This is a genomic window from Chryseobacterium limigenitum, from assembly GCF_900114875.1.
GTDB classification, from domain to species: domain Bacteria; phylum Bacteroidota; class Bacteroidia; order Flavobacteriales; family Weeksellaceae; genus Chryseobacterium; species Chryseobacterium limigenitum.
The window spans coordinates 1-57,671 of the sequence record NZ_FPKW01000020.1; the positions used below are offsets into that span (position 1 = coordinate 1).

The following is a 57,671-nucleotide window of genomic DNA, read 5'->3' on the forward strand; positions in this document are numbered from 1 at the left end:
AACCACAAACAATTTGCTTATAATAATGCTTAAACGTTTTGTGAGCGCCCAAATGAAAGCCAATCATAATGGTAATGATTTCAGAATCCGACATTACCGATTTTCTGTTTCTTCTCTTTTTGTGATCTCCGAGTGTTTGAAGTTTCATTTGCTTGATTTGGGAGTCAAATTCTTTACAAAAATCGTCAACTTGTACAAAAATATTTGTAATTTGGTCTTTCAAAATCATAAGCAATAGTTCGTTTAAATATTTGAATGTCAGAAACTTAAATATACGAATTATTGCTTTTTATTGCAAATTTTTATTCTGTTTCTTATCCCGAGCTCAGGTTATTTAAATTTCTCGACAAAGGAAGTGCGCGATAAATTCCTCTTTTAATATTGATTCCCAGACTGTGGACGTTGATGTTTTCTGTAATATTCAGGGCAGATTTTTTATCAACATTAATATCAGAATGGAAAGAAGTGATCCGTTCAATTCCGTCTTTATTAATACTTAGACTATCTTCTTCCTGCGAAAAAGCCAGCGTAAAAGTCAGTAAATAAAAAAGTACTAAAAACCTTTTCATTCTTTAAAACTTTACGGTTGGAACTTCTCTTTCTGCTGCATTTTCCAATTCGAAGAACGGAGATTTCTGAAATTTATACATATTTGCAATAATATTACTAGGAAAAGTTTCTACCAATGTGTTATTATCACGAACGGTTCCATTATAATATCTTCTGGATTTTTCGATATCGTTTTCTATGGAAGTCAGTTCAGATTGTAATTGTTGGAAATTCGTATTTGCTTTCAAATCAGGATATTGTTCTGCTACAGCGAATAAATTCATCATTGCCTGATTCAGATTTTTCTCTGCGGCTTCTTTTGATTCAACAGAATTGGCACCTACAGCCTGAGCTCTTGCTCTCGTCACGCTGTCCAATGTTTCACGTTCGTGGGTAGCATACCCTTTTACCGTTTCCACAAGATTCGGGATAAGGTCGTGACGTTTTTTAAGCATCACGTCAATACTGCTCCAGGCTTCCTGAACCAGATTTTTCAGTTTTACAAGACGGTTGTAAATGGAAACTCCATACAGAAGAAATAGTACAACTAAAACTATTACAATAATTAGAGTGATCATAGATTTTGATTTTAATTTAGCTTAAAAATACCTTTTTTTTAATTATGATTTAAAATAAAAAAAGTGCTCAGTAAACTGAACACTTTCGTAATTAAAACTATATGAACCTCCCCTAAAAATACTTTCTGCAGAGATATTCTACAGTTGTATTTAAAAGTTTATTTTTATTCAGAAAGAATTCCAGTTCCTGATACTCTTCTGAAGTTACATTAATATATAATTGTACAGAACCAAAACTACGTCCGTTTACGTACTCCACATTAGCTGATAACACCTTGTGATAAATTCCGAACTGATTATAAATGGTATTCATCAAATGTTCGAATTTCATTTTCCCATTCAATTCTATTTCCAGTATCAATTCTTTTTTAGCCAGGCTAATTCTGTTGTGTAAAACCTGCACAGTTGGATTGGGTGTAATCATAACTAACTTTTTTTTGGGGTTAGACTTTTGTTGATTTAATTCATCTCATTTGTTTTAAATCTTTGACAAAAATATAAAAAAATATTAGTCCACCAAATTAGTAGACTAATATTTTTGAATTTATTTCGCTTTTTCCAACTTTTACCTGAAAACATTTCGAACTTTCACATAAAAAAACGGACTAAAGCCCGTTCCTATTGATATACTACTATAAATATCTAATTATTTAAGAAGACATTTATTTTCAAACTAATTCCTAATTCCTAATTCCTAATTCCTAATTATTTTAATTCTTTCCAATTTATCTGACGCGGCCAATCCGTTTGGATTGCAACCTAATTCACCTTCCGGAACTTTAAGATTTTTCTTTTGATAAAATTGCTCCCAAAATTCGTTCGTTTTACCTGTTTTAGGATCAATGAAAGTCATAGGTTCCAATTTGAAAATATGATCTTTTCTGAAAGCCCTTTCAATAAAATCTGAGCAGTAATAAGAGTTTTCATCCAAAATATAATTGAAATTGTAAGGCTTCCCCAACATCGTATTTCCTTTTTCAATTGCAGAGGGAATCGTGTTTTGATATTGAGGCTTTAATCGATATACAATCACTGTTTGCCCGTCATTTGCCTGATCCTTAAGAAAGTCTTTTAAATTCTGTTTTTGAGAACCACCTTTCGGAGCAGCATGGAGAACAAAAAACTGATTTCCATCTTTTTCTAAAATTCCGATATGATCGAAGGAAGCATTTTTTTGTTTTTGCGTGACGTTATTAATAGCTCCAGAAAGTCCGGTCGGTTTTGCGGTAACAAAAAGTAAATCACCGTTCTTTAACCCTGAAACTTGTGAGTTTCTACAATTTAAAATTAAGTTTAAAAGAAAAACAGCAGCAAGTATTTTTAGTAAAAATTTATTTTTTAAAATTTGATTCATAGGTATTAATCCAGTCTTGTACAGTCATTTTTTTGCTCATCTCAGCTAATAATTCCAATGGGACATCATCCATTTTTTTGAAACGGATGCATGACTTTCCCATATCGAGCTTCCTCTTAGAATATTTTGGAAATTCGGCTACAAACCAATCCAGCAGTTCAGGTTTAGCATACATTCCCATATGGTAAAACGCGATGAAATTCTTTTGAGAAGCCAGTCCTATAAACGGAAGCGGTGAGCCCGGCGTACAATGATACCCTGCAGGATAAGTTTCCAGAGGAACATTCCAGCCAATCATTCCATAGCTTACTCCTTTCTGGAAACCTTCGGGTAAATTATCGGTTACTGTATCAAATATTTTTTTGAATATCTCCTGTCTTTCCTCAGGAATTTTAGAAATATAATCTTCTACAGAATCTGCTTTAATTTGCATTTTAATTCGGTTTTAACAATTTTCAAAATAACAAAATTTATATGAACCTTGTCTTACAATTTTAATTAAATAAAAAAAAAGACAGCCATATATCCAATATAGCTGCCTTCCCTGTTTATTTAAGTCTAAAATTTTATTGCTTAATAACTTTCGTGATTGATTTAGAACCGTCTCTGAAAGTAATTGATAGTAAATACAAGCCTGAATTCAGTGTACTTAAATTAAGCTCTTTTCCAGGATTATCGATAAGTTTTACAATTCTTCCGGAAACATCATTAACTGTTACAGACTTCACATCTTTCATATCAGAAATATACACTACATCTCTGAACGGGTTTGGATATACAGAAAGTGTTTTTTTGGCTGCAACCTCAGAAGTTCCCAATGTATTAGCTTCCCAACTGATGTCATCCCAATAATAAGATTTTCCATCGTTAGGACTCTTTATGGCTAATCTTGCATTAGCAGGAACCGAAGACGGAACCACCACCGTATATTCTGAATTAGCAGCCGTATAAGCAGTGTTCAAAATCGGTAAAGCCTGAAGCAATACAAAACTATTGGCATCCGCTGTATTGGTAACATATCCTACATTAAGCAAAGCTCCTGCGGTAGTTGTAACTCTTGCTTTAAATCTCAGCTTATGAGTTCCCGAATTAATATTACTAAATACAGGAAGAACAACCGTTGTAGGTGTAGAAGTACTGCCGGTATACTGGTAAACGTTTCTTGTACCAGAAGCAGGTGTAGTGGTTGTAAGTGTCTGGCTACCGGTCCCCGCTAATCTTATCCAGCAATCAGGTACAACATTACCTGTTCCGTAAGAATCAAAATTTTCAGAAAGCACAGTCATTGCCCCACATAATGTCTTGAAAGTAACCGGATAAGACCATACACTTGCATCTGATGAACTACAAACCGAACGTACCCAAATATAATAAGTTGTATTCGGAGTAAGATTAGAAATATTTATTGTAGTAAGAGTCGTAGTTCCTGAAGCTGGCGTTGTAGCTGTAGGCGGAGTATTGGTTGTAGAAATAAAATACTCATATCCATTTGCCGGAGCCGGAGAAGGCGCCGTCCATGTTACATCAGCGGATAATGTAGTCATATTAGAAGCAACAACTGCAGTTGGTGTGAGACAAGAAGGTATTGCTTCCCAATATACATCATCCCAATAGTAAGATTTACCGTCATTTTTATTCATGATAGCCAATCTTGCATTCGCTGGTACAGAAGAAGGTACTATTACTTTATACTCCGCATTTGGATCTGTATATACAATATTAGATATCGTTAATGTTTGAATAGACGTGAAAGTTGCTGAATTCGTAGCATCAGTAACATATCCAACATCTAAAGTTCCCGGTGAAGCGCTTACTCTAGCTTTAAGTCTCAACCAATGCGTACCTGCATTAATATTGCTAAACTGAGGCAACACAACATATGTAGAATTTTGTGCAGCTGTACTGTACTGATAAATATTTCTTGTTCCTGAAGCCGGAGAAGTAGACGTAATTGTTTGAGATCCCGTAGTATTAATAATTCTTGCCCAACAGTCCGGAACAATATTTCCTGTACCATAAGAATCAAAGTTCTCAGACATCGAAGTCATAGGACCGCACAATGTCTTGAAAGTTCCGGAAAACGACCATACACTTTGACCTGTTGAATTATTACATTTTGTTCTTACCCAATAATAATAAACTGTATTTGCAGACAAGCTTCCTATCGTTGTACTTGTCCCCGGAATATTAGTAAGAGTCGGAGTTGTACCACTTGTTGGAGCTGTATTTGAAGTACTGTAATAAATTTCATAGCCCGAAGCTTGCGTAGTAGCAGGAACCGCCCATGAAACCTGAGCTGAATTTGCTGTTAAAGTTCCCACAGGCTGTAAAGCAGGCGCCGAGCAATCTGAGAAAGCTTCAGCAGAGAATGCAAACACATTCGTATATCCCTGAGCTGTAGAAGTTTTAGTTACCGTTACACTTTGTATTGGTTTTGTTTGATTAACTGCATCTATTGCTAATGCATTCTGATATAATCTTGGGTTTGTTGAGTTAGCTTCTAAAACGTCTGTGTTTCTGTTAATTCTTCCAATCCCCTGAATGGCAAAATTTGTACCCCCGTACCAGTCAGATACACTTACATTGGTAAAAGTTTGCGTGGAATTATCTGTAAAAGTAACCACAACGTTCGCTGTAGATGCCCCACTTCCACTTGTTGAAAGCATATACAAAGTAACCGCTGCTTTTGGCGCAGAAAACACTAAAGTTCCGGTATCATTCGTATTTGCAAGTTTTAAAGAATTGTTGCCACTCAAATCTCCCAGTTTATAACTCAGTCCCGGAGTACCTGCAACCACAGAATTGATCATCCCGTCTGAAGGTATACCGTACGTAAGAGGACTACTGGAAGACGTAAGCAGAAAATCTTTCGCTACAAAAGCAAAAGAAACCCCGTCAACATCTGTAGTGGTAGAAATAGTAGAAGAGCCGACTCCATTAGCAATTACATCAGCATTATAGCCGGATTGCACAGGCATCGTTTGAAAATTTTGCGCTATCACAGAGGATGCCGACAAAAGAGCAATAGTATTTAAAGCTCCAAAAAATAGTTTTATTTTCATATTACTTAAAATTATCGTCGTAAATTTAATAAAAAAACAATACAAAACGCATATTAACATATTTATTTCAAACAAATAACACTAAATAACATATTAAATTCATTATAGCATAATTTTTTAAAATAAATAATTAAAACTAAAAACTTAATTAAAATAAACATTCCATTAAAATACAAACAAAACTTTATCGATTTAAAAACTCAAATCACAAGCGTTTATTCATTATTTTATTATTGAAGAATTAAATGTTATTTTTGTCATACAAATTTTTGAACAATGCCGAATATTTCAAACAGAGCACAACACATGCCGCCATCACCAGTAAGAAAACTGGTTCCTTTTGCCCTTAAAGCAAAACAGAAAGGAGTAAAAGTATATCACCTTAATATCGGACAGCCTGATATTGAAACTCCGGAAACGGCTTTAAATGCTTTAAAAAACATTGATCTAAAAGTATTAGAATACGCACTTTCTGAAGGAAATATAGAATACAGAAAAGCACTTACAGAATATTATCATTCATTAGATTTCACAGATCTTACACCTGATAACTTCATTGTAACCAACGGAGGTTCTGAAGCTTTAAACTTCGCGATTTCAACGTTATGTGACGACGGTGATGAAGTAATCATTCCAGAACCATATTACGCTAACTATAACGGATTTACAAGTACTTTCAATGTAAATGTAGTGGCTGTACCTTCAACTATTGAAACAGGATTCGCACTTCCTCCGATTGAAGAATTTGAGAAGAAAATCACAGAAAAAACAAGAGCGATCGTTATCTGTAATCCGGGAAATCCTACAGGTTACCTTTATACCCGTGAAGAACTTCAAAAATTAGCAGAAATTGCTTTAAAATATGATATCGTTGTAATCTCAGACGAGGTTTACAGAGAATATGTGTATGACGGAAAACAACAGATTTCAATGCTTGCATTCCCGGAATTAAGCGAAAACTGCATCATTATAGATTCTGAATCTAAGCGTTACTCTATGTGCGGCGTAAGAATCGGATGTCTGCTTACGCGTTCTAAAAAAATTCATGATGCAGCAATGCTTTTTGCTCAGGCAAGATTGAGCCCGGTTTTATTGGGACAAATTGCCGCAACAGCAGCCCACCAGAATGACGGAGCCTACATCAGAGCGGTAAGAGAAGAATACACTCACAGAAGAAACGTTTTGGTTGATCAGCTAAATGCTATTCCCGGAGTGATCTGTCCGAAACCAAAAGGTGCATTCTACTGTGTTGCCGAGCTTCCTGTAGACGATACAGAAAAATTTGCTCAATGGTTGCTAGAGAAATATTCTCTTAATAACGAAACGATCATGGTTGCACCAGCCGGAGGATTTTACAGCAATCCGGAATTAGGTAAAAAACAAGTAAGAATTGCATACGTTTTAAAAGAGCAGGACTTGATAAGAAGTGCCGAAATTTTAAAAGATGCTCTTGAAAAATATAAATTAGAGTTCCACCTTTAATATTTAATAAAGATGTCAGCAATAAAGATCAATACTTTGAAGATGTTATTTTCAACATTTTTATTGCTGATATTTTTTTCTTGTCAGAAAGAAACCCAACCAAAAGCTGATAACAACAGGAATGAGATCACATTCATTGGTTTTTCAACAGTTGGCGGAAAACTTGGAAGTTATAAGATTATTAAACTAACAAAAGATTCCATCAATCTGACGCAGGGAGCTACTTCTTCACAAATCCATAAAAAATGGAATTCTGCCATTGACCCGCAAACCTGGAAAAAATTAACCTCATCTATCGATATAAAAACGCTGGACAAGATCAAAAGTTCAGAAAGTTTACAGGCTCAGGACGGAATGGATGAAACTTTTCAGATCAAGACATCAAAAAGTTCTCATGTATTTGTCAATTCCTATAATGACACGATTCATTATTATCAGCTTCAAAAATTCAAAGATCAATTAGAAAAAATTCTTCCCAAAGAATACAAATAACGCCATGCACGAAAATTTTTCTCTAAAACCTTACAATACTTTCGGTGTAGAAGCCAAAGCAAAATATTTTGTTGAAGTACATTCAATTGAAGAATTAAAAGATGCTTTAAAGTTCTCAAACGCTAACACTCTCTCCCTCCTTTTTCTTGGAGGTGGAAGTAATATTTTGTTTACAAAATATTTTGATGGATTAGCTATAAAACTTAGTTTAAAAGGAATTTCGGAAAAAAATTTAAACGATAATGAAGTTTTAGTTACTGCAAAAGCTGGAGAAAACTGGCATGAATTTGTCCTCTTTTGTTTAAATAAAAACCTTGGCGGACTTGAAAATTTATCTTTAATTCCGGGAAATGTAGGAACTTCACCAATGCAGAATATCGGAGCATACGGAACTGAGATCAAAGATATTTTTGTAGACTGTAAAGTTTTGAATCTGGAAACCTTAGAAGTAGAAACTTTTGACATTGAAAAATGCAGATTCGGTTACAGAGATTCTATTTTCAAGCAGGAAGGAAAAGGGAAATATGTGATCTTGGAAGTTTCATTTAGATTAACAAAAGAGAATCACGCTATCAAAACAGAGTATGGCGCAATAAAATCTGAACTGGAAAATTTAGGTATTGAAAATCCAACAATTCAGGATGTTTCCAAAGCGGTAATCAATATCAGACAAAGCAAATTACCCGATCCAAAAGTTACAGGAAATGCAGGAAGTTTCTTTAAAAACCCGACCGTTCCTTTAGCTCAATTTGAAGAGTTGAAGCAAAAATTTGAGAACATTCAAGGCTATCCAAACGGAGAATTTGTAAAAGTTCCCGCCGGTTGGCTCATTGAACAATCCGGTTGGAAAGGAAAACAAATCGGAAACGTTGCTTCTCATCAATTACAGTCTTTGGTGATTATTAATGCTACAGGAAATGCCACAGGTCAAGAAATTTTTGATTTTTCAACCGAAATTATTAATTCTGTAAAAGAAAAATTTGGTATAGAACTAGAGAGAGAGGTGAATATTATATAACTTTATCCTAAGATTTTATAAAAAACATTCAGATTGATATTCTGACAATAGCTGTAGATTCAGACCCGGAAGGCATTGTGAATTTTTATAACAGCAGAATAGATCAAATTGATTCAAGCCTGAGAAAAAAAATAGCCGGATATTTTGTATCCGATGACCGATCCGCTATTAAAACCTTTACACTTAACAAAAGAAGAAACCAAGGCTCTTGTTTCTTTCCTTCAGAGCCTTTCCCAAACAAGATATAAGATGAGAAGACCGGAATTTCCTGTGGAATAAGAAATATTTTAGCTATTTTAGCTAAAAATTCGATAAAAAACACACATGAAAATAGCGATTCTCGGAGCCGGAAATATGGGCTTGTCATTTTCAAAATCTTTCTTGAAATATGAATTGATCAAGCCTGAAAGCTTGCATCTTATCACAAGAAATGAGTCCAAATTATCAAAAATATCAGAAGAATTCCCACGTTCTATCATTTCTATTTTTGATGATGTAGAACAATTGGATGCAGATTTAATCATCATTGCCGTAAAACCTCAGGATTTTCAAAATGTTGCTGAAAATTTCAGATTTAAACTAAAAGAAAATCAGATGGTTTTATCGATCATGGCAGGAATTAAGATCGAAAAAATCCAGAAATTATTAAATCATCCTCTTGTTGTAAGAGCAATGCCAAACTCTCCTACCCTTCTCGGGATGGGGATTACAGGCTATACTTCTGCAGCAGGAATTTCTTTCAGTCAGTTAATTAATATTGAAAGATTATTGAATTCTACAGGAAGATCGGTTTATCTGGAAAACGAAGATCTATTAGACGGCGTAACCGCACTTTCGGGAAGCGGGCCAGCCTATTTCTACTACATTGTAGACGCTATGATAAAAGCCGGAATGGAAATGGGAATTGACGAGAATTTATCAAAACTCTTCGTAAAACAAACCATGTTGGGAGCTTATCATTTAATTAATAATTCCGATAAAAATTTGGAAGAATTGATAAAAGATGTCGCTTCCAAAGGCGGAACAACAGAAGCCGCTTTAAAAACTTTTGAAGAAAATAACTTCAAAGAAATCCTGAAAAACGGAATTTTAAATGCTGAAAAAAGAGCAAAGGAATTGAATGGATAGAATTTAAATCATTAAGTCTTTTAAGTCGTTAAGCTTTTCAGATAAATACTAAAATATTTTTCAACATCCTATCTGTCATCCGGAGAAATCTAAACATAGCTTACAAAAATTATTCTGTGAATTACTGTGTTTAGACTCCTCCGGAATGAAAAACTTTATGGATAATAGTAATGTTTTATTTTAATGGTTCAAAAAAATATCACTTTCTAACCATCGGAATCTGCAAATTCGTCGGGCGGTTTTCTTCGGTATCAAAACCTCTTCCGTCGACGTTTCTTGCACCCCAAAACATCATATCTTTATAAAGGTAAATCAGATCATATTCTTTGAAGATATCTCCTTCTTTTAATCCAAAAGGAATAAACTTTTTCTTGGAAATATTCTGAGATTTCCCAACTTCCCATTGATCAAAACCATCTTTTGCAAGATTATTCAGAACATCGGCAAAATTTTGGATCAATGGCGTAACTTCATAACTCTCGTTGGCTGTAAAGTCTACTTTTTGTGCGCCTTCTGCAACGGGATGATCGCCCTGCCACTCCATTTCTCCTTTTATCAATATTTTAACCAAAGGGATTTTACCGTAAGCATCAGCATAATTAATAATTTCCAGTTGAAATTTATCTTCCGGCAAAAAACTGAATTCTCTTGTTAAATAAAACGGTTTTAAACTTCCGTCTTCATTTTTAAACGAACTTGGACGAACTTCAACCGCGATACTTTTCCAAGCGCCAAGTGCTTCCTTTTTGATCTCTTCTACGAAAAATCCTTTCTTATCCATCTTAAATTGTTTTTAACAAATGTAACGAATACTGAAAAAGAATTACACCCAACGACTGAATTTATTTTCTAAAAATCCGCAAATCAGAAAGCCTAAATAAACCCCGAAAGTATTGAGAATAACATCATCTATTTCGCAAATTCCCATTCTCGTAAAATACTGAAGAGCTTCTACGATAACGATTGCAGACATAAAAGAGAAGAGAAGGTTTTTAAGATTTTTAAGCTCAGGAAAGATCCAGCCCAGAAAACCAAACGGAATAAACATCACCACATTTCCCAAAACAATTCTAATAATATCTTCCCACCGAATGGTTCCTTCAATAAATTCTATCGTTGATAAAATAGGTTTTATCCTCACAACATTCTCATCATACTGAAACCTCCCCATTCCTAAAAACATGAGATACAGCAAAAACAAGGTGTACGGAACAATAATAATTTTGTAAATTTTCTTTAACATCAATTGCAAATTTATTCATTTCAAAAACATTAAATTTGTATGTTAAATAAAATTAATGAAATACGTTCTACTTACGCTCATTTCGGCGATGCTGTTGTCTATATCCTGGCCAACTTACGGAATTCCGTTCTTTATATTTTTTGCCCTTGTTCCGCTTTTGATGATGGAACATGGCGTTTCAAAATTTTCTAAATTCAATAGAAAAAGCTGGGTGGTTTTCGGACTTTCCTATCTGTGTTTTGTGATCTGGAATATCGTCACCACAGGCTGGCTGTACGGTTCTAAAAACCCTGACGGAAGCCATTCTATGATGGCGGTTGTATTTCCGGTGTTGGTTAATTCACTTTTATATTCTTTGGTTTTTCAATGTTATCACTGGTATAAAAATGCGCAGGGAACCTATTGGGGACTTGCTTTTTTTGTCGCGATCTGGATGAGTTTTGAAAAGCTTCATTTGAACTGGGAATTTACCTGGCCTTGGTTAAATCTTGGAAATGTATTTTCCGAATATCCGAAATTCGTTCAATGGTATGACACGTTGGGGGCAACGGGCGGAAGTTTCTGGATCCTGGTGATTAATGTTCTTATATTTTACACCTTAAGAATTTGGGAAGCCGGACGAAAAAGAAAGAGTTTAATTATAAATACTGCTATTGTAGCTGTTTTAATTGTTGTCCCAATGATTATTTCATTGGCGAAATATAATAATTTTAATGAAAAACCGATCGGACAGGTAAATGTTTTGATGCTTCAGCCCGATCTTGATCCTTATGGAGAAAAATATTCAACCGATAGTTTAACGATAGAAAATGATCTTTTAAGCCTTGCAGAAAGAAATTCAAAAGGAAAAATTGATTATTATATCGCTCCGGAAACGGCACTTCCAGGGAGAGGTTCCATTTCTGAGACTGCTTTTGAGAAGAGTTTACTTTTAAATAATGTTAAAGATTTCCTTGTAAAACATCCGGGTTCGGTTTTCTCAACAGGAATTTCTTCACATCGTTTTTATACGAAAAAAGATAAGTTACCAAAAGAAGCTTATCAGCTTAATCCTTCACTTTGGGTTGAAAGTTATAATTCTGCAGTTCAAATCGTTCCAAACCAAAAAGTAGAAGTTTATCACAAAGGAAAATTGGTTCCCGGTGTTGAAATTTTCCCTTATATGAGTATTTTAAAACCGCTTTTAGGTGATGCCATGCTTAATTTGGGTGGAACTGTTGCTTCATTGGGAACAGATAAAGAGAGAGTTGCATTTTCGAATCCTTTTAACAAGGGAAAAATTGCTCCAATCATCTGTTATGAAAGCATTTATGGTGAATTTGTAACCGATTATGTAAAAAAAGGAGCCAATTTCTTCGCCATAATGACCAATGACTCTTGGTGGGGCGTTTCAGAAGGACACAAACAGCTTTTATCATATGCAAAATTAAGAGCGATCGAGACAAGAAGAGAAATTGCCCGTGCTGCTAATAGTGGGATTTCGGCTCACATTAACGCAAAAGGAGAAATTGTAGAAGATACTTTTTATGGCGATAAAACGACTTTGTTTGCTAAAATTAATCTTTATGATACGCAGACTTTTTACACAAGGAGCGGCGATTTGCTGACGAGATTTTCATTTTTTGCGTTGGGATTCTTGTTGTTTTATTTCTTGATTAAAAGAGTTCAGAATAAAATGAAAAAAGCGTAATTTTTTTCCACGGATTTCACAGATTTACACAAATGTTTGTGGCTATTTGTGGAAAAATATTTGTGAAAATTTGTGTTTAAAATAATTTGAACAATTAAAAATAAAATGGCGGCTCAGAAAATATCTGGGTCGCCATTTAAAATAAAAGTAGAGAAAAGAAAAGCCAGCTGGACGTCTGGCTTTTCTCATTGATTAAGGAAAAATTCAATTATTTAATAATGAGTTTTTTGGTGATTTCTTGTTGTTTTATTTTTAATTTAATCATATAAACTCCTTTTGGAAAATGAGAAACGTTGATCGATTGATCGCTGCTCAACGTAACATTCAGTTTTCTGCCATCTATTGAATACATTTCAACATCAGAAACTTGTTCTCCTTTGATGAATACCCTTTCTGTCGCAGGATTCGGATAAATGGAGAATTGTTTGTCTACGCTGATATTCTGAGTTCCTAATGTATTTTCTGTAGAAGCATCGGAATATACTTTTGAAGCATCAATCGATCTTACACTCCAATATACGTTCTGAATGGAAGGATCAAGATCCAAGAACCAAGATGGTGTTGTTACGACATATTTGGCAAGATTATGAGCTCCGGGAGTAGTTCCGACTTTGATTTCATAGCGTAATGCATTCACCGGCGTTTTATCATCGGAAGCGCCGTTCCAAGAGAAATTAAATCTGTTTCCGTTTTTTGTAAGATTCAGGTTTGTAGGAGGCGCGGGTTTTACATTGGTTTCGGACGAAACGTTTTTGAAGATTTTGGTTAATGAAGGCATTCCCGGATCTGCCCAATCAAATCCGGACAATAAAACATCGAGGTGATGATCATCATTATAGTCAAGTAGATGCACAAAACCCGGACCTCCTAAGTTGTACAAACCTGTAGTTGTATTTTCTGTAAAATTTTGATTGCTTGGATTATAAGTGAAAACTTTCACCATAGCATCATTATTTTCATCATTTCCTGATACAATGAAGTCGTAGTAACCGTCATTATTTAAGTCACCGACACTTAATGATGAATCTGAAATTTCCGGAGTATTTATTTGTTGAATATTTAAATGTCCCGCCCCATCATTCATTAAAACAGCGAGGTATCCTTTATATTCTTGATCCTGCGCAGAAACCACAACATCCTGAAAACCATCAGCATTGAAATCGGCAAATTCCAGTTTTCCACTTGCTAATGGAGGAAGAGTTTGGGTAAGCGCCAAAGTTCCTGCAATATTTAAATACACCTTAAACATAGCATCACTATTGCTGTCGTAGCCCAATATTACGAGATCAATAAGATGATCATTATTTAGATCAACCATTTTAAAACTACTGTTTTGACTACCTTCCATCCATCCTGAAAATACCTGAAAACTGCTTCCTGTATTTTGATAATAATCTAATTTATTAACAAACCCAATTCCATCAATATACTGAGTTCCATTCAATGCGTAGTCCTGTAAACCGTCATGATTAAAATCAAAAACTTCCATCGAACCATAGATTTTACCTGGCAGATCAGCTTCTTTCACAAACCCTGAACCTGTATTTCTGAATCTGTAATGTTTATAATTTACAATATCCATATAACTCAGCCCTGTAGAAATAATATCTGCCAGACCATCATTATTATAATCAATGAATTTTATATCTCCTAAATGCGTTGCATCTGCGCCAAGATCAGCATAAGGAATGAATGTTGTTCCGTTGTTTTTATATATTCCGTTAAAAGTGGTATCTACATTTCCGTCACCATCAGAATCTATTGCTCCGTTTACGACAATATCGTGCAATTCGTCATTATCAATATCTCCTATATCGCTTGCAGGATAGTAGTAATTACTCATACTGGTCTGAACTTCAGTAAAGGTTTGCGCCATCATTGCTAATGGAAGCAGGGATAATAAAATAGAAATCTTCTTCATATTATTTTTATTTAGATTAATTAAAAACAAAGATATAAGATTAATTTATCGCTCCTTAATAAAGTTAATATGAATTTTATCAGGCTCAATGCCCATGGTAGCTGAAGATTATTCTTATGTTGAAATTCAATAGTATGAACCAATCAGTTATTTGTAAATATTTTATAAAAGATTTGCCTATCTAAAAAATTCTTCGTTATTTTGCAACCTCAAATATTATACAAATAAGAACATCGAGATATGTCAAGAATTTGCCAAATAACAGGAAAGCGTGCAATGGTTGGTAACAACGTTTCTCACGCTAATAACAAAACGAAGCGTCGTTTTGAAATTAACTTATTAGAGAAGAAATTTTACCTTCCGGAGCAAGATAAGCACGTAACACTGAAAGTATCAGCTCATGGATTGAGAGTGATTAACAAGATTGGAATCGAAGAGGCTATCGAAAGAGGCACTAGAAACGGATTGATTAAAAAGAACTAAATCATGGCAAAAAAAGGAAACAGAGTTCAAGTAATTCTTGAATGTACAGAGCACAAAGAAAGTGGTATGCCAGGAATGTCTAGATACATTTCTACAAAAAATAAAAAGAACACTACAGAGAGATTGGAATTGAAAAAATACAATCCTGTTCTTAAGAGATCTACCCTTCACAAAGAAATCAAGTAATTTATAAATATAATTTACCATGGCAAAGAAAGTAGTAGCAACCCTACAAAGCGGACAGTCTAAGAAAATGACTAAAGTTGTGAAAATGGTGAAGTCTTCTAAATCAGGAGCTTACGTTTTCGAAGAAAAAGTAATGAATGCAGACGAAGTTGACGGTTATTTGAAAAAATAATCTACACTTTATTTACAATATAAAAAACTACTCATTTTTTGGGTAGTTTTTTTGTTATCTTTGTGATAAAGAGAGATAATACAACATCTTACTTATACAATCAAAATTCTAATATGAGTTGGTTTAAAAATATTTTCAAAAAAGAAGAGAAAGAAACATTAGACAAAGGATTGGAAAAATCCAGTCAGGGATTTTTCGAAAAAATAACAAAAGCCGTAGTCGGTAAAAGTACAGTAGATGATGAAGTTCTGGATGATCTGGAAGAAATACTTATTGCATCAGACGTAGGCGCATCCACTACCATCAAGATTATAGAAAGAATTGAAGAGCGTGTTGCCAGAGATAAATATGTAAATGTAAGTGAGCTTGATAATATTCTTCGTGAAGAAATTTCAGGATTATTGCTTGAAAATCCTCACGCAGGAACAGGAAATATTGATGCTTCAAAAAAACCTTATGTAATAATGGTTGTAGGCGTGAACGGTGTAGGAAAAACAACTACGATCGGAAAATTGGCACATCAATTTAAATCAGAAGGTAAAAAAGTTGTTTTAGGAGCTGCAGACACGTTTAGAGCTGCCGCTGTTGATCAATTAACGATTTGGAGTGAAAGAGTTGGCGTTCCAATTGTGAAGCAGGAAATGGGATCTGATCCGGCTTCTGTTGCCTTTGATACGGTGCAAAGTGCCCAAGCTCAGGGAGCGGACGTTGTTATCATTGATACGGCAGGAAGACTTCATAATAAAATCAACTTAATGAACGAGCTTTCAAAAATCAAAAGAGTAATGCAGAAGGTTATTCCTGATGCTCCTCATGAGATCCTGTTGGTTCTTGACGGTTCTACCGGACAAAACGCATTCGAACAGGCTAAGCAGTTTACAGCCGCTACTGAAGTGAATGCTTTGGCAGTTACAAAACTAGACGGTACAGCTAAAGGAGGTGTTGTGATCGGGATTTCTGATCAGTTTCAGATTCCGGTAAAATATATTGGCGTTGGAGAGAAGATGCAAGATTTGCAATTGTTTAATGGTACAGAATTTGTAGATTCTTTTTTCAAGAAAAGATGATTTTTATCATAAAATTCTTTAATTTAGTAAATCACATTCATATTAACAATTAAAAAATTTTAAAACTATGGGAATTTTAACTTGGATCATTTTTGGTCTTATCGCAGGGGCAATTGCAAAACTAATTATGCCCGGAACTCAAGGAGGAGGTTGGCTAATGACCATCATCTTAGGAATTGTTGGAGCTTTCGTAGGAGGATTTATAGGTAGCTTTTTAGGATGGGGAACTACAAACAGTTTCGATTTCAGAAGTATGCTATTGGCTGTAGGAGGAGCGTTAATCGTTCTTTGGGTCTACGGAATGGCTACGAAGAAAAGCTAGTTATAGATAAAAAAATAAAACAAAGAAGCCGGATTTGAAATTCAAATCCGGCTTCTTTTATGAAACAATATAATTTAGTCTATTTTAATCTGATAAGGCATTTCCATTTTCACCTCAGACTGTAACTTCTCGTTCGTGATCTGATTCAAAATTTCATAGTTTGCTTTACCAATTTTACTTTTAATGATCTTCGCAGAAATTTCGTCTTCATTAAGATCATTAAAAATTTGTTCAAATGGAGTCATCTTTTTAGGGAAAGAGGCAACATTGTAAGATGATTTCAAACCTCCTTTTTGGGCTGCAAATTTAATTGCATCGTTTAGGGTTCCCAATTCATCTACCAAACCAATTTGTTTAGCCCTTGTTCCACTCCATACTCTACCTCCACCGATCGTATCGATCTGCTCAAAAGTCTGTTTTCTGTTTTGCGTAACAAAGTGTACAAATCTTTTATATGTTCCTTCAACACTTCTTGTAATCATACTTACTCCATAAGGACTAACGCCATTTAAAGAAGAGTAATACATAGAATTCGCGTTGGTAGCAACAATGTCAGAACGTACTCCATTTTTATTGGCAAGATCCTTAAAGTAAGGTATAACACCGAAAACTCCGATCGATCCAGTTAATGTATTTGGCTCTGAATAAATTTTGTCAGCTGCCATGGCAATATAGTAACCTCCCGACGCTGCATAATCTCCGAAAGAAACAACAAGAGGTTTTTTCTTTTTTAACTGCTGAAGTTCAAATAAGATCTCGTCAGAAGCATTGGCACTTCCTCCGGGAGAATTAATCCTTAAAACAACAGCTTTAACTTTATCGTTTTCCTGTAATTCTTTAATATACTTAATATACTTATCAGAATAAATATCATTGTATCCGTCTCCATTATTAATTGATCCTGATGCATACAAAACAGCAACTTTATCACCCGATTTATCATCTTCAGAATAAGAAGCAATATATTTACCCAAAGAGATCTTATTTAATTTATCTTTCTCTTTTAAGCTTAATTTAGATTTAATTAATTCATCATATTCTGTTTTTTGAATTAATTTATCCGCAAGCTTATGTTTCAATCCCAATTCAGGAATCATACCATATAAACTGTCAACAACTGTTCTGAATTGTGCCGTATCAATTTTCCTTGAAGCAGCAATTCTTGTAGAAGTATTTTTCCAGATATCATTTAAAAGAGTTCCTAGCTGTTCCCTATTTTCAGGAGAAATATCATTTCTTAAAAATGGTTCAACAGCAGATTTAAATTTCCCGTGACGAATAACTTCGATACCAATACCATATTTATCTGCAAAATCTTTGAAGAAAGCAACTTCTGTCGCAAGACCTTTAAGCTCAATCATCCCTGATGGATTCAGATAATATTGATCAGCAACAGATCCCAAATAATAAGAAGCCTGAGAAACTGCATTACCATAAGCATACACAAATTTTCCGCTCTTTTTAAAATCCTGAATCGCGTTTCTTAGGTCATCTATCTGGGTAATCCCTGCATGAAGATCATCAGCTTCAATACTTATACCTTTAATATTATCATCAGTTTTTGCTTTGTTGATGGCTTCGATAGCATCATAAATCAGAATGCTTTTGTTTTGATTATTAATATTAAATATTCCGGTTTGCTCTTCCGTAGGGCTGTCTATTATATTTGTTTTTAAATTAATAGTTAAGACCGAGTTCTTTTTCACCTCTATAGATTTGTCACTTCCCATTGCGCTAAACACAAGCATCATAATGAAAAAGAAGAAAAATACGACACATAGTATCACAATTGCCACTATATTTGCCAGTACATTTTTAAAAAAACTTTTCATAAATCAATCATTTTCCAATATGTCGCAGCATAAGGTAGTTTTGTTACTGGGGAGTAACATTGGAGACAAAAAAAAAAATTTAGAAGAAGCCCTAGAACAGATTAAAAAAGGAGGCAATGATATATTAAAAATTAGTGAATTTTTAACATCTGAGCCCGTAGAATTTGCTAGTTCCAATATTTTTTGTAATATTGCATCAATTATATTCACACATCTTTCACCAATTCAACTACTTGATTTTGTTAAAAGTATTGAAGTTGAGATGGGAAGAATTAACGATTCAAAGGTTTCAGGAGGCTATGCCGACAGAATAATAGACATTGATATCGTTAAATATGATGAATTGAAGTTCACATCAGAAAGGTTAGAAGTCCCTCATCAGAAACATCTTTTTGAAAGGGAATTCTCTAGAATATTATTAAAAGATTTTTTTTAAATAAAACATAAAACATATTGTATGAAATTAGGTTTATTATTATTGGCCGCTTTGCCTATTGCTACTTATGCTCAGGACAGTATCGCCGTTAGTTCCTCTAGCGAATACCCGAATACTTTTTCCTCAGGTTCTGCCAATGTCCAAACTTTCGACAACAAGGCTAGAAGATTTAACGACTGGAGTATTTCAGTTGGTGGAGGTGCAGCATTTATGACTCAATCAGACCTTACGTCATTTTATGACAAAAAGGTTAACTGGGGTTATAACAGTTACGTAAGTATAGACAAGCAGATCTCACACACTTTCGGTTTAAGCATTATTTACCAAAGAGGTGAGACAAATCAAAAAGGTATGTTGGACGGTGTACCCGGACAATTAGCCGGTGTAGGAGTTGCAAAAACCAAGTATAACCAAATTGCTCTATTAGGAGACGTTAACTTTTCAAATATTTTGAGAAGAGTTGACAATCATTCTACTTACAGATGGGCACTACATGGTTATGGAGGTATTGGAATCATGAACTATAACACATCTCTACACGACAACAACGAGTACAGATGGAGTACAACTCCCGCAAGAATTCCTTTGTTTATTGATCAGAAACTTGACATTAACTCAATTTACTATCAGTTTGGTTTAGGTTTGAAATATAATGTTTCAAAACTTATTGATATTGAAGCTAGAACAATGTACATCATAAGTGGTGATGACGAGTTCGATGGTGGCGGATGGGCTAGTCCAAACGACTATAATCCTAACTCTACAGTTTCTAGATACAACATGATCAATGACAGAAGATCCGATAATATGTGGACCGTTAATTTAGGTGTATCATTTAAATTAGGTAAACATATGTCTCACTTAGCTTGGCATGATCCTTTACAAGAAGCTTATTACAGAACAAATGTTCTTGAAAATGCTTCAACAGACTTTATGGTTTGTGAAAAAGGAGATAATGACAATGACGGTGTTTGTGATGACTGGGATAGAGAGCTTAATACTCCTGCTGGCGCAAGAGTTGATGGTGCAGGTGTTGCTTTAGACATGGATCTTGATGGTGTTATCGACTTATATGATAAGTGCGTAACCGTACCTGGTCCTGCAGAAAACAACGGTTGTCCTACTAAATAAACAATCACTTTTAAACAACTAAAAAAATTAAGTAAATTCTCTTTACTTAAAACAAAATTATTTAATAAAATAAATAAAAATACACTATGAAATTAAGTTTAGCAATTGCTGTACTAGCATTAGCCTTTCCCTCGGCTATTAGTGCACAAGACTCAACGGCAGTTTCTTCAAACGGAAAATACCCAAATACATTTTCTTCCGGCTCTGCTAATGTTTCTCCATTTACACAAAAATCTAAAAGATTTAACGACTGGTCTGTATCAGTAGGTGCAGGTGTTCCTTTGGTTCAGTCTGCGGATTTAACGTCAATCAAGAACGGTAACGGTAAAAATCTTTTTGGATATTCTGCTTACATCAGTATTGATAAAGCAATTACTCATGCTTTCGGTATTAACCTTCAGTATGACAGAGGAGAAACAAGACAAGGTTGGTTCAACACTAAAGATGCAGCTCCTGCAGATGCTTCAAAATATCAGCAAGTAGCAGGTAGAACTCAGTATGATGCGATCTCTATCTTAGGAGACATCAACTTCTCAAATTTATTAAGAAGAGTTGATAATCATTCTCCATACAGATGGGCATTACACGGGTATGCAGGTATTGGTACTTTAGCATACAAAGCTTATCAAAAAGATGAGACCGGACAAAGATTAATGACTGAAATCAAGCCTTTTAAATTAGGTTCATTCTTCGGTCAGGCTGGTGCTGGTCTTAAATTCAAAGTTAACAGAAGATTAGATATCGAAGGTAGACTAATGTATGTAATGACTGGTGATGATGAGTTTGATGGTGGTGGTGCACAATACAGTGCTGTTAACCAACGTGAAGAGCAAGTTTCTGATAACTTCTTTAATGCAACTTTAGGAGTTTCTTTAAAATTAGGAAAACACGAATCTCACTTAATGTGGCATGACCCATTGCAGGAGATCTATTATAAATTAGATGTATTGGCTAACAAAAACCAGGATATCGAAGTTTGTAAAAAAGGAGATGCTGATAATGACGGTGTTTGCGACGATTGGGACAGACAACTTGATACTCCTGCCGGTGCAAGAGTTGACGGTGCGGGTGTAGCTCTTGATACAGATTTAGATGGAGTAATCGATCTTTACGATAAGTGTGTAACTGTTCCCGGACCTGTTGAAAACAACGGTTGTCCTACAGCAACACCTACAGGACCTGTAACTGATGATACCAGAACTTTAGAAGGAATTGAATTTGATTTAAATTCTGATAGAATCTTACCATCTAATACGCCTATTCTTAACAATGCAGTTAGCTATATTAATTCTTCAAACGGAGCTTATAATGTAGTTGGTGCAACTGATACTAGAGCTTCTGATGCTTATAACCAAAAATTATCTGAAAGAAGAGCGAATAGCGTTAAGAGTTACTTAGTGAAAAACGGTGTAGAATCTACTAAATTAAACGCTATCGGTAAAGGTGAAAAAGACCTTAAATACCCTGAGTGTGACCCAGCTACTAAGTGTCCTGAATGGAAAAACAGAGCAAACAGAAGAGTTTACTTTGAAGCTAAATAATAAACTAATTATTTAATTATATTAAAGTCACGCATTGCGTGACTTTTTTTGTTGCAATACAATACTTTCCTTATTTTTACCTCATGATTTCTCAACAAGACTTTCAAAAATTAAAATATGAAACCCTGAAATATTTTTGGGGATATGATGAATTCAGAGATTCTCAGGAAGAAATCATTAATTCAGTTCTTACCGAGAAAGACACGTTGGTTCTTTTACCTACAGGAGCCGGAAAATCCTTGTGTTATCAACTTCCTGCGCTATTAAAGGAAGGAACTTGTCTTGTCATTTCTCCACTTTTGGCATTAATGAAAGACCAGGTCAATCAATTAAAATTCCGTGGAATTGAAGCAGAATATCTGTCTTCAGAGCTTGATGATTTTGATGCCGAAGTCATTTATAACAGATGCAAAGACGGGTTAACAAAACTTCTCTATGTCTCTCCGGAAAGACTGACGAATAAACAGTTTTTACAAAATATCGAAGAAATTCAGATGTCATTTATCGCCGTAGATGAAGCACACTGTATTTCAGAATGGGGACAGGATTTCAGACCAAGTTATCAAAATATAAAAGAGTTTAGAAAAAATAATCCTGAAATTCCATGTTTGGCTTTAACTGCTACAGCAACTCCAAAAGTATTGGAAGAAATTAAAACTAAACTGGAGCTTAAAAATCCTCAAATTTTTCATAAAAGCTTTAAAAGAGATAATATTAAAATCTTTACAGAAGAGGTTTCAGATAAATTTCAGCGAATTTTTAATATTTTAAAATATAATAATAATTCCGGGATTATATATGTCCGCACAAGAAAAGAAGCAGAATTATTAACTGAATATTTACATAAAAATCAATTAAAAAATGTAGATTTTTTCCATGCAGGATTAACTACAAAAGAGAAAAATGCGAAACAAAATCATTGGAACAGAAATAACAATAATGTTTTAATTTCGACCAATGCTTTCGGGATGGGAATCGACAAAGATAATGTTCGTTTTGTCATCCACTTCTCGCCTGCTCCGTCAATTGAAAATTATTATCAGGAAATCGGAAGATCAGGAAGAGACGGGAAAGACAGTTTTGCCTTCATGCTTTGGAATCAGCAGGAAATATCAAACTTTGATCAGATCTTAAAAAATCAAACTCCTAATAAAGCGGAATTTTTAAAGATTGTGACTTACCTCTACTCTATTTTTCAGGTTGCAGAATATGAATTGCCAGAGAAAACATTTCAGTTAAACGCTGCAGGAATTCAAAATTTCACCAAATTATCAACCGCAAAGATTAAAAATGTATTGAATTTTCTTCACAATCAGGAAATCATTTATTTTAATGACAATAAAAGCCTGTCTTCTGTAGAATTGATGATAAAGGCGGATGACATCGAGCAGCTTCCCAAAAAAGACGCCTATTTTATAGAGCTTCTACTTCGTACAATTTCAGGGATTACAACGCATAAGGTATTGTTCAGCGAACAGCAGGTGAGCAATAAACTAGGAATAAGCATTCATTTAATAAAAGAAAGACTTAAAGAATTACAGCAGAAAAATTATCTCGAATATGTAGACGGTGCATTATCAAGCGTAAAATTCTTAAAACCGAGAGATGAAAGAGTTATCAACAGTGGCTATTGGAAACTGTTTGAGCATATTCAAAGAAACAAAATCCAGAAATGGGAAGAAATGAAATTTTACACAGAAAGTAACGATTACTGTAAAATGAAAATGATCTTAGCCTATTTTGGAGAAAAAAATTCTAAAAACTGTGGTCAATGTTCGGTTTGTGAAAAGAATAAACAATCCATGTTTGGGAAAAATATTTCTCATCAGATTGTTAACTTATTAACCGAAAAACCGGCAACGATCGAAGAACTTTCTGTACAATTGAGTTACCATCCAAAGGAAAACATTTTAGAAAATCTGATTTACCTTTTAGACTCAGGAAAAGTAAAAATGCTGAATTTTAGGACGTATGCATTAGCATAGATAATTGTTAATGAATACTATTTTCATGATGAATTTCTAAATGATTTTAATCTTTTAATCAAAGAGTTTATCTTTGCATTATGAAATCATTGAAAGTAGTTTTTTTAGGCACTCCAGAGTTTGCAAAAACTTCGCTGGAAGCTGTTCATCTATCTCACCATGAAGTTGTAGGCGTTGTAACGGTTGCCGATAAAGCAAGCGGACGCGGACAAAAGATCAATCAATCTCCTGTAAAAATATTTGCGACAGAAAATAATATTCCGGTTTTTCAACCCGAAAAATTGAGAAATCCCGAGTTTTTGGAAGAGCTTAGAAAATTGGATGCTGATGTTTTCATTGTGGTGGCTTTCAGAATGATGCCGAGAGTTCTTTTTGAAATGCCTAAAATGGGTACATTTAATCTTCACGCTTCTTTACTTCCTGATTACAGAGGTGCTGCACCAATCAACTATGCTGTTATCAATGGGGAAGAAAAAACGGGTGCCACAACGTTCTTCATTAATGAAAAAATAGATGAAGGAAATATTTTACTTCAGGAAGAATTAAACGTTTTCCCGGATGAAAATGCAGGAGAGCTTCATGACAGATTAATGGAAATGGGTTCAAAGTTGGTAGTGAAAACATTAGACGGTTTAGCGGAAAATTCAATTCAAGAAAAACCTCAGCCCAATGTTGAGCATCCTAAAAATGCTTATAAAATCTTTAAAGAAGACACAAGAATAGATTGGACCAAAACCTCAAAAGAAGTTCATCAGTTTATATTAGGAATGTCACCCTACCCTGCTGCTTTTACGACTTTAAAAATTGGAGAAGAAGAAAAGGGTTTGAAAATATTTGGCGGAAAATTTGAAATTGGAAGCCATGAAAAACCTGTCGGAAGTTTAGATATTTCAAAAAATGAATTTAAAATCTATACTAAAGATGGAATATATTTCCCTTTGGAATTACAATTAGAAGGAAAAAAAAGAATGAATATCAAAGATTTTCTGAACGGTTTCAGAAATTTCGACGAAATAAAAATGGCTTGATAAATCAAGCCATTTTTTTGTTAATTGTCAAATGTAAATTAACCTTGTTGTCAATTTTCACCTCCGCAAAAATTCACTTGCAAAGCAAAACTGGCCATTCAGTATTCACATTTTTATAGTTGAACCAACTCCGTCACCTCAACATCATATCCTCCAACCTGAGGTTTAATATTAGGATTTTGAGTGATAACTTTAAATTTATTTATTCCTAGATTCTTTAAGATCTGCGTTCCAATTCCATAATCTCTGAAATTATACGCCAACGTTGGACGCTGTTGCTGACCGTCTTGATAATCCAAGAATTGTTGTAATTTTTTCAGAGTATTTTCAGAATTTGAAACGTTATTGATGAAAATAATTGCACCTTTTCCTGCTTCATTTACCATATTTGTAACTTTTTCCAATAAAGGTTTTTCACCATTATTTAGTCTTGTCAACACATCAAAATAAGAATCAGAAGACTGAACTCTTACCAAAACAGGCTCATCAACCGTCCAGGTTCCTTTGGTTAATGCAAAGTGGATCTGTTCGTTTGAAGTTTCTCTGAAAGCATAAAAATCAAACTCACCGTAAGCAGTTTTCACTTTTCTTTCTTCCAATCTTTCGATAAGATTTCCTTTTTTAAGCTGATAATGAATAAGATCTTCAATAGAAACAATCTTCATATCATGTTTCTGAGCAAAAACCTGAAGATCCGGTAAACGAGACATTGAACCGTCTTCATTCATGATCTCACAGATCACTCCGCCTTCTTTTAATCCAGCTAATTGAGTTAAATCAATCGCAGCTTCCGTATGTCCGGCTCTTTTCAAAACACCTCCTTTCTTAGCACGAAGCGGGAAAATGTGTCCCGGTCTCATGAAATCTGTCGGTTTTGAATTTCCATCCATCAACGCTAAGATCGTTTTCGCTCTGTCACCTGCAGAAATACCGGTAGAAGTACCGTTTCCTAAAAGGTCAACAGAAACAGTAAATGCTGTTTCTTTAGGATCGCTGCTACGGCTTACCATGATCTCTAAACCAAGCTCGTCACATCTTTTTTCAGGAAGTGGCATACAGATAAGCCCTCTTCCGTGAACAGCCATAAAATTGATTAATTCTGGTGTTGTAAGTTCTGCGGCACAAAGAAAATCACCTTCATTCTCTCTGTCTTCATCATCTACTACTATGATTATTTTACCATTTTTAAGGTCTTCAATAGCCTCCGGAATAGTATTTAATTTAATATCAGACATTTTTACTATAGATTTTTGCAAAGATACTCATAAAAATAAGCATCTCCCAATTAATATAAACGGTTTGTTACGCTTTGAATAAAGAGTCTTTGGCTTTTCTGATGATGTCGTAAGAATCTAATCTTTTCTGATGGTCGTAAATGTGAGAATTGATCATTAATTCATCTATATTGAACTTTTCCTGAAAGCTTTTTAACTTCTCTGCAATTTCAGATTGATCTCCGATAAAAGTATATCTCAACTTCTGTAAAACCATCGATTTTTCCATTGGTGACCAAACAACATCATCCATATCATCAACTGGCGGAGAAAAAGGTTTTCTATCGTTTCTTACAATATTGATAAACGCCTGAAATAAAGTCGTAGAAAGTTTATGAGCTTCCTCTGTTGTTTCAGCTGCAACCCCATTGACACAAGCCAAAATATAAGGTTTGTCCAACTGCTTTGAAGGCTCAAAATGTTCTCTGTAAATATTGAAAGCCATTTCCATTTGTTCAGGTGCAAAATGTCCTGCGAAAGCATACGGAAGTCCTAATTCTGCGGCCAGCCAAGCGCTGTCTGTACTCGAACCCAAAATATACAACGGAATATCCAATCCTTCTCCCGGAATGGCGCGAACCAATGCATTAGAATTTTCCTTAGAAAAATATTTTTGCAGTTCTAAAATCTGTCTTGGAAACTGTTCATTAATAATTGCCGGATTTCTACCCAAAGCCTGAGCCGTTAAACCATCCGTTCCGGGAGCTCTTCCCAATCCAAGATCTATTCTTCCCGGAAAAAGAGATTCCAATGTTCCGAATTGCTCGGCAATAACTAATGAACTGTGATTCGGAAGCATAATTCCCCCCGATCCTACTCTAATTTTTTTTGTTCCGTTGGCGATAAAACCAATCAGAACTGAAGTTGCAGAACTGGCGATGCTTTCCATATTGTGATGTTCGGCAAGCCAGAATCTGTTATAATTAAGATTTTCAGTAAAGTTTGCTAAAGATAAACTGTCCTGAAAACTATCATGAATGCTTTTCCCCTGCTTTACTGGCGCAAGATCTAGCACTGATATTTCAAAGTTTTTCATATACGAGATATTTACTTTTTTTAAAGATGATATGGAATCTCCTTTTGATTTCATACTTTAAGTTTTTAGTCTAAAAAACCAAACAAATGTAAGACATCTAAACTGCATTAGTTACTTTTTGTAATTGATAAGTCTGATGGTGTAGTTCAGGAAAAAACTATTGAAATTATTTAGCCTCTTCAATTTTTTTTGTAATTAAAAAATAAATACTTTATTTTCACATTCTATAAATGAAGAAAAAAAATCTTGTTCAAAATGAAAAAAATCTATCTACTTATTATCTCATTCCTTTTAATAAGCTGTTCATTTAACCAAACTTTCTCTAACAGGGAGTCTGATAAAAATGATGCAGATCAAATTGCAAAGAAATTTTACTGGCAATTAAAATACGGTGGTAATCAGGATAAAATGTATGAATTATTCAGTGATAAGTTTTTTGAGGTTACAAACAGAGATAAACTTAATGAGCTAAATACTGTTTCTCAAAATAAAATTGGAAAGATTCAGGAATACAACTTGGTAAAGTGGGAGACTTTAGTTGTAAAAGGAAGTAATGCACGAAGTGAATATGTACTAACATATGATGTTAAAAGAGATATGGGTAAAACTGAAGAAACTTTTTCAATGCAGAAAGAAAATGGTGATATTAAGATTGTTGGATATAGAATTAACCAAGATCTATTAGATCAATAAAAACTTCAAAACCATGAAATCAAAAATAATGTACATCGAAAACAAATCAAATGGTCATCACGGATCGGCATGGATTGGTTTTGTAGAGTTTTCAAAATCCGGCCAAACGGTATATTTTAACAACAAAGCGTTGAAAAAACTTAAGAATACAGGAATTTTGGGAAATCATTTCGACATAGAAACCGGAGAAGAATATTGGGTTTCAGGTGTGAAAAAAAATGGACAAAATCGCCATCAGTTTGGTAGCGGAAAAATTATGATTGATAAAAATTCGATTGATGAGTATTTAAAAATTGTTGATTTTAATACTATTGATGAAAAATATTTCAAGCTAATTGAGTTTATCAAAACTGATAAAAGTCGATTTAACGAACTGGAAAATATTGAAGTTGAATATAGAGACAATAGCCGTAGCGCAAGTTTTCTGGACAATAATCACAGAAAATTAATCTTAAATATTTAAATAAAAAAGGCTTAACAATGAATTTGAAGTCACTTATTAAACCTTTTAAAATACTATTACTTATTTTTCTCCTTTTTAAAATTATAATGATTAATCAAAATCCTAATCTCATTAAATTCAAAATTGCTTGGTAAAGCATTTTTCCATTCCGTTAGTGTTTCATGAGGAGTTTTGTAGAACATATCTTCAAAAGCTTTGATCTTATCCGAAGTGATGACTCTTGAAATATCCAACAATCCCTGCTCGGCAAATTTTGCCAAATGTCCGATTACCGTTTCTTTTACCAAACCTCTTTCAAATGCGACTTCCGCAATGGTTTTCCCTTGTTCAAAAAGCTGAAAAGTCAGCACCTGCGAAGGAACTTTTGCAATTTTCATACTGACTTCCTTGTCATTCTTTTCATCTAAAAGCTTAGTTTCTAATAAATGAGCTTCTTTTAAACTGTTCAGATATTCTTCAACATCTTCGAGCCAGTTTCTAAATTCTTCGTTGTATTGTTTTAATCCTTTTGCGCCTTTTATTTCAGCATAAAATTCTTTTAACGGACTGAAAACTTTATCTCTGATTTCTGTAAAAAAGAAGTTGACCGCCCCTTTTGTTTTAGCCTCAATCTCAGACCATTCTTCTTTTTGATCGATGAAATTATTTACTTTTTGAGAAATCACTTTTTCCAGCTTTTCGAAAATTTTCCCTAATTGGGTTACTTCATGTTTTAGCTGAATATATAATTGATTGGTTTTTACTGTATCAATACTTTTTGTCGTGATTGAAAGCTTGTTCCACTCTTCCACTTCATTCAAAATCCATCTTGAATCAACGGTACGAAGGACTTTTTTAATGCTGTAATCATATTTTTCCTGATTTAAAATAGCCTCCACATTATCATTCGCAAAAGTAGATCCCTGAAACTGTAGAATTCTGTTATCTTTAAAAATAACTTCAGGGGTAATTTTTGATTTCAACACAATTCCTTCCAACGTTCGGCAACGTGACAAAGCAACATACACCTGACCTGCTGTAAAACTTTTTCCGGCATCGATAATCACTTTATCAAATGTCAATCCCTGACTTTTATGTATAGTAACCGCCCAAGCCAGTTTTATAGGAAACTGTTCGAAGCTTCCCAAAACCTCCTCTTTAATATTTTTCTCGGTGTCCAGAAAATATTTTTTCTGTTCCCAAACTTCTCTTTTTACCGTAATTTCTCTTTCGCTGCCGTCGAGAACTACTTTAATTTCGTTTTCATCTAAAGCAGAAATTTCACCTAATTTTCCGTTGAAATATCTTTTCTCCCCGGAAATATCATTTCGGATAAACATAACCTGAGCCCCGATTTTCAATTCTAAAAACTGTTCGTTGGGAAACTGATTTTCTTTAAATTCTCCAAAAAGTTTCGCTTCAAAAGTAGTAGGATCAACTTTTATTTCCTTTAGTTTTTCCTGATTGATCTCATCGGCCATTTTGTTGTGAGAACATAAATAGACATAAGATTCAGTTCCTGTTTCAAATATAGGATCGTATCTTTCATTAAGATGTTCGAAATCTATGCTTGCTGTATCACCATCACGGATTGCATTCAGAATATCTAAAAAGCTTTCGTCAGATTGACGGTAAACTTTTGTTAATTCAATTGTCAGTAAAGGAACCTCTTTTATTGCATGGCTGTCGAAAAAGAAAGGAGAATTATAAAACATTTTTAAAATATGTTCATCTCTCACCACCGGCGGAAGCTGATACAAATCTCCGATGAACAACATTTGAACCCCTCCAAAACGCTGACTGTTTCTTCTGATGAATCGTAAAGAAAAATCCATCATATCCAAAACATCAGCTCTTAACATTGAAACCTCATCAATAATAAGTACCTCAACTTCACGTAAAAGTTTAAGTTTATCTTTTCGGTATTTAAAATGCGGCATCAGATCGGCAATATTATTCGCCAAACTGGTATCGATACGATCTGTAGTCGGTAAAAAAGTTCTTAAAGGTAGCCCAAACATCGAGTGAATGGTTACTCCTCCCGCGTTGATCGCAGCAATTCCCGTAGGAGCCACTACGATGTGCTTCTTTTTTGTACGTTTTACAAAATCGTTCAGGAAAGTTGTTTTTCCTGTCCCTGCTTTACCTGTTAAGAAAACACTCCTGTTGGTATACTCTATTAAGTCAAAAAAATGATTGTTCATCGCCGGCAAAATTACGGAAAATGAATTTGAATTTTTTATCTTGGCACAAGTTTTGAGAATTAGTGAAAAGAAAAAGTTTATTTTATGAAAAAATTATTCATTCTGGTTCCCGTTTTAGTATTATTTTCAGTTTTTGCATTAAATTCATGTAAAGCAAAAGTTGACCCTAATACTAATTTACCTAAAGATATTTCAGAAAGGCCTGCTGACGAAAACAGTCAGAAATACGATCAGGCACAATTAGATAAACTTAGAGCTGAAATTGATGCAGAAATTTCAAAAGAAAAGTGTACAGATGTAACTACAAATGAATGGAAGCCTGCTCCAATTGGATCTAAAGCTTGCGGCGGTCCGAAATCTTACATTGCTTATCCTGCAAAATCAGAAGCTCAGATTCTTCCAAAAATTGAGAGTTATAACACAAAAGAAGCAGAATTTAATAAAAAATACGGAATCACATCAGACTGTTCGTTCGTAGGAGAACCAGCAGGAATCAGATGTGTCAACGGAAAAGCAGAGGTTGTTTACCCTGTAGAATAAAATAAACACTCGAACTCGAACAGGAGTTTTCTCACTAAGGATTTTTAAAAAAGCATTGTCAAAATTGACAATGCTTTTTTGTGAATTATTAAAATATAAATGGTCAATTTTGCTTCGCAAGTGAATTAATTATCCTAAAAATTGACCACGAAGTTAATTGACTCGCAAAGCAAAATTGACCATTCACACTCAACCTATCCTTGAACTTCTTTCACATTATCTTTATACCATGAAGAATATTTTACATAATTGTCCGCAATTCTGTTCACTTCTCCTTCCAATAACTGTGCAGAAATATCTTTAATTTTTCTAGCCGGAACACCTCCCCAAACCTCACCAGACTTGATGTGAGTTCCCTGCGTCACCACAGAACCTGCTCCAACGATAGAATTTTCTTCTACAAGACAGTCATCCATAACGATAGAACCCATTCCGATCAGTACATTATCCTGAATCTTACATCCGTGTACGATTGCATTATGCCCAATCGAAACATTATTGCCAATAATTAAAGGAAATTTTTGATACGTACAGTGTAGCATTGCATTATCCTGCACATTTACTTTATCTCCCATCTTGATGTAATTCACATCGCCTCTTATCACTGCATTATACCAGATACTGCAATCTTTTCCCATCACAACATCACCAATAATTGTTGCTGTTTCTGCCAAAAAAGTATTTTCTCCTATTTGTGGTGCTTTTCCTAAAAGTTCTTTTATCAGTGCCATATTTTTATTTTGAAAATTTGAAAAATGAGCCGATTTAACAATTAAATTTTTACTTCACGATTTTTAAATGATGCTGATAGCAAAAATCTAACTTCTAACTTCTGGCTTCTAACTTCTAAATCCGTATTTTTGTATCTCAAATTTAACGAAAAAATGCATACTATACTTATAGAACCAACCGAAAACCCTAAAGTGATGAAATTTGTAGCAGACTACAACTTGATTCCCGGGTCTTTGGAGCTGGACAGAGATTCTGATATTTCAGAAATTCCTTTGGCACAAGAACTTTTCAATTATCCTTTTGTTGAAAGAATTTTTATTACAGCAAATTTTGTAGCGGTTGCAAAACAAGACACTATCGAATGGGAACACGTAATTGACAGTCTGAAAAATGTAATTGAAGACGAATTATTGGCTAACCCTAGAGTTTACCTTCAAAAGAAAAAGGAAATGTATCAGATCTATGCAGAAATGACTCCAAACCCGGCGGTGATGAAGTTTGTTTCAAGCAAGCTGTTGTTGGAAGGTTTTGTTGAAGTAAAATCAAGAGAACAGGCGGATGGAGTTCCTTTGGCTCAGGCTATCTTCAAAGAATTTGACTTTACTAAAGAAGTTTTTATTTCTGATAATTTCGTAGCGGTAACAAGAGATAATTCTGTGGAATGGCACCAGGTAATGATGGCTGTTCGCGGATTAATCGCTGACTATTTACAAAACGGCGGTGAGATTTCAAATATCGAAGCGCAGACACACGAAAATCCTGTAGAAAAGATCATCAACAGAGACTATACGGATGATGAGCAGAAAATTTCTGATATTTTAAATGAATACGTTGCTCCTGCTGTAGAAAACGACGGTGGAAAGATTTCTTTAATGGAATACGTTCAATCTACTAAAACAGCAAGAATGCTTTTACAAGGTGCTTGCTCAGGATGCCCAAGTTCTACCGCTACCCTGAAAAACGGAATTGAAAGCATTTTAAAACAATTCGTACCCGATTTGGTAGAAAGAGTGGAAGCTGTAAACGGATAAAAAACATACGTAATTAGTAATAAATATTACTCATTGCCAATGACTCATTATTTATATTTATGAAAGGAATTCTATTAGTAAATCTTGGTTCGCCAAGATCAACGGCGGTAAATGATGTAAAGGAATATCTTGACGAATTCCTGATGGACGAAAAAGTAATTGATTATCGCTGGATTTTTCGAGCGCTTTTAGTTCGTGGAATTATTTTAAATACAAGACCTGCAAAATCTGCAGAAGCTTATAAAACGGTCTGGACAGAACAAGGTTCACCTTTGATTGTGATTACTGAAAAAATTCAGAAAAAACTTCAAAAACTGGTAGATGTCCCTGTTGAAATCGGGATGAGATACGCTCAGCCAAGTATTGAAGCCGGAATTCAAAAATTGGTTGATAAAGGTGTTACCGAGATCGTACTTTTCCCATTGTATCCGCAATATGCGATGAGTACAACGGAAACGGTTATTGATAAGGCGGAAGAAGTTAGAAAAAAGAGCTTCCCAAATATAAAGATCAATTATATTCAGCCTTTTTACAACAGAGAGATCTATACCGATTGTTTGGCGGAAAGTATCAGAGAAAAACTTCCTGAAAACTTCGATGCGTTACAATTTTCTTATCACGGAGTTCCGGAAAGACACATTTATAAAACAGATCCGACGAAAACGTGTAATTTAAACGATTGCTGTTCTCGTGAAAATAATCCGAGTCACCAGTTTTGCTACCGTCATCAATGTTTTGACGTGACCAATTCTGTCATTAAAAAATTAGGATTACCTAAAGAAAAAGTAATGGTTACGTTCCAATCAAGATTAGGAAACGACAAATGGATGGAACCTTACACCGATGAAACTCTTGAAAGTATCGGCAAAAAAGGAGTTAAAAACTTAGCTATTGTTTGTCCGGCCTTCGTTTCAGATTGTCTGGAAACACTGGAAGAGATTTCGGTGGAAGGAAAAGAACAGTTCTTGCACGGAGGTGGCGAAAATTTCCACTATATCCCGTGTCTGAACGATGAAGACCGCTGGATTGAAGTCGTGAAAACTTTGTGTGAAGAAAAACTCAATGAATTCTATTTAGTTTAAAATATAATAACCTTCGGAAACGGAGGTTATTTTTTTGTGTAAATATAAGTTGACATCATCCCGGGTTCAGAATCTTTCAATCAATATAATTTCTTCCTGTCCCATTGTGGGAAAGCTCCAACCTTTTTTAATTCTCTTCGTCCCATGATGGGAATTGTTAAACCAAAATAGTTTCTTCCCATTCTAGTGATGAGATGGCTTCAACTTATATTTTGGGCTAAAATCAGGCTTATATACCTTTATTTAATAGATGCTTCGACTCCGCTCAGCATGACATCGCTACAAATTACCGTAAAATAAGACAGTCAGTATTAGAGGTGTCATGCTGAGCGGAGTCGAAGCATCTTTTTTCACTAATCTTTTATGAGATTGCTTCACCTTCGGTTCGCAATGACGGCTCTTGAAAGAACGACTACAACCCTAGCCCGGATTGCAGCGACATCCTTTTGGGTTGCGGGCGGAGCGAAGCGAAGCCCGTAACCCAAAAGATACAGCGGAAAGCTGGAAAAAGCTTCAAATAAATAAAAAAATCAATATTCCCAACAACACCCCTGTATTTTAATTGTAAAATTTAAAATAAATACAAAAATATAAACTATACCCCCTATTATTTTTAAATAAAATTATAAAATTTAAATATTTTTATTAACTTTACCCTATCAAAAGAAAAGCATTAACCATAAAAATTTAAAATGATGAATGCAACTGCCGAAATTTTAAAACACAAGATCGAAAGCTTTACCCCTGAATTGCTTGAAACTTTGGCAAGAATGGTAGAAAAGCTAGAAATGCAGAATAGATTTTCAGTTCCTCAGTTTCAGATGGATGAAGTTTTATATAGAATTCAGTTTCACAACGAGAATCCGAAGACAAAACTTGATTTTTATGAAAATATTTCTGAGCTGGAAAAGAATTTTGCCTGATGAAAGTATTTTTGTCCTCTATTGCAAAGAACGATATAAGGCTTCTTATGAGAGTTTTTAATGCAGAAAAAGAACATAAAGGAGCTTATTTTCTGGAAGATCTGAAAGAATCGATCCAACAAATTGTGGAAAATTCTGAAGACCCCGAAACAGAACTCCAACAAATCAGCATGCAGAACTTCCCTGTTCACATTCACTATATTTTTGAAGACGAAGAAAGCCTGTTTATTACTGCAATCTTTAAGGAGATTAATTAAAAAAATGATTAAATAAAATATTAGCACATTTTTCTGTACTATTTTATATGTAGAACCTTATAGGAGTTGACACTTATAAGGTTTTTTATTTTCTCACCGGAGTTCTGAACTCGCCATACCCCATCAATCCATCATAATTCCTTCCGAAAGGTGCATAATATAAAAATGCCTGATACAGGTTCTCCGTCTGCCAGAAATTACCGTTTACTTCACCAAAATTCAATGAACCGTCAGGATTTTTTGTTGCAAGAATATAGTTATAGAAACCTTGTTTCAGGAATATTTTAGCAACATATTTTTTCCCTGCTACATCATATTGCATTTGGTTTTCTTTGCTTGGCTGAAAATTATTAAAACCTCCCAACACATAAATTTCTTTATCCACAGGATCAGACTCCAGAGAGAAGTACACCCAAGAATAATCTGCTTCTCTTTCTGCATTTCTTTCAAGCCCGATATCGTTTCTCCTGTAATACCAGGCTCCGTTTACGTCCGGCTGATATTGATAATTCAGAGGAAAAGCCCAAACCGGATGAAGATAGGTTTGATTCACCCCGTCTTTCAATTCTGTTGCCAGAACCATATCTGCAGGCAAATTCATGTTTTTGTTATCGAAATAATAGAATTCATTATTTCCGGGAAAAACAAGATTCATCTGCTGGAAAAGCAATTTATTTCCTAAAGTTGCACTTGGTTTTAAATTATTGACTGTAACGTTCGGATTGTTATTCTGCATTACATTCAAACTCATTGAATTGACATTGGAAGAAAGATCTCCTCCTTTTGAAACCGCCTGTACCTCTACCCTTTGGTTAGCATTCGGGTTTCTTGCATCTGAAATTCTTGAAATATTTAAAGCTAAATTCGCATTATCTTCAACCACATAAAATCTTCTTTTAAAAAGTGGCTTTTCCACAGAGTCTTTATAAACGATCAACTCAAAATTTCCTGAAACTTTTGGCTGCATTTTATCATTAGGAAACGTCAGCGTATAGTGTGTATAAGCCTGTAATGTATTGAATGAATACTGAAATTTATCCACCATACCGTTTAAACTTCCATTGGCAAATTCTGTAAAGAAAAGATTATCATCCTGCCAGTTTCTGTCATAATGCTTGATTGTATATCTAAAAATATCGCTGGAATTCGTAAGATCATCAAAGCTTAAAACCAAGGTCTGATTAAGGTTGATCACCGGAGTTTCGTCATTCGTATGTGGGTTGAACAATTGTATACTTTGGATGTTTTGTCCAAAAACCAAACCACTCAAAGAAAGTAAAAGTATGCGCAAAGTTTTCATTATGACGAAGATAACGAAAAAATGGGATTTTCTCTGTAATAAATCTGTTTGACTGATCAATTTTCTAACTATTAATTGTGTAAAATTAATCGCTAAAATTAAAAAACAAATGCTTCAACTCCGCTCAGCATGACATTTCTAATACTAACTGCTTTATCGTAACACATTTTTTAACGATGTCATGCTGAGCGGAGTCGAAGCATCTTAAATAATTAAAACTGATTCTCGTGTTTTAAACAAGAACTATTATAACTAAATTTGTCCTAATAAAAAACATTCAGCATATGCTTCAGATTCAAGGTTTCGTATTCAATTTTGCAAGCGAAAACACTTATATAGTTTACAATGAAAACAAAAATGCCTGGCTGATCGATCCGGGAAATATGAATGAACAGGAAACAAAAGCAATCGACAGCTTCATTAAAGAAAATGAATTAAAGATTCAGAAAATATTGTTGACCCATGCTCATATTGATCATGTTTTGGGTTTACAGTGGGCTTTTGATACATTTAAAGTTCCTGTATACTTACATAAAGAAGATCAGGAAGTTCTGGATATGCTTCAGGCAAGCGGAATGAGATTTGGTTTTCAAATTGATCCTGTAAAAGTTGATGTAGAATATGTAAATGAAGGCGATGAATTGGAATTGGACGGAGAAAAATTCAAAATTTATCATGTTCCGGGACACTCTCCGGGAAGTGTGGTTTATCATAATGAAAATCAGAAATTCATGATTTCCGGTGACGTTCTTTTTGAACAAAGTATCGGAAGAACAGATCTTTACAAAGGAAATTACGAGCAATTAATTGACGGAATTAAAACCAAGCTTTTCATTTTAGATGATGAAACACAGGTTTTCTCGGGTCATGGAAATCCTACAAATATTGGCTTTGAGAAGCAGTATAATCCGTTTTTGAAGTAAGCTTGGCTGTTGTCCGGGAGAGCTTGAGCTTTAAATATCTCATAGCTACTCTAGGTTTTGGCTAAAACCAATTGAATTTTTTAATTTAAATAAACAGGCTAAAGCCCGTTCCTATTGATAAACAAAACCGTCAGAAAAAATCTGACGGTTTCTTAATTTGATATGAAAAAAAACTAATTATTTAGAAATCCAGTGTAATTGAAGCTCTTGCAGTAGCACCCATGATTGGTCTTGCCATAATCATTGAACTTCCTGACTGCTGTACAGATGGCGATCTAGGATCTCCTTCTGTAATTCCGATGGTATTGAAAACGTTGGTTCCGTCAACTGCAAAACGTATTTTACCCATTTGATAAGACATTCCCGCTCCAAATTCTCCAAATGCAGGCAAAGTATCCTGATTTGTCTGATCCTGAAAACGCTTACCGTAGTAATTGTAGCTTACATACGTTCTCCATTGCTTCGTAATATTTACGGCCGGCGAAATATTAAAATATAACTTCGGCATTCTTCTTACTATATTTCCTTCCAAAATACTTCCCGCTTCCAATCCTTTGTACTTAGGACTTTGAATTGTTCCGTTAAAAGTAAGCTCCACTACATTATCAAATAATCTTGCATATCCTTCTAGCTCAACCCCAAAGTTTTTGGTATTGGCAAAGATATTTTCTGAAGTTCCGTCAGAGAAAACATCCGTAAACGAAAGGTTTTTAAGTGTTGAATAGAAAGGAATTACAGCGATATCAAATGTTCTTGAATAATATTTATATCCAACTTCCAACTGATTGGTTGATACAGATTTCAAAGGCTGATCTGGCGTAGGGTTGGAGAAGTAATTATAATATGCTTCCTCATTCGGAGATCTGAAACCATTAGAAAAACGTGCATACACTGCGTTTTCTTTATTAATCTTATAATTTGCGGCAAGAGTGAAAGAAACTTTATCAATATTATAATTCCAATACGTGTATTTATTTCCTAAAACACTCATATTATCGTCCGCTGTTGTTGTTAAAAAGCTATGCGTTCCGTCTGTCGTTAATCCTGAATTATTCAGATTAGCAGTCGTTGTATTAGCAAAATTTCCTTTATAGTAATCATGACTGTAACGAAGTCCTGCATTAATGCTTAAATCATCCGTAATATTATAGTCTAAATTTGCATAAAGATCATTCAGACTTCCCTGAGTTTGTGTATCTCTCTGAAGGAAAGTCATATCTGTAACTCCATTATACGTTTTAGAATATCCAACACTGTTTGACGTTAATGAAGTATCAACTAAATTAAGAAGTTCAGGTCTGTCCGTTGCTGTTGCTAGAACATTACTCCAGTTCCAGTATTGGTGGGATTTCCAGGTTGATTTATAGAAACCTGCCGTTACATTTCCTTTGTCGAATTTATAATTGAACTGTAAATCATTCACAAAATTATCCATCTGCTTATCAATTGCCCAGAACCCTAGTTTTTGAACATAAGCAGGGTTTACAATTGCTCCTGAGCTTACTGATGAATATTGGAAATTGTTTCCGACAATTCCATTTGCTTTAGCAAAATCAGATGCCAATTGAGGTCCACCAGCCGGGAAAATCCCCGTGTAATTCATGTTGATATTGGTATATCTTGTTTTGTTTAAAACAGAGAAATTATTACCAAGATCATATTTAAATTCAGCTCCTAACACATCAACTTTCGGATGAATTCCATCTTCTAAATTTCTGTTGAAAAAACCTCCTCCCGCTTGAGGAATATTTAATTGACTGATCGCTCTGTAGCTGTACGTTCCATAATTAGCATCAAAACCACCAAATTCTTTTATATCATTTCCGTCTCTTACCAAAGGAATCGGTAGATAGAACGTGTTTCTGTCGTCTAGCTTTTTATAATAAATTTTAGCATAGCCTTTATCGAAAACGTATTTCAGATTCATTCTGATTTGTCCACCCTGATTGGCTTTAAAACCAGTTTTTCTGATTCCGTCATCACTTCTGTAGAAACCTCCGACATTGAAGAACAATTTATCCTGAACCAAGGCGCCTCCAAGATTTACGTCTGTACGCATTAAGCCGTAGGTACTCGTTTCAAGTTTTGCAGTTCCTTTAAAATCGTTACCACCTTCTTTTGTAATAAAGTTGATCAAACCTCCGGGAGAATTGGTTGCAAAAATAGATCCTGAACCTCCTCTCAAAGCTTCTAATCTGCTTACTGAATTATCAACGCGAAAGAAATTATCTGCATTGGCAAACTGCAAAGCTCCATCTTCGAAAACGGGTAACCCGTCTTCCTGAACCTGCACAAATTCATACGCACCTGCAGAAGGAATACCTCTTGCAAAAAGGTTGTTTCCGACCTCACCACCTGAAGTTTCCACAGCAAAACCAGGAACTCTCTGCAATAAAGCAGCCGCACTGATCGGGTTTTGCTTCTGAATTTCCTTTGCACTGAATGTAGAAATTGCGGTACTCGATTCAATTTTCTTTTTAGGATTTGAGTTACCAGTGATTACGACTTGTTCAATAGATGCCGATCTGGTAGAATCCTGTGGAGTTTCCTGGGCATACGCATTATTGAAGTAAAGCGTTGCAATACCGGCAATTAAAAAGATCGATTTTTTTTTCATAGCCCTATGATTTTTTATAGTTAGTTTTAATTTTGTTTTAATTTTAAGTAAACACCATTTGTCCAGCCGAAGCCGTCCTGATTTGGATATTCTCCACCTCCGGCAATCGTTTCTGTATCCAGAGCATTATATTTTTCCATTAATTTTCCGGTGTTGCTGTAAACTCTTTCAACATTAGAACACCAGTTATTTTTAATTTTCTCGGCCAGATCATCAAATCCATAATTTTTCATTGATTTAAAACCTAACCATTGATAAGGCGCCCAAGCATTCGGCAAATCCCATTGCTGTCCGGAATTTTTGGTTGTAGTAACCAATCCGCCCTGATACAAGAACTTTTCCTCTATATTTTTCGCAACAGATTTCGCCTGTTCGTCACTCGCTAAACCAAGAAATAAAGGATAAAGAGCAGCAATATGTTCAGACGGTGTTGTTGTGTGTTTTTTTGTGTGATAATCTTTATACATGTTTTCATCCCAAAAGTATTTATCGATCATCTGTCTTCGCTTTGCTGCTCTTTGAGTAAAGTAACTTTCCTTTTCTGTTAAATTTTGTAGCGCTGAAGATTTTGCCAATGTTTTTTCTAAATGCCATAAAAGACAGTTCAGATCAACCTCGGCAAGGTTCAGTGTTTCTATTGTTTGTATCGTTTCGCCATCTGCAAACCATCTGCTGGAAAAATCCCACCCCGATTCGCAGGCGCTTCTTATGTTTCTGTAAAATTCGTTTCCTGTATTTTCGCTGTCCTCAATATCAATTAAATAACTTTCAGGACGAGGTTCGTTTTCTGCATCGTAATAACGGTTTAAAACATCTCCGTCAACTGTTTTTACAACTCTGTTTGTATTCGAACCATTTTCTAAACTTTCTTCACCATTCATCCAGAAAGCGTATTCTTTTTCCAGTGTATCGTGATATTTGATGTAAATATTTTCATCTTTTTTAGTTTCAAAAAGCAAATCAAGCATCAAAGAAAAATACGGCGGCTGAGAACGGCTTAAAAAATGAGTCCGGCTCGCATTCGGAACAAATCCAACTGTCTGAATTAAATACGAACAGTTTTCAATGATATTTTCCATCATTTCCACTCTTCCCGAAACCTGCAAACCAAGCATAATAAAATAGCTGTCCCAATAGAAAAACTCATTGAAACGCCCTCCCGGAACCACATAAGGCTTTGGAAGTTGTAATAATGTTCCTTTTTCTTCGTAAGCAGTTCTTGTCAGTTCATCCCAAAGTTTTTCGATATGTTCGTTAATTGGCAACTGCTTTTCTCTCGTGATCGAAATTTTAGCTCCTAAGAAATCGAAATTTGACATTACAAAAGCTTTTAAATCAAAATCTTCTGTGTCTTTTTCCTTTTCATATTTTGAATTAATTTCAGCAATAGAAAATAATGGAACCGCATCTGTCATCATCTTTTGATCTTCAAAAACTTTAGATCTTTGAACATCATCAAAAAGAACCTGAATTTCGTTTATGTAAAGTTGATTACTCATTTTTATTTTTTAGGATTTATTTTTAATTTATTCATGAAAATTGCAGAAACAATCAACATTGAAAGTGGAATTAATGAAAGGTAAAACGCCTGCTGTCCGCTAAATTTTTCAAATACAAAACCTGTGATTATCGAACCAATTGTTCCTCCTATTGCAGAAAAAACGACAATCAAACCAGACATTGCACTGTGTAAATATTTTGGAATTGATGCCAAGATCACAGAATTAATACTTGGATAAATCGGAGCTAATAAACCGCCCATTAATGGAAATAAATACACAACCAATGGAGCGTTCAGCCAAGTTGTTCCTGTGTCGATATGAATATTGTGAGTTAAAGGTAAAACCAATAAAATACTTATTGCAAAACCAATCACACAAAAGGAAACAACGTAAATCCAACTGAATTTTTTCGAGAAAAAGCCCGATAAGAATCTTCCCAACGCAAAAGCACCCGCCAAAACCGCACCCGCCTGAATACTCATCGAAGTTGGAACTTTTAGGATTTCTTTATAAAAAGTTGGTGTCCACGTTTGGAAACTCTGTTCTACCAACACAAAAAGAAAAGCACATAATAAAAAGAACAACACTTTTCTGTAACTGAATAAACTTGCGCTGTTTTTAAGATCGCCAAGCAAGTCTGTTTTTTCGCTTTTTGCTTCATTTTCATTCAATTTAGAAAAGAAAAGAAACAAAAATGATAGTGTGGAAAGTGCACCCAACACCCAATAAACATTCAGCCAATGGGTAGATTTCGGATTATGGTCGTCTATAAATAAGCTGAATAAAACATTTCCAACCAGTACCCCAATCATGAAAAATCCTTCCAGATATCCCATAAAACTTGAGTGCTCTTTATCTGTATTCGTCACCAATCCGATGGATGTGAAAACCGAAATTTTAATTAAAGCGAAAGAAACTCCAACAATCGTAAACAGTAATTTGAAAAACCAGAAATCATTAGAAAAAGGCATTACAAAACACATACAGCTCACCAAAAACAATGCGATCAACATTGATTTCTTGATTCCTATTTTTGGTAAAAAAGATGCCAAAATGAATGAACAGATTGCAATCGGAAGGTCTTTGAAACCCTCCAAAACACTTGCAGAAGATTTCGAGATCCCGAAATTTTGCTGCATCTGTAAAATTACCGTTCCCACAGAATTCAAAAGAATAGCGAAAACGAAATAGTTTAAAAATAAAACCGCCTTTATGTTGAAATTTTTCATTAAATAATTTCTTGGTGGCTAAGATAGAAGCATTTTACTTAACGTTAATTTAACATAGTAAATGAATATTTGAACTATATTAATATAATTATTATTTTAGTCGATAAAATACGATTAACTGAATGAAAGTTACATTTGAACGAGTGATCCCCGATGAAAAGAGCTCTTTTCGCACAATCCATAACAACTCCCCTATTTCGGAATTTAAATGGGAATACCATTACCATCCCGAAATTGAACTCGTGTGCGTGATTTCGGGGAACGGAACACGCCACGTTGGTTACCACAAAAGCAATTATACGAACGGCGATCTAGTATTAATTGGTTCTAATATTCCACACTCCGGATTTGGATTGAACTCTATTGATCCGCATGAAGAAATTGTTTTACAGTTCAAGGAAGATATTTTGCAGTTTCCACAACAGGAAGTTGAAGCAAGATCTATTAAAAACCTTTTGGAGCTTTCAAAATATGGGATACAATTTCATACTAAGGTCAAAAAAGCGATGCTTCCAAGGTTAAAATTAATGCTGGAATCTGAAGGTTACAAAAGATATTTATTGTTGCTTGAAATTCTTTTCGAGCTTTCAAAATGTTCGGATTATGAGCTTTTAAATAAGGAAATCATGCCTTACACGATTATTTCAAGAAATAAAACCCGTTTGGAAAATATTTTCACCTTTGTTGAACACAATTATGACAAAGAAATTAATATTGAAGATGTTGCAAAACTAGCCAATCTCACCCTTCCCGCTTTCTGTAATTTTTTCAAAAAAGCCACACAGATTACGTTTACAGAATTTGTAAACAGATATCGTATCAATAAGGCTTGCTTGCTGATGGCACAGGATAAAAGTATCTCAGAATGTAGTTACAGTTGCGGCTTTAATAATGTGACTTATTTTAATAGAATGTTTAAAAAGTACACCCAAAAAACGCCTTCTGAGTTTATTAAAAATTATTCTCCTAGTAAAGTAAATGTAGATTTGAAGGTTGAAAATGAAGTTAAAATCAAGGCTAGTTTTTAAAGCTAAAATTGTGGATAACTCTGTGGATAACCGTGTTGATAACTTTTACAGCTAATAACTCGAACATATTAAATCCAACATAAAAGCCATAATTACAATAAATTAGAATAATATTTTCGTAAAATATAATTTGTGAACAATATTAATTAAAAAAGCTGCTCAAAAAGAACAGCTCTTATTTATTATCATCAAATTGCAAAGCCATCAACCGACAACCCGCAACCATCAACTTAAAATTTATTTCCATTTAATATTACAACCCATGCTCGGTCTTTGGATATCTTCCTGAGGTTCGCCTAATAAAAGATTTTCAAAAGCAATAATTAAATCTTCACCCGTCACATCTTTATTATTTCCAGGTCTTGAATCATCCATTTGTCCTCTGTAAATAAGATCTAATTTTTCATCAAAGAAAAAGAAATCCGGTGTACAAGCCGCTTCGTATGCTTTTGCGATCGCTTGACTTTCGTCATATAAATAAGGAAAATCAAAGTTCTTTTCGATTTGGAATTCGATCATTTTCTCTGGAGAATCATCCGGATATTTTTCTACATTATTAGCGTTGATCGCGATGAATTCTATTCCTCTTTCGTTATAGTCTTCATATAATTCGTTCAATTTATCAATTACGTGAAGAACGAACGGGCAATGGTTGCACATGAAGATCACCAATGTTCCTTTTTCACCTTTCAAATCATCCAATGACTGAATTTCATTACTTTTTGAAGGGTTCGGAAGCTCAAAAAAAGGAGCTTTTGTACCCAATGCGATCATATTTGAGGGAGTATTCATATCTTTTTTAGGCACAAAGATAAATATTTCTTTTATTATATAGGTAAGGAAGCTTGAAGCGGGAAGAAAGAAGTTATATAAATTCAAAAACAATGATGATATAATCGACCTAGGCTATTTATCCTATTAATTTTTACAATAATTTCAAAATTACCTACTTAAATTCCCATTCCTCCTGCATTCATCTGTTTATACAATCACTTTAAAACCATTAGTCAGTCTTAAATAGTAAAATACATTTGGAAGATATACTTAAAAGTTTGTAGTTTTGCTAACACTGTTAGTAAAATAAAAATCATGGGCTTACATGAGCGTCGTCAAAGAGAAAAAGAATCAATACGTGCCAATATTTTGGATGCGGCTTTTTCTTTGGCTAAAACGGAAGGTTGGGCCTCGCTTTCAATCCGTAAAATCGCAGACGCTATAGAATACAGTGCGCCAGTAGTTTACGATTACTTTGAAAACAAGGAAGCTATTCTGTATGAAATTTCACTGAACGGTTTTCATTGTCTGCACATAGAATTATTAAAGGCTCAAAAGAAGCATGATACTCCAGAAGAGCAGATTACAGCTATTGTTGATGCTTATTGGAAGTTCGCATTTAAAAACAAGGAATATTACCAGCTAATGTTTGGTCTGGGAATGCAATGCAGCGGAAAAGGTTTGATGAAAGAAGAATTTTCTTCATTTCAGGACATGATCTACGATTGTACTTATGAGATTATTAAGAAAAAAGGCTCAAATCCTGATAATGCTTGTCACTCCTCTCATGCTTTATTTTCAGCAGTGCATGGCTTAATTTCTATTATGATGATGCGTAACGATGATATCCCTTCTACAATGAATAAAACAACATTAGACGAAACGGTTGCGGCTTTTGTTAAATCTTTGTAAATTTTTTTTGAACCAAAAATTAACAGCGTTAGGAAAAGTAACACGGAATAATTAACATTATTCAAATTTTTTAAAATTAAAAAGAAAAAACTTTAAAATGAAGACTAAATTCATAGCATTACTTTATGTAATTTTCTTTCCTTACCATTAACACTGTTAGGAAAAATAACACTACACACATTATTTATACATTTAAAATCAACATTAATAAAATTGTAATCATGTAAACAATAATCTAATCAATATTACGAATTCTGTAATTTTTTTTGAACCAATCATTAACACTGTTAGAAAAAATAACGGAATTTAAATTAAAAACAATACTACTTAATCTAACACTTCATTAAAAATTTAAACTTAAAATGAAAACACTTGCAAAAACAAGGATTATCATACTAATTTCAAGTATTATCCTTTTACAGAATTGCACCAAGGCAGCCGAAGGATCAAACGCTGCTCCACCTGCACCAGAATTGCCAGTTTATACCGTAATCACATCTCCTGCAACAGTTTATCAGGAATTCCCGACAGCTTTAGAAGGGAAAAATAATGTAGAGATCAGATCTCAGGTTGACGGATATTTAGATAGAATTTATGTAGAGGAAGGGGCTTATGTAAAAGCCGGACAACCTTTATTTAAAATAGATTCAAGAGCTTATGGTGAGCAAATGAATATGGCACAAGCCAATTTACAAGTTGCCAACGCAAACATTCAGAAAGCTAAAGTTGAGGTTGACAGACTTCAGCCGTTGGTAGCTGCAAAAGTAGTTTCTGATGTACAGATGAAAACTGCAAAAGCAAATTATGCAGCAGCAGTAGCCGCAGCAGCTCAGGCAAAAGCTTCTGTGGGCGGAGCCAGAATCAATGTAGGATTTACTACGATCACAGCACCAGTTAGCGGTTATATCGGAAGAATTCCTTACAAAAAAGGAAGCTTAATTTCAAGAACAGACCCAAGTCCACTGACTTTGTTATCTGACATCAGCGAGATTTACGCCTATTTCTCTTTAAGCGAACTGGATTTTATTGCTTTTCAAAATAAATATCCCGGAGCAACTTTAAACGAGAAACTGAAAAATATGCCAATGGTAGACTTGGTGATTGCAGACAACAGCACGTATCCTGAAAAAGGTAAAATGAGCATTGTCGACGGACAGTTTGACAAAAGTACAGGAGCAATCAGCGTTCGCGCCGTGTTCCCGAATGCAAACGGAACGTTGAGAACAGGAAATACCGGTAGAGTTCGTATGCCTCAGTTATTCACAAGTACGCTTGTTATTCCTCAGGAAGCAACTTTTGAAATCCAGGACAAAACCTACGTTTATGTAGTTGGAAAGGATAAAAAAGTAACCGGAAAACCTGTAAAAATCTCTGGAAAAACAGAAAGCTATTACTTCATTTCAGAAGGTCTTGCTGTGGGAGATAAAATCGTATTTACAGGAATCGGAGCATTGAAAGACGGTGTTGCCATTAAGCCAAAAGTTATTTCTTCTGATAGCCTTTTGAGAGCAAAACCTTTGTAAAAAATCCTTTTCAAAAAACAGAAGACTTAAAAAAATAAACTTCTTATGTTAAAACAATTTATAGAAAGACCGGTACTTTCAACGGTCATCTCCATCATACTCTTACTCTTGGGAGCGATGTCGGTTTTTAACCTTCCGGTGACCTTATTTCCGGATATTGCACCTCCAAGTGTTCAGGTGACGGCATTTTATCCGGGAGCGAATGCAGAAGTTGTTGCCCGTTCGGTAGCGGTTCCTATTGAAGAAGCGGTGAACGGAGTGGAGAACATGACGTACATGACCTCCAACTCAAGTAACGACGGATCAATGACCTTGAGCGTATTTTTTAAACAAGGTTCTGACCCTGATAACGCTGCGGTAAACGTTCAAAACCGTGTATCAAAAGCGATGAGCCAGCTTCCGCAAGAAGTTGTACAGGCGGGAATCTCAACGCAGAAAGTTCAGAACAGTATGATCATGTTCATGGGACTTTCAAGTGATGATCCAAAGCAATATGATGAACTTTTCTTACAGAATTACCTTAAAATTAATGTAATTCCACAAATTCAGCGTATTCCGGGGGTTGCTCAGGCTCAGGTTTTCGGAACGAGAGATTATTCAATGAGAATTTGGTTAAAACCAGACAGATTAGCAGCTAATGGTCTTTCTCCACAGGAAGTTTTAGCGGCTATCAAAGATCACAACCTTGAAGCTGCTCCGGGACGTCTTGGACAGGGAAGTAAAGAAACTTACGAATATATTTTAAAGTATAAAGGTAAATTAAACAAAAACGAAGACTACGAAAACATTGCCATTAAAGCCAATAATGACGGTTCATTTTTAAGATTGAAAGATCTGGCGAGAGTAGAATTCGGTTCATATACTTACACAGCCGCGAACAGAGTTGACGGAAAACCGGTTGCAGGTTTCGCCATTTTACAAACTGCAGGTTCAAACGCCAACGAAATTTTAACTGAAATTGAAAAACAGGTTGATCAGTTCTCAACAACGCTTCCAAAAGGAGTAAAACCGATCATCATGTACAACTCTAAAGATTTCTTGGATGCGTCTATTCATCAGGTTGTAGAGACTTTAGTGATTGCATTTATCCTGGTATTTATTGTAGTGTATATTTTCCTTCAGGATTTTAGATCTACATTAATTCCTGCAATTGCGGTTCCGGTTGCGATTATCGGTACGTTCTTCTTCCTTCAATTATTTGGTTTCAGTATTAATATGTTGACATTGTTCGCATTGGTACTCGCCATTGGTATTGTGGTGGATGATGCAATTGTCGTCGTTGAAGCCGTCCATTCCAAAATGGAACAGACAGGAATGCCTGTTGAACAAGCAACGACGAATTCCATGAGTGAAATTTCCGGTGCCATTATTTCGATTACATTGGTGATGTGTGCGGTATTTATTCCGGTTGGCTTCATGCAGGGGCCTGCGGGAGTTTTCTACAGACAGTTTGCCTTTACTTTGGTAATTGCGATTATGATTTCAGCGGTTAATGCATTAACATTAAGTCCGGCTTTATGTGCATTATTATTAAATGATCCTCAGGGAGAACATGGCGAACACGGTCATAGAAAAGGTTTTGGAGCTAAATTTTTCAATGCATTTAATGCAAGCTTCAACAAAATGACCAGAAAATATATTTACAGCCTTAAATTTTTAATTAAAAACAAATGGGTAGCCGTTTCAGGTTTAGCGCTTATTATTGCTGCCAGTATTTTCTTAATTAATAAAGCTCCGACAGGATTTATTCCTACCGAAGATCAAGGTTTCGTGTTGTATGCAGTGAATACACCTCCGGGAAGTTCATTAGAAAGAACGCACAGAGCAACTGAACAAATCGATAAGATTGTAAATGGTGAAAAAGCCACCAACCACCTTTGGGTAGCTGATGGAATGAACTTCATCAGTAACGCCAACGCTTCTCCTTATTCTGCAGGTTTTATTAAATTGAAAGATTATGACAAACGTGGCGATATGAAAGATCCAGATCAAATTGCCGCAGCATTGACCGGAAAAGTTGCCCAAGTGAAAGATGCCAACGCATTCTTCTTCAACTTCCCTACGGTACAAGGTTTTGGTAACGTTTCAGGGTTTGAATTTATGCTTCAGGATAAAACCAACGGTTCTTTCGAGCAATTGGGGACTACCACTCAGGCGTTTATCGGAGAATTAATGAAACGTCCGGAAATTGCATTTGCCTTTACAACGTATGCAGCCGGAAATCCGCAATATACAATTGATGTTAATGCTGATAAAGCCAATCAATTGGGAGTTTCTATAACAGAATTGATGCAGACAATGCAAATTTATTACGGAAGTAGCTTCGTTTCAGATTTCAACAGATTCGGGAAATACTACAGAGTAATGGCTCAGGCAGATGTTCCTTATCGTACGGATGCGAATTCTCTGGAAGGAATTTATGTTAAAAATAATACGGGCGAAATGGTTCCTGTAAAGACTTTAGTGACTTTAAAAAGAACCTTCGGACCTGAAACTGTAACAAGAAACAACTTATTCAACGCTGTTACCATTAACGGAACTCCAAAACCTGGTTACAGTACCGGAGATGCGATTAAAGCGGTAGAAGAAGTTGCCAAACAATCACTTCCACGAGGTTACGGTTACGAATGGACAGGTATTACCCGTGAAGAGATTAAAACTGGTGGACAAACAGCGTTTGTTTTCATGTTAAGTATTTTATTTGTATACTTCTTATTGGCAGCTCAGTATGAAAGTTACATTCTTCCGTTTGCGGTTATTTTGACGGTTCCTACAGGGATTTTCGGAGTATTTGCTTTCACAGGATTAGCCGGAATTGATAATAACATTTACGTTCAGGTTGGATTAATCATGCTCGTCGGATTATTAGCCAAAAATGCGATTCTGATTGTAGAATTTGCCGTACAAAGAAGAAAAGCAGGAAAATCATTAATTGAATCTGCTCTTCAGGCTTCAAGATTACGTCTAAGACCAATTTTGATGACCTCATTTGCCTTCATCATCGGTATGCTTCCATTGGTTTGGACGCAGGGTGCGGCGGCAAAAGGTAACCACTCTATCGGTATCAGTACAGTTGGCGGGATGTTTACAGGAGTGGTATTCGGGATTTTCATCATTCCGGTGATGTATGTGATCTTCCAATATTTACATGAAAAAATGCCAAGCAGAAAACAAAAAAGACTGTTAAAACAAAAACAACAGGAAGAACTTTTAGCAACTGCTGATTAATAAAAAATGAATTACAAACTTTGAGAGATTTAAATTAACAAAAATAGAGCAGCAACTATTCAAACTACCATCATAAAAGCAAAGTATTTTCTCCTACTAAAGACATCTTTGTTTTAAAATAAAAACTCTCAAAGTTTTGTATTCAATTAAAAGTTTAAAAATTATGAAATCGCCATCACTTGGAAACGAAAATTTCAATAAAATCCAGCGATTACATGTAACCTTTTAATAAAAATAAATATCTCCATATGAAAAGAATAAAGAATATTTTTCTCACATTTATATTGGCTATAGGCTCGGTTTCATGTGTCTCCAAATTGGCATATGCAGAACCGGAGCTTGAGCTTCCAGAGAAATTCCAATACACGGCAACGGCTGATACAGCGAGCGTGGCAAATCTGGAATGGAAACAATTTTTCAGCGACCCTATTTTACAGGGTTTAATTGAAAAAGGAATTACCCATAATTATGATCTTCAGATTGCTTTAAAACAAGTCGCTTCTTCACAGGAAAAACTAAAACAGGCAAAATATCTTCAGTATCCGGATGTTGGTTTTGCGGTTTCGGGACAAATTTCGAAGCCTTCAAAAAACAGCATGAACGGGCAGAGTCTTAATTTATTTTTAGGTCAAAGCCATGTTGAAGATTACAATGCAGCCTTCAATCTTTCTTGGGAAGCTGATATTTGGGGCAAAATTAAAAATCAACAAGAGGTTTCAAGAATGCAGTATCTGCAAACTTACGAAGCTACAAAAGCAATTCAAACGCAGGTTGTTGCAGCAATTGCTCAAGGATATTATAATTTATTGATGCTTGATAAACAATTACAAATTGCAAAATCAAACTTAGATTTAAGCACAAATACCCTTTCTCTTACAGAAAAATTATGGCAAAGTGGCGATACAACTTCATTGGGGGTTCAGCAGGCTACTGCTCAAAAGCAATCGACAGAACTTTTGATCACTCAACTGGAGCAAAATATTGCCATTCAGGAAAATGCATTGAGTATTTTGGTGGGTGAAAATCCAAATAAAGTGAACAGAACGATTGAAATGTCAGACACTTCTTTACCTCAAAACATTTCTACAGGACTTCCTGCAGCGATGGTAAGCCGTCGTCCGGACGTTCGTCAGCAGGAATTGGTATTGTTGGAATCCAATTCAATGGTAGGAATTGCTCAGGCAAATATGTATCCGGCATTGAAAATCACAGCTAACGGTGGCGTAAATTCATTTAAACTTGATAACTGGTTTCAGATTCCGGCTTCATTATTCGGATCTGTATTGGGAGGATTAACTCAGCCTATTTTCCAGAAAAGACAATTAAAAACCGATTTAAATGTTGCTGAAATTCAGAGAGAGAAAAACGTGTTAGCGTTCCGTCAATCTGTTTTGAATGCAGTAGGTGAAGTTTCTGATGCCTTGGTTTCAAATGAAAGCTTAAAAGTTCAGGAACAAAAAGCAACCGAACAAGTTGCAACGTTGAAAAACGGAATTAAAAGTGCCGAAATGCTTTACAAAGGCGGAATGGCAAATTACCTGGAAGTAATTACAGCTCAGGGAAATTCCTTACAGGCTGAACTGAATCTTGCGTCCGTAAAAAGACAGAGATTAAGCAGTATTGTAGATCTATACCGAGCTCTAGGTGGCGGTTGGAAGTAGTCAATTAAATTAATATTGTTTGAAGTGCGGTTTTTCGGAATCGCACTTTTTTTGTTTTAATTGAACCGTTTATTTTCCGCTCGCACTGTCATTCAGAGCGAAACGCAGTGAAACGTGGAATCTAAGCTATGTTTGTAAAGATTCTTCCTTCGTCAGAATGACAATTGAACCATTAAGATTGCATTTATTTTTAAACGCAAAGTTTTAATATAGGAAAACTAATATTTGAGTGAGCAAAGAAAAGCGACAAAGTCGCTGACGAAGCTAGCTTATTAAGAATCAATTGCATTGATTCAATTCTTTGCTCCCTTAAATATGCAAAATTGAGAATAAATCTTTGCGTTAAAAAATTACTTGCCAAGTTCCTGATTAATATATTCAATCAACCCATCAAAATCCTCCTGAGAATATCCCAATTGCAAATAATGAATATCATCCGCTTTTCTATACCAAGTCAGTTGACGTTTTGCATATCTTCGGCTGTTTTTCTTGATTTCAGAAATGGCAAAATCCAACTCCCATTCTCCATCAAAATATTTGAATAATTCTGCATAACCAACCGTATTTAAAGCAGTCAATCCTTTGAATTTCTCCAGACTTTTCGCTTCTTCCAACAAGCCTTTCTCCATCATCATATCTACTCTCCTGTTGATTCTGTCGTACAGTTCTTCTCGGGGAGCTTCAATTCCGATTCGGATCACATTAAAATCTCTTGAATCCTGTGAAACAGCAATCAATTCAGAATATTTTTTATTCGTTTGCCAAATAATATCAATAGATCTGAAAAGTCTTCGATGATTATGAAAATCTACCACTGCAAAATACTCAGGATCGAGTTCTTTCAGGATTTCCTGTAATTTTTCAATTCCTTCGTTATCCAGAATCTCCTGAAGTTTTCGTTGATTCTCTTCATTAGCTTCAGGCAAATCATTCAGTCCTTCAATCAATGCTTTTTCATACATCATACTTCCGCCAACCAAAATGACGGTATCGTATTTTTCAAAAAGTTCATTGAGTTTTTTTAAGGCATCTTCCTCGTATTGTCCGATAGAATAATATTCCTGAACAGAAAGATTTCCAATAAAATGATGAGGTGCTTGCTCTAATTCTTCCTGCGAAGGCGAAGCTGTACCGATTTTCATTTCCTTAAAAAACTGGCGCGAGTCACAGGAAATGATCTCTGTGCTGAAATGGTTAGCCAAATCAATGGCCAATCTTGTTTTTCCAATTCCGGTGGGTCCTACAACAGAAATTAAGTTTTTCTTTTTCACAGCGCTAATTTACGAAAATTGATTTTTTATTTTCCACCACAAAAGTCACAAAAGACTTTCTTTGATTTTTAGATATTTAAAAGCTCAAAAAAGCAGAACGTAAACTTTTTTGCTCTTTTGAAAACTAAATATTTCTAAACTTTTCTTTTGTGACTTTTGTGGTTAAAATTGAATATAGTGAGAACACATACACTTAAATGTTTATCTTTGTACGACAATAAAAAACTATGATTTTATCAATGACCGGTTTCGGTAGAGCCGAAGATGTTTTTGAAGGAAAAAAAATAACCGTAGACGTTAAATCTCTGAACAGCAAAAGCTTTGATTTAAATATCAAAGTACCGTTACGCTATAAGGAAAAAGAATTTGAGATCAGAAAAATTCTTAACGACAGAATCATCCGTGGAAAAGTAGACTGTTATATCAATATAGAGAATCTTGAAGAGTCTAACGATGTGAAAATCAATAAAAAACTAATTGATTCTTACATGAATGAGCTTCGAAATATTGCTTCTGATGCTCCGGAATTTGAGTACCTAAAAATGGCGGTAAGACTTCCTGATGCGATCACATCAAGACCGGATGAACTGACGGAAGGCGAATGGGAATCTTTAGCAAAAATTGTTAATAATGCTGTTGACAAATTTGAAGATTTCAGAAAGACGGAAGGGAAAACCTTACATCAGGAACTTGAGAAGAATATTAAAAATATCGACAAATATTTATCCGAAGTCATTCCTTTTGAAGAAGTGAGAATTCAAAGTGTAAAAGAACGTTACCAAAAATCTTTAAAAGAGTTTGAAAACGTTGATGAAACACGTTTCTATCAGGAAATGGCCTATTTCACAGAGAAATTGGATATTGCTGAAGAAAAAGTAAGATTAACTCAACACTTAAAATATTACCTGGAAGTAATGGATAATGAAGATTTCAACGGAAAGAAACTAGGTTTTATTTCCCAGGAGATCGGAAGAGAGATCAATACATTAGGTTCAAAAGCCAATCACGCTGAGATCCAAAAATTGGTCGTGATGATGAAAGATGATTTGGAAAAAATTAAAGAACAAACGTTAAACGTATTATAATTAGTTGCTAGTTAATAGTTGACAGTTTCTTGATAAAACAAGCAACGAGAAACAAGCAACCAACAACCATATGAATAAAGTTATCATATTTTCAGCGCCGTCAGGAAGCGGAAAAACTACATTAGTAAAGCATTCTTTGAAAGTATTCAATGAGCTTCAGTTTTCAATTTCCTGTACAACAAGACAGCCAAGAGGAAGCGAGATACATGCAGTGGATTATCATTTTTTAAGTCCTGATGAATTCAGACAGAAAATTTCGGAAGATGCTTTTGTGGAGTTTGAAGAGGTGTACACTGATAAATATTACGGTACTTTAAAATCTGAAGTTGAAAAGATCTGGAATCAGGGAAAAGTAGTGATCTTTGATGTTGATGTAAAAGGCGGAATTTCTTTAAAAAAGTATTTTGGAGAGAAAGCCCTGTCAATTTTCATCGAACCGCCTTCCATTGAAGAATTGGAACGAAGATTGATCTCCAGAAACACAGATGATGCAGAGACTATCAAAACCCGCGTAGAAAAGGCAGAAGAAGAAATGTCTTACGCAAAAGAGTTTGACAAAATCGTGATCAATAACGATTTGGATATTGCAAAAGAAGAAATAGAAAGTTTAATAAAAAAATTTATAGAAAGAAACTAGAAGTTAGAGATTAGAAGTTAGTAAAAAATGCCGGCAAATTCCGGAGCAAATCTAACTTCTAATTTCTAAAATCTAACTTACTATAATCAAAAAACATTGAGGTTGATATGAGTACCGAAACATTAGAAAAAGCTAAATCTGCGATTCCCGTAAGAGGATTTTTGGATATAAAAGATTTGGTAATTCCTCAAGGAGAAGAATTGGTGAAGGCCATTCTTAAATTGAAAGAAGAGAAAAATGCGGTTATTTTAGCGCATTATTACCAACCTGGAGAGATTCAGGATATTGCTGATTTCCTTGGAGATTCTCTGCAATTGGCAAGACAGGCAAAAGATACCAACGCTGATATGATCGTATTCTGCGGAGTACATTTCATGGCAGAGGCAGCGAAGATCTTGAACCCAACTAAAAAAGTAGTTCTTCCCGACACCATGGCGGGATGCTCTTTGGCAGACGGTTGTTCAGGAGAAGGTTTGAGAAAAATGCGTGAACAGCATCCTAATGCTTTGATCGCAACCTACATCAACTGTAACGCTGAAACAAAAGCTGAAAGTGATATTATCGTAACAAGTTCAAACGCCGAAACGGTAATTGAAGCGTTGCCAAAAGACCGACCAATTATTTTCGCACCGGATAAAAATCTAGGAAGATATTTATCTCAAAAGACAGGTCGCGACATGATCCTTTGGGATGGAAGCTGCATCGTGCATGAAGCATTTTCCATGGAAAGAATTGCTCAGCAATTAGCTGATAATCCTGATGCAAAACTGATCGCTCACCCTGAAAGTGAAGAATCAGTATTGAAATTAGCTCATTTTATTGGCTCTACTTCTGCTCTTCTAAACTATGTTGAAAAAGAAGATTGTCAGAAATTCATCATCGCTACAGAAGAAGGAATTCTTCACGAAATGAGAAAACGTGCGCCACATAAAGAATTGATTCCAGCTTTGGTTTTTGATGAAAGCTGTAACTGTTCAGAATGTTTCTACATGAAACGTAATACAATGGAAAAGTTGTACTTATGTATGAAATATGAATTACCTGAGATCCTTATCGACGAAGAACTTCGTTTGAGAGCATTGAAGCCAATTGAGGCGATGCTAGATCTTTCGAAAAGTATAAAATAAATGAAAAAAGTATTTTCAATTATATTTTTATTCATCGTTATTTTTGGTTTTTCGCAAAATCAAAAACAAGCCATTATTAAACAAGCTAATGACATGAGGAAATACTTCATGGAAAAAAATTATAATGCTTTTAGTAATTACGTTTATGATGGGGTAATAAAAATGTATGGAAATAAAAAGAAAATGATTGAAGCTTCTGTGGATGCCATAAATAAGATGGAAAAAGCAGGTTATACTTTTAAAGATGTTACTTTTTCTGATGCCTCAGATATTATAAATAATAAGACTGAATTACAAACTGTAGTTCATCAAAAAATAGAAATGGAAACTCCAAAAGGTAAAATTTTAGGAGACTATTACTTAGTAGGTATTTCTAAAGATAATGGAAAGCTCTGGAAATTTATTGATACTGTAGGAAAAAACATCTCAGAGATGATAAAATATTTTCCGAACTTAAGTTCTAAGTTAAATATTCCGAAGAAAAAAATTACTTCTCAATAGCTAAAAAGTAATTAAAAATCAAAAGCACTGTAAAAACAGTGCTTTTTTTTTATTAAACCATAGGTGCATAACAAGTTCCTCCCGGCTTTCGCCAACATCCCCATCCTCCTGGACGGAAGCACACATAAGCTTCACCGCCGCATGCGTCTATCTGAACTTGAGTGAAACCTCCTTGAATTTTCGTTTGTTCTGCTCTAGACAATTTTTTTAAATTTTTCATAATTTATTTGAGTTTGATTGAGTTTAAAATATGAAATAACGTTTTAATAATAATTTTCAGTTATTGAGGAAAACAATCCATACTTACTAAAACTTTTGACTTACAGCACGACGGCAAAGCATCAAAAGCTTCGCATGATCTTGGAAACCCCGGCCCGTAAGGTCCCGGAGGGCACACATAATTGCAAGTTGCACCACCATTAATTGATTTCAGATTTTCTCTGTTAATTCTTTTTAGATTTTTCATAGTAATTTTATTTTGATATTTGAACTAGTTCGAAGCAGTCCATACTGACAAGAACACATTTTCTGCAAGTCTCCGGAAGCCCCCAATATGCTTCACAAGAATGAGTTTCATTAGGCCCAAAAGCACCTGTTGGGCAACCATTGCAATGAGTAATTGGAGGTACTCCTGCCCCATTAATTTGTTCTAAATTCTTTCTGTTTAATCTTTTTTGATTTTTCATAATAATTTGATTTAGTTTTGCTTATAAATTTAGTAAATATCTCTATTAAATCACACTATATTGAAAAATAATCCTTTACCTCTACATTTTGATATTTAAAAATAATTTGTACATTTGTTTTACAACAATGAAATTTACACGAAACATATATGATATTTCTGCTCTGAAGTTTTCTGCTTCTGAAGCATCTTCTGTTTCTACGATTACAACTACTACCCCATAACGGGGTACATTTTCACATATTATCACCGGCACCAGTGCTCTTTTTTTAAAGAGTGAAAAAATTCTATTGTCAATAATTCAAAATCAAAAAAATGATGAAAGTCCTCAAATTCGGCGGAACATCTGTAGCCAGTTCAGAAAATATTCTGAAAGTAGAAAATATCATTAAAAAAGAATCTTCACAAAAAATAATTGTTGTCGTTTCAGCGCTACATGGCGTAACAGATCATCTGATAAAAGCAGCTGAACAGGCCTCTAATAAAGATGAAAGCTATCTCTCAACCATCAAAACAATTGAAGAGAAACATTTAAATCTTGTAAAAGAACTTATTCCCATTCTAGAACAGAGCGCATGGTTAAGTTTTGTAAAAAAACATTTTAATGACATTGAAGACCTATGCAACGGAATATTTGTTTTAGGTGAATTTACAGATCGCACCAAAGACAAAATAGCATCTTACGGAGAATTTTTATCGTCAAATATTATTGCGGCAAGATTTAAATTTGAAAAATTAGATTCCGTCTGGATGA

Annotated in this window: 55 protein-coding genes and 1 pseudogene (1 of these 56 running past the window's edge); 33 read left to right on the forward strand and 23 right to left on the reverse strand. The window is 34.8% G+C overall.

Translation table 11 applies throughout. From position 1 onward, the window contains the following. From BT156_RS22655 to BT156_RS18115, 7 genes and pseudogenes are all read right to left on the reverse strand, one after another. A pseudogene (locus tag BT156_RS22655) lies at positions 1–229 on the reverse strand (IS982 family transposase); the annotation flags it as partial. An 85-nt stretch (positions 230–314) separates the two neighbouring features. Then, positions 315–569 carry a hypothetical protein gene (locus tag BT156_RS18090; RefSeq protein WP_072412250.1) on the reverse strand — a complete coding sequence of 85 codons (255 nt, stop codon included), beginning with the start codon at positions 567–569 and terminating at the stop codon, positions 315–317. A gap of 3 nt (positions 570–572) precedes the next feature. Next, a complete protein-coding gene (locus BT156_RS18095) occupies positions 573–1,127 on the reverse strand; it encodes a LemA family protein (protein ID WP_072412252.1) in 555 nt (184 codons plus the stop codon). Positions 1,128–1,239: 112 nt separating this feature from the next. After that, positions 1,240–1,551: an NIL domain-containing protein gene (locus BT156_RS18100; protein ID WP_072412254.1), complete on the reverse strand. Its 312-nt coding sequence runs from the start codon at positions 1,549–1,551 to the stop codon at positions 1,240–1,242. 270 nt (positions 1,552–1,821) lie between these two features. After that, a complete protein-coding gene (locus BT156_RS18105; protein WP_083582396.1) occupies positions 1,822–2,481 on the reverse strand; it encodes a YiiX/YebB-like N1pC/P60 family cysteine hydrolase in 660 nt (219 codons plus the stop codon). Continuing rightward, positions 2,459–2,914 (reverse strand): DUF1801 domain-containing protein, encoded by a 456-nt coding sequence (locus BT156_RS18110; protein WP_072412256.1) that lies wholly within the window; start codon positions 2,912–2,914, stop codon positions 2,459–2,461. Before BT156_RS18110 ends, BT156_RS18105 begins: the two co-directional genes overlap by 23 nt. Positions 2,915–3,047: 133 nt before the next feature. Next, a complete protein-coding gene (locus BT156_RS18115; protein WP_072412258.1) occupies positions 3,048–5,543 on the reverse strand; it encodes a fibronectin type III domain-containing protein in 2,496 nt (831 codons plus the stop codon). Between the two features lie 276 nt (positions 5,544–5,819). Here BT156_RS18115 and BT156_RS18120 point away from each other — a divergent pair, with 276 nt between their 5' ends. From BT156_RS18120 to proC, 4 genes are all read left to right on the forward strand, one after another. After that, positions 5,820–7,025, forward strand: a complete 1,206-nt coding sequence (locus BT156_RS18120; RefSeq protein WP_072412260.1) for a pyridoxal phosphate-dependent aminotransferase — start codon at positions 5,820–5,822, stop codon at positions 7,023–7,025. Between the two features lie 12 nt (positions 7,026–7,037). Next, positions 7,038–7,517: a hypothetical protein gene (locus BT156_RS18125; protein WP_072412262.1), complete on the forward strand. Its 480-nt coding sequence runs from the start codon at positions 7,038–7,040 to the stop codon at positions 7,515–7,517. Between the two features lie 4 nt (positions 7,518–7,521). After that, positions 7,522–8,535 (forward strand): UDP-N-acetylmuramate dehydrogenase, encoded by a 1,014-nt coding sequence (gene murB / locus BT156_RS18130; RefSeq protein WP_072412263.1) that lies wholly within the window; start codon positions 7,522–7,524, stop codon positions 8,533–8,535. A 324-nt stretch (positions 8,536–8,859) separates the two neighbouring features. Continuing rightward, complete coding sequence (gene proC / locus BT156_RS18135) at positions 8,860–9,663, forward strand: pyrroline-5-carboxylate reductase (RefSeq protein WP_072412265.1); 804 nt, start codon at positions 8,860–8,862, stop codon at positions 9,661–9,663. A 199-nt stretch (positions 9,664–9,862) separates the two neighbouring features. Here the strand turns inward: proC and BT156_RS18140 are convergent, their stop codons facing one another. Continuing rightward, entirely contained in the window at positions 9,863–10,444 is a 582-nt protein-coding gene (locus tag BT156_RS18140; RefSeq protein WP_072412267.1) for a hypothetical protein, read from the reverse strand. A 42-nt stretch (positions 10,445–10,486) separates the two neighbouring features. Continuing rightward, positions 10,487–10,906, reverse strand: coding sequence for a VanZ family protein (locus BT156_RS18145; RefSeq protein WP_072412269.1), 420 nt, complete (start codon positions 10,904–10,906; stop codon positions 10,487–10,489). Positions 10,907–10,961: 55 nt separating this feature from the next. Between BT156_RS18145 and lnt the strand changes: the two genes are divergently transcribed. Further along, entirely contained in the window at positions 10,962–12,596 is a 1,635-nt protein-coding gene (gene lnt / locus BT156_RS18150; RefSeq protein ID WP_072412271.1) for an apolipoprotein N-acyltransferase, read from the forward strand. 208 nt (positions 12,597–12,804) lie between these two features. Here the strand turns inward: lnt and BT156_RS18155 are convergent, their stop codons facing one another. Beyond that, positions 12,805–14,517: a T9SS type A sorting domain-containing protein gene (locus BT156_RS18155; RefSeq protein WP_072412273.1), complete on the reverse strand. Its 1,713-nt coding sequence runs from the start codon at positions 14,515–14,517 to the stop codon at positions 12,805–12,807. 240 nt (positions 14,518–14,757) lie between these two features. Between BT156_RS18155 and rpmB the strand changes: the two genes are divergently transcribed. The 5 genes from rpmB to BT156_RS18180 all read left to right on the forward strand — a co-directional run bounded on the left by rpmB (position 14,758) and on the right by BT156_RS18180 (position 16,747). After that, positions 14,758–15,000 (forward strand): 50S ribosomal protein L28, encoded by a 243-nt coding sequence (gene rpmB, locus BT156_RS18160; RefSeq protein ID WP_054511814.1) that lies wholly within the window; start codon positions 14,758–14,760, stop codon positions 14,998–15,000. 3 nt (positions 15,001–15,003) lie between these two features. Continuing rightward, on the forward strand, positions 15,004–15,186 hold the full coding sequence (rpmG, locus tag BT156_RS18165) for a 50S ribosomal protein L33 (RefSeq protein WP_027373683.1): 183 nt from the start codon (positions 15,004–15,006) through the stop codon (positions 15,184–15,186). A 19-nt stretch (positions 15,187–15,205) separates the two neighbouring features. Further along, on the forward strand, positions 15,206–15,358 hold the full coding sequence (locus tag BT156_RS18170; RefSeq protein WP_002976755.1) for a DUF4295 domain-containing protein: 153 nt from the start codon (positions 15,206–15,208) through the stop codon (positions 15,356–15,358). A 113-nt stretch (positions 15,359–15,471) separates the two neighbouring features. Then, positions 15,472–16,425, forward strand: a complete 954-nt coding sequence (ftsY, locus tag BT156_RS18175) for a signal recognition particle-docking protein FtsY (protein ID WP_072412354.1) — start codon at positions 15,472–15,474, stop codon at positions 16,423–16,425. Positions 16,426–16,492: 67 nt separating this feature from the next. Beyond that, positions 16,493–16,747 carry a GlsB/YeaQ/YmgE family stress response membrane protein gene (locus BT156_RS18180; protein WP_072412275.1) on the forward strand — a complete coding sequence of 85 codons (255 nt, stop codon included), beginning with the start codon at positions 16,493–16,495 and terminating at the stop codon, positions 16,745–16,747. Between the two features lie 74 nt (positions 16,748–16,821). Here the strand turns inward: BT156_RS18180 and sppA are convergent, their stop codons facing one another. Then, complete coding sequence (sppA, locus tag BT156_RS18185) at positions 16,822–18,579, reverse strand: signal peptide peptidase SppA (protein ID WP_072412277.1); 1,758 nt, start codon at positions 18,577–18,579, stop codon at positions 16,822–16,824. A 19-nt stretch (positions 18,580–18,598) separates the two neighbouring features. On the opposite strand from sppA, the gene folK reads away from it, so the two are divergent. From folK to fmt, 5 genes are all read left to right on the forward strand, one after another. After that, the gene (folK, locus tag BT156_RS18190) at positions 18,599–19,015 is read left to right on the forward strand and encodes a 2-amino-4-hydroxy-6-hydroxymethyldihydropteridine diphosphokinase (protein WP_072412356.1); all 417 of its coding nucleotides are present in this window, start codon (positions 18,599–18,601) and stop codon (positions 19,013–19,015) included. Between the two features lie 21 nt (positions 19,016–19,036). Further along, positions 19,037–20,146 (forward strand): flagellar motor protein MotB, encoded by a 1,110-nt coding sequence (locus BT156_RS18195; protein WP_072412279.1) that lies wholly within the window; start codon positions 19,037–19,039, stop codon positions 20,144–20,146. Positions 20,147–20,232: 86 nt separating this feature from the next. Next, positions 20,233–21,687, forward strand: a complete 1,455-nt coding sequence (locus BT156_RS18200) for an OmpA family protein (RefSeq protein ID WP_072412281.1) — start codon at positions 20,233–20,235, stop codon at positions 21,685–21,687. 83 nt (positions 21,688–21,770) lie between these two features. Beyond that, on the forward strand, positions 21,771–23,672 hold the full coding sequence (locus BT156_RS18205; protein WP_072412282.1) for a RecQ family ATP-dependent DNA helicase: 1,902 nt from the start codon (positions 21,771–21,773) through the stop codon (positions 23,670–23,672). Positions 23,673–23,752: 80 nt separating this feature from the next. Beyond that, positions 23,753–24,700: a methionyl-tRNA formyltransferase gene (gene fmt / locus BT156_RS18210; protein WP_072412284.1), complete on the forward strand. Its 948-nt coding sequence runs from the start codon at positions 23,753–23,755 to the stop codon at positions 24,698–24,700. 113 nt (positions 24,701–24,813) lie between these two features. On the opposite strand, the gene ribB is transcribed toward fmt, so the two are convergent. Both ribB and BT156_RS18220 read right to left on the reverse strand, forming a co-directional pair. Further along, positions 24,814–25,935, reverse strand: a complete 1,122-nt coding sequence (gene ribB / locus BT156_RS18215) for a 3,4-dihydroxy-2-butanone-4-phosphate synthase (protein ID WP_072412286.1) — start codon at positions 25,933–25,935, stop codon at positions 24,814–24,816. A 67-nt stretch (positions 25,936–26,002) separates the two neighbouring features. Further along, the gene (locus BT156_RS18220; protein ID WP_072412358.1) at positions 26,003–27,010 is read right to left on the reverse strand and encodes an LLM class flavin-dependent oxidoreductase; all 1,008 of its coding nucleotides are present in this window, start codon (positions 27,008–27,010) and stop codon (positions 26,003–26,005) included. A gap of 255 nt (positions 27,011–27,265) precedes the next feature. Between BT156_RS18220 and BT156_RS18225 the strand changes: the two genes are divergently transcribed. After that, positions 27,266–27,703 carry a hypothetical protein gene (locus tag BT156_RS18225; RefSeq protein WP_072412288.1) on the forward strand — a complete coding sequence of 146 codons (438 nt, stop codon included), beginning with the start codon at positions 27,266–27,268 and terminating at the stop codon, positions 27,701–27,703. A 13-nt stretch (positions 27,704–27,716) separates the two neighbouring features. After that, complete coding sequence (locus BT156_RS18230) at positions 27,717–28,166, forward strand: hypothetical protein (protein ID WP_072412290.1); 450 nt, start codon at positions 27,717–27,719, stop codon at positions 28,164–28,166. 56 nt (positions 28,167–28,222) lie between these two features. On the opposite strand, the gene BT156_RS18235 is transcribed toward BT156_RS18230, so the two are convergent. Continuing rightward, the gene (locus BT156_RS18235; RefSeq protein WP_072412292.1) at positions 28,223–30,349 is read right to left on the reverse strand and encodes a helix-turn-helix domain-containing protein; all 2,127 of its coding nucleotides are present in this window, start codon (positions 30,347–30,349) and stop codon (positions 28,223–28,225) included. A gap of 84 nt (positions 30,350–30,433) precedes the next feature. On the opposite strand from BT156_RS18235, the gene BT156_RS18240 reads away from it, so the two are divergent. Beyond that, entirely contained in the window at positions 30,434–30,889 is a 456-nt protein-coding gene (locus BT156_RS18240; protein ID WP_072412294.1) for a hypothetical protein, read from the forward strand. A 194-nt stretch (positions 30,890–31,083) separates the two neighbouring features. On the opposite strand, the gene BT156_RS18245 is transcribed toward BT156_RS18240, so the two are convergent. Next, the gene (locus BT156_RS18245; protein ID WP_072412296.1) at positions 31,084–31,620 is read right to left on the reverse strand and encodes a gamma carbonic anhydrase family protein; all 537 of its coding nucleotides are present in this window, start codon (positions 31,618–31,620) and stop codon (positions 31,084–31,086) included. 153 nt (positions 31,621–31,773) lie between these two features. On the opposite strand from BT156_RS18245, the gene BT156_RS18250 reads away from it, so the two are divergent. The 4 genes from BT156_RS18250 (at position 31,774) to BT156_RS18265 (ending at position 34,914) form a co-directional block, all read left to right on the forward strand. Further along, entirely contained in the window at positions 31,774–32,652 is an 879-nt protein-coding gene (locus BT156_RS18250) for a NifU family protein (protein WP_072412299.1), read from the forward strand. A gap of 59 nt (positions 32,653–32,711) precedes the next feature. Further along, on the forward strand, positions 32,712–33,734 hold the full coding sequence (gene hemH / locus BT156_RS18255) for a ferrochelatase (protein ID WP_072412301.1): 1,023 nt from the start codon (positions 32,712–32,714) through the stop codon (positions 33,732–33,734). A gap of 692 nt (positions 33,735–34,426) precedes the next feature. After that, on the forward strand, positions 34,427–34,657 hold the full coding sequence (locus BT156_RS18260; protein ID WP_139255518.1) for a hypothetical protein: 231 nt from the start codon (positions 34,427–34,429) through the stop codon (positions 34,655–34,657). After that, on the forward strand, positions 34,657–34,914 hold the full coding sequence (locus tag BT156_RS18265) for a hypothetical protein (RefSeq protein ID WP_072412305.1): 258 nt from the start codon (positions 34,657–34,659) through the stop codon (positions 34,912–34,914). The genes BT156_RS18260 and BT156_RS18265 overlap by 1 nt, the downstream gene beginning before the upstream one ends. An 85-nt stretch (positions 34,915–34,999) precedes the next feature. Here the strand turns inward: BT156_RS18265 and BT156_RS18270 are convergent, their stop codons facing one another. Then, positions 35,000–36,214, reverse strand: a complete 1,215-nt coding sequence (locus BT156_RS18270) for a type IX secretion system plug protein (RefSeq protein WP_072412307.1) — start codon at positions 36,212–36,214, stop codon at positions 35,000–35,002. Positions 36,215–36,498: 284 nt separating this feature from the next. Between BT156_RS18270 and BT156_RS18275 the strand changes: the two genes are divergently transcribed. Further along, the gene (locus tag BT156_RS18275; RefSeq protein ID WP_072412309.1) at positions 36,499–37,137 is read left to right on the forward strand and encodes an MBL fold metallo-hydrolase; all 639 of its coding nucleotides are present in this window, start codon (positions 36,499–36,501) and stop codon (positions 37,135–37,137) included. 181 nt (positions 37,138–37,318) lie between these two features. On the opposite strand, the gene BT156_RS18280 is transcribed toward BT156_RS18275, so the two are convergent. From BT156_RS18280 to BT156_RS18290, 3 genes are read right to left on the reverse strand one after another with little or no spacing between them, the layout of a single operon-like run. Further along, on the reverse strand, positions 37,319–39,754 hold the full coding sequence (locus tag BT156_RS18280) for a TonB-dependent receptor (protein ID WP_072412311.1): 2,436 nt from the start codon (positions 39,752–39,754) through the stop codon (positions 37,319–37,321). A 26-nt stretch (positions 39,755–39,780) separates the two neighbouring features. Continuing rightward, entirely contained in the window at positions 39,781–41,253 is a 1,473-nt protein-coding gene (locus tag BT156_RS18285; RefSeq protein WP_072412313.1) for a trehalase family glycosidase, read from the reverse strand. 2 nt (positions 41,254–41,255) lie between these two features. After that, positions 41,256–42,485 (reverse strand): MFS transporter, encoded by a 1,230-nt coding sequence (locus BT156_RS18290; RefSeq protein WP_072412315.1) that lies wholly within the window; start codon positions 42,483–42,485, stop codon positions 41,256–41,258. Positions 42,486–42,607: 122 nt separating this feature from the next. On the opposite strand from BT156_RS18290, the gene BT156_RS18295 reads away from it, so the two are divergent. Continuing rightward, on the forward strand, positions 42,608–43,513 hold the full coding sequence (locus BT156_RS18295) for an AraC family transcriptional regulator (RefSeq protein ID WP_072412317.1): 906 nt from the start codon (positions 42,608–42,610) through the stop codon (positions 43,511–43,513). 237 nt (positions 43,514–43,750) lie between these two features. Here BT156_RS18295 and BT156_RS18300 read toward each other — a convergent pair whose 3' ends face one another. Then, the gene (locus BT156_RS18300) at positions 43,751–44,305 is read right to left on the reverse strand and encodes a thioredoxin family protein (RefSeq protein WP_072412319.1); all 555 of its coding nucleotides are present in this window, start codon (positions 44,303–44,305) and stop codon (positions 43,751–43,753) included. Positions 44,306–44,602: 297 nt separating this feature from the next. Here BT156_RS18300 and BT156_RS18305 point away from each other — a divergent pair, with 297 nt between their 5' ends. The 4 genes from BT156_RS18305 (at position 44,603) to BT156_RS18320 (ending at position 51,611) form a co-directional block, all read left to right on the forward strand. After that, positions 44,603–45,199, forward strand: coding sequence for a TetR/AcrR family transcriptional regulator (locus BT156_RS18305; protein ID WP_072412321.1), 597 nt, complete (start codon positions 44,603–44,605; stop codon positions 45,197–45,199). Positions 45,200–45,561: 362 nt separating this feature from the next. Continuing rightward, a complete protein-coding gene (locus BT156_RS18310) occupies positions 45,562–46,722 on the forward strand; it encodes an efflux RND transporter periplasmic adaptor subunit (RefSeq protein WP_072412323.1) in 1,161 nt (386 codons plus the stop codon). Between the two features lie 45 nt (positions 46,723–46,767). Then, positions 46,768–49,950 carry an efflux RND transporter permease subunit gene (locus BT156_RS18315; RefSeq protein WP_072412325.1) on the forward strand — a complete coding sequence of 1,061 codons (3,183 nt, stop codon included), beginning with the start codon at positions 46,768–46,770 and terminating at the stop codon, positions 49,948–49,950. A 248-nt stretch (positions 49,951–50,198) separates the two neighbouring features. After that, the gene (locus BT156_RS18320) at positions 50,199–51,611 is read left to right on the forward strand and encodes an efflux transporter outer membrane subunit (RefSeq protein WP_072412327.1); all 1,413 of its coding nucleotides are present in this window, start codon (positions 50,199–50,201) and stop codon (positions 51,609–51,611) included. 350 nt (positions 51,612–51,961) lie between these two features. Here BT156_RS18320 and miaA read toward each other — a convergent pair whose 3' ends face one another. Then, the gene (gene miaA / locus BT156_RS18325) at positions 51,962–52,882 is read right to left on the reverse strand and encodes a tRNA (adenosine(37)-N6)-dimethylallyltransferase MiaA (RefSeq protein ID WP_072412329.1); all 921 of its coding nucleotides are present in this window, start codon (positions 52,880–52,882) and stop codon (positions 51,962–51,964) included. A 227-nt stretch (positions 52,883–53,109) separates the two neighbouring features. Here miaA and BT156_RS18330 point away from each other — a divergent pair, with 227 nt between their 5' ends. The 4 genes from BT156_RS18330 to BT156_RS18345 all read left to right on the forward strand — a co-directional run bounded on the left by BT156_RS18330 (position 53,110) and on the right by BT156_RS18345 (position 56,232). Continuing rightward, positions 53,110–53,967, forward strand: a complete 858-nt coding sequence (locus BT156_RS18330) for a YicC/YloC family endoribonuclease (RefSeq protein ID WP_072412332.1) — start codon at positions 53,110–53,112, stop codon at positions 53,965–53,967. A 70-nt stretch (positions 53,968–54,037) separates the two neighbouring features. Continuing rightward, positions 54,038–54,604, forward strand: coding sequence for a guanylate kinase (gmk, locus tag BT156_RS18335; RefSeq protein ID WP_072412334.1), 567 nt, complete (start codon positions 54,038–54,040; stop codon positions 54,602–54,604). Between the two features lie 107 nt (positions 54,605–54,711). Continuing rightward, complete coding sequence (nadA, locus tag BT156_RS18340; RefSeq protein ID WP_072412336.1) at positions 54,712–55,731, forward strand: quinolinate synthase NadA; 1,020 nt, start codon at positions 54,712–54,714, stop codon at positions 55,729–55,731. Continuing rightward, positions 55,732–56,232, forward strand: a complete 501-nt coding sequence (locus tag BT156_RS18345; protein WP_072412338.1) for a hypothetical protein — start codon at positions 55,732–55,734, stop codon at positions 56,230–56,232. A gap of 52 nt (positions 56,233–56,284) precedes the next feature. On the opposite strand, the gene BT156_RS22215 is transcribed toward BT156_RS18345, so the two are convergent. Together BT156_RS22215 and BT156_RS21965 are read right to left on the reverse strand one after the other, a co-directional pair. Next, entirely contained in the window at positions 56,285–56,452 is a 168-nt protein-coding gene (locus tag BT156_RS22215; protein ID WP_435522180.1) for a bacteriocin-like protein, read from the reverse strand. 60 nt (positions 56,453–56,512) lie between these two features. Further along, positions 56,513–56,698, reverse strand: coding sequence for a bacteriocin-like protein (locus tag BT156_RS21965; protein ID WP_139255519.1), 186 nt, complete (start codon positions 56,696–56,698; stop codon positions 56,513–56,515). A gap of 537 nt (positions 56,699–57,235) precedes the next feature. On the opposite strand from BT156_RS21965, the gene thrA reads away from it, so the two are divergent. Continuing rightward, positions 57,236–57,671, forward strand: partial view of a bifunctional aspartate kinase/homoserine dehydrogenase I gene (gene thrA, locus BT156_RS18355; RefSeq protein ID WP_072412360.1) — the 5' end (the start) only. It continues 2,012 nt past the right edge of the window; the window shows 436 of its 2,448 coding nt (coding positions 1–436); its start codon is at positions 57,236–57,238; its stop codon lies off the right edge, out of view.

What these genes read in the sequence shown, in the direction of transcription:
- BT156_RS18090 (WP_072412250.1), bottom strand. Translation starts at nt 569, where the DNA reads ATGAAAAGGTTTTTAGTACTTTTTTATTTACTGACTTTTACGCTGGCT.
- BT156_RS18095 (WP_072412252.1), bottom strand. Translation starts at nt 1,127, where the DNA reads ATGATCACTCTAATTATTGTAATAGTTTTAGTTGTACTATTTCTTCTG.
- BT156_RS18100 (WP_072412254.1), bottom strand. Translation starts at nt 1,551, where the DNA reads ATGATTACACCCAATCCAACTGTGCAGGTTTTACACAACAGAATTAGC.
- BT156_RS18105 (WP_083582396.1), bottom strand. Translation starts at nt 2,481, where the DNA reads ATGAATCAAATTTTAAAAAATAAATTTTTACTAAAAATACTTGCTGCT.
- BT156_RS18110 (WP_072412256.1), bottom strand. Translation starts at nt 2,914, where the DNA reads ATGCAAATTAAAGCAGATTCTGTAGAAGATTATATTTCTAAAATTCCT.
- BT156_RS18115 (WP_072412258.1), bottom strand. Translation starts at nt 5,543, where the DNA reads ATGAAAATAAAACTATTTTTTGGAGCTTTAAATACTATTGCTCTTTTG.
- BT156_RS18120 (WP_072412260.1), top strand. Translation starts at nt 5,820, where the DNA reads ATGCCGAATATTTCAAACAGAGCACAACACATGCCGCCATCACCAGTA.
- BT156_RS18125 (WP_072412262.1), top strand. Translation starts at nt 7,038, where the DNA reads ATGTCAGCAATAAAGATCAATACTTTGAAGATGTTATTTTCAACATTT.
- murB (WP_072412263.1), top strand. Translation starts at nt 7,522, where the DNA reads ATGCACGAAAATTTTTCTCTAAAACCTTACAATACTTTCGGTGTAGAA.
- proC (WP_072412265.1), top strand. Translation starts at nt 8,860, where the DNA reads ATGAAAATAGCGATTCTCGGAGCCGGAAATATGGGCTTGTCATTTTCA.
- BT156_RS18140 (WP_072412267.1), bottom strand. Translation starts at nt 10,444, where the DNA reads ATGGATAAGAAAGGATTTTTCGTAGAAGAGATCAAAAAGGAAGCACTT.
- BT156_RS18145 (WP_072412269.1), bottom strand. Translation starts at nt 10,906, where the DNA reads ATGTTAAAGAAAATTTACAAAATTATTATTGTTCCGTACACCTTGTTT.
- lnt (WP_072412271.1), top strand. Translation starts at nt 10,962, where the DNA reads ATGAAATACGTTCTACTTACGCTCATTTCGGCGATGCTGTTGTCTATA.
- BT156_RS18155 (WP_072412273.1), bottom strand. Translation starts at nt 14,517, where the DNA reads ATGAAGAAGATTTCTATTTTATTATCCCTGCTTCCATTAGCAATGATG.
- rpmB (WP_054511814.1), top strand. Translation starts at nt 14,758, where the DNA reads ATGTCAAGAATTTGCCAAATAACAGGAAAGCGTGCAATGGTTGGTAAC.
- rpmG (WP_027373683.1), top strand. Translation starts at nt 15,004, where the DNA reads ATGGCAAAAAAAGGAAACAGAGTTCAAGTAATTCTTGAATGTACAGAG.
- BT156_RS18170 (WP_002976755.1), top strand. Translation starts at nt 15,206, where the DNA reads ATGGCAAAGAAAGTAGTAGCAACCCTACAAAGCGGACAGTCTAAGAAA.
- ftsY (WP_072412354.1), top strand. Translation starts at nt 15,472, where the DNA reads ATGAGTTGGTTTAAAAATATTTTCAAAAAAGAAGAGAAAGAAACATTA.
- BT156_RS18180 (WP_072412275.1), top strand. Translation starts at nt 16,493, where the DNA reads ATGGGAATTTTAACTTGGATCATTTTTGGTCTTATCGCAGGGGCAATT.
- sppA (WP_072412277.1), bottom strand. Translation starts at nt 18,579, where the DNA reads ATGAAAAGTTTTTTTAAAAATGTACTGGCAAATATAGTGGCAATTGTG.
- folK (WP_072412356.1), top strand. Translation starts at nt 18,599, where the DNA reads ATGTCGCAGCATAAGGTAGTTTTGTTACTGGGGAGTAACATTGGAGAC.
- BT156_RS18195 (WP_072412279.1), top strand. Translation starts at nt 19,037, where the DNA reads ATGAAATTAGGTTTATTATTATTGGCCGCTTTGCCTATTGCTACTTAT.
- BT156_RS18200 (WP_072412281.1), top strand. Translation starts at nt 20,233, where the DNA reads ATGAAATTAAGTTTAGCAATTGCTGTACTAGCATTAGCCTTTCCCTCG.
- BT156_RS18205 (WP_072412282.1), top strand. Translation starts at nt 21,771, where the DNA reads ATGATTTCTCAACAAGACTTTCAAAAATTAAAATATGAAACCCTGAAA.
- fmt (WP_072412284.1), top strand. Translation starts at nt 23,753, where the DNA reads ATGAAATCATTGAAAGTAGTTTTTTTAGGCACTCCAGAGTTTGCAAAA.
- ribB (WP_072412286.1), bottom strand. Translation starts at nt 25,935, where the DNA reads ATGTCTGATATTAAATTAAATACTATTCCGGAGGCTATTGAAGACCTT.
- BT156_RS18220 (WP_072412358.1), bottom strand. Translation starts at nt 27,010, where the DNA reads ATGAAAAACTTTGAAATATCAGTGCTAGATCTTGCGCCAGTAAAGCAG.
- BT156_RS18225 (WP_072412288.1), top strand. Translation starts at nt 27,266, where the DNA reads ATGAAAAAAATCTATCTACTTATTATCTCATTCCTTTTAATAAGCTGT.
- BT156_RS18230 (WP_072412290.1), top strand. Translation starts at nt 27,717, where the DNA reads ATGAAATCAAAAATAATGTACATCGAAAACAAATCAAATGGTCATCAC.
- BT156_RS18235 (WP_072412292.1), bottom strand. Translation starts at nt 30,349, where the DNA reads ATGAACAATCATTTTTTTGACTTAATAGAGTATACCAACAGGAGTGTT.
- BT156_RS18240 (WP_072412294.1), top strand. Translation starts at nt 30,434, where the DNA reads ATGAAAAAATTATTCATTCTGGTTCCCGTTTTAGTATTATTTTCAGTT.
- BT156_RS18245 (WP_072412296.1), bottom strand. Translation starts at nt 31,620, where the DNA reads ATGGCACTGATAAAAGAACTTTTAGGAAAAGCACCACAAATAGGAGAA.
- BT156_RS18250 (WP_072412299.1), top strand. Translation starts at nt 31,774, where the DNA reads ATGCATACTATACTTATAGAACCAACCGAAAACCCTAAAGTGATGAAA.
- hemH (WP_072412301.1), top strand. Translation starts at nt 32,712, where the DNA reads ATGAAAGGAATTCTATTAGTAAATCTTGGTTCGCCAAGATCAACGGCG.
- BT156_RS18260 (WP_139255518.1), top strand. Translation starts at nt 34,427, where the DNA reads ATGATGAATGCAACTGCCGAAATTTTAAAACACAAGATCGAAAGCTTT.
- BT156_RS18265 (WP_072412305.1), top strand. Translation starts at nt 34,657, where the DNA reads ATGAAAGTATTTTTGTCCTCTATTGCAAAGAACGATATAAGGCTTCTT.
- BT156_RS18270 (WP_072412307.1), bottom strand. Translation starts at nt 36,214, where the DNA reads ATGAAAACTTTGCGCATACTTTTACTTTCTTTGAGTGGTTTGGTTTTT.
- BT156_RS18275 (WP_072412309.1), top strand. Translation starts at nt 36,499, where the DNA reads ATGCTTCAGATTCAAGGTTTCGTATTCAATTTTGCAAGCGAAAACACT.
- BT156_RS18280 (WP_072412311.1), bottom strand. Translation starts at nt 39,754, where the DNA reads ATGAAAAAAAAATCGATCTTTTTAATTGCCGGTATTGCAACGCTTTAC.
- BT156_RS18285 (WP_072412313.1), bottom strand. Translation starts at nt 41,253, where the DNA reads ATGAGTAATCAACTTTACATAAACGAAATTCAGGTTCTTTTTGATGAT.
- BT156_RS18290 (WP_072412315.1), bottom strand. Translation starts at nt 42,485, where the DNA reads ATGAAAAATTTCAACATAAAGGCGGTTTTATTTTTAAACTATTTCGTT.
- BT156_RS18295 (WP_072412317.1), top strand. Translation starts at nt 42,608, where the DNA reads ATGAAAGTTACATTTGAACGAGTGATCCCCGATGAAAAGAGCTCTTTT.
- BT156_RS18300 (WP_072412319.1), bottom strand. Translation starts at nt 44,305, where the DNA reads ATGAATACTCCCTCAAATATGATCGCATTGGGTACAAAAGCTCCTTTT.
- BT156_RS18305 (WP_072412321.1), top strand. Translation starts at nt 44,603, where the DNA reads ATGGGCTTACATGAGCGTCGTCAAAGAGAAAAAGAATCAATACGTGCC.
- BT156_RS18310 (WP_072412323.1), top strand. Translation starts at nt 45,562, where the DNA reads ATGAAAACACTTGCAAAAACAAGGATTATCATACTAATTTCAAGTATT.
- BT156_RS18315 (WP_072412325.1), top strand. Translation starts at nt 46,768, where the DNA reads ATGTTAAAACAATTTATAGAAAGACCGGTACTTTCAACGGTCATCTCC.
- BT156_RS18320 (WP_072412327.1), top strand. Translation starts at nt 50,199, where the DNA reads ATGAAAAGAATAAAGAATATTTTTCTCACATTTATATTGGCTATAGGC.
- BT156_RS18330 (WP_072412332.1), top strand. Translation starts at nt 53,110, where the DNA reads ATGATTTTATCAATGACCGGTTTCGGTAGAGCCGAAGATGTTTTTGAA.
- gmk (WP_072412334.1), top strand. Translation starts at nt 54,038, where the DNA reads ATGAATAAAGTTATCATATTTTCAGCGCCGTCAGGAAGCGGAAAAACT.
- nadA (WP_072412336.1), top strand. Translation starts at nt 54,712, where the DNA reads ATGAGTACCGAAACATTAGAAAAAGCTAAATCTGCGATTCCCGTAAGA.
- BT156_RS18345 (WP_072412338.1), top strand. Translation starts at nt 55,732, where the DNA reads ATGAAAAAAGTATTTTCAATTATATTTTTATTCATCGTTATTTTTGGT.
- BT156_RS22215 (WP_435522180.1), bottom strand. Translation starts at nt 56,452, where the DNA reads ATGAAAAATTTAAAAAAATTGTCTAGAGCAGAACAAACGAAAATTCAA.
- BT156_RS21965 (WP_139255519.1), bottom strand. Translation starts at nt 56,698, where the DNA reads ATGAAAAATCTAAAAAGAATTAACAGAGAAAATCTGAAATCAATTAAT.